This is a genomic window from Streptosporangium sp. NPDC023963 (assembly GCF_040639135.1).
Lineage (GTDB): Bacteria > Actinomycetota > Actinomycetes > Streptosporangiales > Streptosporangiaceae > Streptosporangium.
The window spans coordinates 57290-114960 of the sequence record NZ_JBEZZK010000012.1 but is presented as its reverse complement, the minus strand read 5'-3'; the positions used below and the strand labels follow the sequence as shown (position 1 = coordinate 114960).

45 protein-coding genes (2 of these 45 running past the window's edge) are annotated in these 57671 nt (G+C 73.0%); 16 read left to right on the top strand and 29 right to left on the bottom strand.

From position 1 onward, the window contains the following. From AB0F88_RS30165 to AB0F88_RS30130, 8 genes are all read right to left on the bottom strand, one after another. Positions 1-770, bottom strand: the 5' portion of a protein-coding gene (locus AB0F88_RS30165; RefSeq protein WP_362691498.1) for an inorganic phosphate transporter. Its footprint begins 385 nt before the window's first position; the window shows 770 of its 1155 coding nt (coding positions 1-770); the start codon lies at positions 768-770; the stop codon falls past the left edge of the window. A gap of 179 nt (positions 771-949) precedes the next feature. Then, a complete protein-coding gene (locus tag AB0F88_RS30160; protein WP_362691495.1) occupies positions 950-1819 on the bottom strand; it encodes a sulfotransferase in 870 nt (289 codons plus the stop codon). 110 nt (positions 1820-1929) lie between these two features. Further along, positions 1930-3087: an alkaline phosphatase PhoX gene (locus AB0F88_RS30155; RefSeq protein ID WP_362691492.1), complete on the bottom strand. Its 1158-nt coding sequence runs from the start codon at positions 3085-3087 to the stop codon at positions 1930-1932. Positions 3088-3394: 307 nt separating this feature from the next. Beyond that, positions 3395-4327 (bottom strand): polysaccharide deacetylase family protein, encoded by a 933-nt coding sequence (locus tag AB0F88_RS30150; protein WP_362691489.1) that lies wholly within the window; start codon positions 4325-4327, stop codon positions 3395-3397. A 185-nt stretch (positions 4328-4512) separates the two neighbouring features. Continuing rightward, positions 4513-4818: a hypothetical protein gene (locus tag AB0F88_RS30145; RefSeq protein WP_362691486.1), complete on the bottom strand. Its 306-nt coding sequence runs from the start codon at positions 4816-4818 to the stop codon at positions 4513-4515. A gap of 131 nt (positions 4819-4949) precedes the next feature. Continuing rightward, positions 4950-6224 carry a lysine N(6)-hydroxylase/L-ornithine N(5)-oxygenase family protein gene (locus AB0F88_RS30140; protein ID WP_362691483.1) on the bottom strand — a complete coding sequence of 425 codons (1275 nt, stop codon included), beginning with the start codon at positions 6222-6224 and terminating at the stop codon, positions 4950-4952. Between the two features lie 96 nt (positions 6225-6320). Then, positions 6321-7349, bottom strand: a complete 1029-nt coding sequence (locus AB0F88_RS30135) for an iron-siderophore ABC transporter substrate-binding protein (protein WP_362691480.1) — start codon at positions 7347-7349, stop codon at positions 6321-6323. Between the two features lie 91 nt (positions 7350-7440). Continuing rightward, complete coding sequence (locus AB0F88_RS30130; RefSeq protein ID WP_362691477.1) at positions 7441-19731, bottom strand: amino acid adenylation domain-containing protein; 12291 nt, start codon at positions 19729-19731, stop codon at positions 7441-7443. 121 nt (positions 19732-19852) lie between these two features. Between AB0F88_RS30130 and AB0F88_RS30125 the strand changes: the two genes are divergently transcribed. Further along, entirely contained in the window at positions 19853-21226 is a 1374-nt protein-coding gene (locus tag AB0F88_RS30125; RefSeq protein ID WP_362691474.1) for a salicylate synthase, read from the top strand. A 101-nt stretch (positions 21227-21327) separates the two neighbouring features. On the opposite strand, the gene AB0F88_RS30120 is transcribed toward AB0F88_RS30125, so the two are convergent. Together AB0F88_RS30120 and panD are read right to left on the bottom strand one after the other, a co-directional pair. Next, positions 21328-22959 (bottom strand): AMP-binding protein, encoded by a 1632-nt coding sequence (locus tag AB0F88_RS30120; protein WP_362691471.1) that lies wholly within the window; start codon positions 22957-22959, stop codon positions 21328-21330. Between the two features lie 3 nt (positions 22960-22962). Further along, positions 22963-23370, bottom strand: a complete 408-nt coding sequence (panD, locus tag AB0F88_RS30115; protein ID WP_362691468.1) for an aspartate 1-decarboxylase — start codon at positions 23368-23370, stop codon at positions 22963-22965. A 78-nt stretch (positions 23371-23448) separates the two neighbouring features. Here panD and entS point away from each other — a divergent pair, with 78 nt between their 5' ends. From entS to AB0F88_RS30100, 3 genes are all read left to right on the top strand, one after another. After that, positions 23449-24705: an enterobactin transporter EntS gene (entS, locus tag AB0F88_RS30110; RefSeq protein ID WP_362691465.1), complete on the top strand. Its 1257-nt coding sequence runs from the start codon at positions 23449-23451 to the stop codon at positions 24703-24705. Between the two features lie 255 nt (positions 24706-24960). Then, positions 24961-25410, top strand: a complete 450-nt coding sequence (locus tag AB0F88_RS30105) for a hypothetical protein (protein ID WP_362691462.1) — start codon at positions 24961-24963, stop codon at positions 25408-25410. Positions 25411-25500: 90 nt separating this feature from the next. After that, positions 25501-26151 carry a hypothetical protein gene (locus AB0F88_RS30100; RefSeq protein WP_362691459.1) on the top strand — a complete coding sequence of 217 codons (651 nt, stop codon included), beginning with the start codon at positions 25501-25503 and terminating at the stop codon, positions 26149-26151. 70 nt (positions 26152-26221) lie between these two features. On the opposite strand, the gene AB0F88_RS30095 is transcribed toward AB0F88_RS30100, so the two are convergent. From AB0F88_RS30095 to AB0F88_RS30070, 6 genes are all read right to left on the bottom strand, one after another. After that, positions 26222-27277: an alpha/beta hydrolase gene (locus AB0F88_RS30095; RefSeq protein ID WP_362691456.1), complete on the bottom strand. Its 1056-nt coding sequence runs from the start codon at positions 27275-27277 to the stop codon at positions 26222-26224. Continuing rightward, on the bottom strand, positions 27274-27765 hold the full coding sequence (locus AB0F88_RS30090; RefSeq protein WP_362691453.1) for a MarR family transcriptional regulator: 492 nt from the start codon (positions 27763-27765) through the stop codon (positions 27274-27276). The genes AB0F88_RS30095 and AB0F88_RS30090 overlap by 4 nt, the downstream gene beginning before the upstream one ends. Before the next feature lie 150 nt (positions 27766-27915). Further along, on the bottom strand, positions 27916-28989 hold the full coding sequence (locus AB0F88_RS30085; protein WP_362691450.1) for a hypothetical protein: 1074 nt from the start codon (positions 28987-28989) through the stop codon (positions 27916-27918). Between the two features lie 45 nt (positions 28990-29034). Next, entirely contained in the window at positions 29035-32571 is a 3537-nt protein-coding gene (locus AB0F88_RS30080) for an amino acid adenylation domain-containing protein (protein WP_362691447.1), read from the bottom strand. Between the two features lie 156 nt (positions 32572-32727). Then, positions 32728-33750, bottom strand: a complete 1023-nt coding sequence (locus AB0F88_RS30075; RefSeq protein ID WP_362691444.1) for an iron chelate uptake ABC transporter family permease subunit — start codon at positions 33748-33750, stop codon at positions 32728-32730. 2 nt (positions 33751-33752) lie between these two features. Further along, positions 33753-34772 (bottom strand): iron chelate uptake ABC transporter family permease subunit, encoded by a 1020-nt coding sequence (locus AB0F88_RS30070; protein WP_362691441.1) that lies wholly within the window; start codon positions 34770-34772, stop codon positions 33753-33755. A 425-nt stretch (positions 34773-35197) separates the two neighbouring features. Between AB0F88_RS30070 and AB0F88_RS30065 the strand changes: the two genes are divergently transcribed. The 3 genes from AB0F88_RS30065 (at position 35198) to AB0F88_RS30055 (ending at position 37224) form a co-directional block, all read left to right on the top strand. Further along, positions 35198-35662: a nuclear transport factor 2 family protein gene (locus tag AB0F88_RS30065; RefSeq protein WP_362691438.1), complete on the top strand. Its 465-nt coding sequence runs from the start codon at positions 35198-35200 to the stop codon at positions 35660-35662. A 166-nt stretch (positions 35663-35828) separates the two neighbouring features. Then, on the top strand, positions 35829-36503 hold the full coding sequence (locus AB0F88_RS30060; protein WP_362691435.1) for a pyridoxamine 5'-phosphate oxidase family protein: 675 nt from the start codon (positions 35829-35831) through the stop codon (positions 36501-36503). Positions 36504-36582: 79 nt separating this feature from the next. Continuing rightward, positions 36583-37224 carry a response regulator transcription factor gene (locus AB0F88_RS30055; protein ID WP_362691432.1) on the top strand — a complete coding sequence of 214 codons (642 nt, stop codon included), beginning with the start codon at positions 36583-36585 and terminating at the stop codon, positions 37222-37224. Positions 37225-37354: 130 nt separating this feature from the next. Here AB0F88_RS30055 and AB0F88_RS30050 read toward each other — a convergent pair whose 3' ends face one another. The 7 genes from AB0F88_RS30050 to AB0F88_RS30020 form a co-directional block, all read right to left on the bottom strand. Next, a complete protein-coding gene (locus AB0F88_RS30050; protein WP_362691429.1) occupies positions 37355-39082 on the bottom strand; it encodes a GAF domain-containing sensor histidine kinase in 1728 nt (575 codons plus the stop codon). A 130-nt stretch (positions 39083-39212) separates the two neighbouring features. Beyond that, the gene (locus AB0F88_RS30045) at positions 39213-39359 is read right to left on the bottom strand and encodes a hypothetical protein (protein WP_362691426.1); all 147 of its coding nucleotides are present in this window, start codon (positions 39357-39359) and stop codon (positions 39213-39215) included. A gap of 35 nt (positions 39360-39394) precedes the next feature. Then, the gene (locus tag AB0F88_RS30040; RefSeq protein ID WP_362691423.1) at positions 39395-40765 is read right to left on the bottom strand and encodes a helix-turn-helix transcriptional regulator; all 1371 of its coding nucleotides are present in this window, start codon (positions 40763-40765) and stop codon (positions 39395-39397) included. A 124-nt stretch (positions 40766-40889) separates the two neighbouring features. Next, on the bottom strand, positions 40890-42404 hold the full coding sequence (locus AB0F88_RS30035) for an FAD-dependent monooxygenase (RefSeq protein ID WP_362691420.1): 1515 nt from the start codon (positions 42402-42404) through the stop codon (positions 40890-40892). 410 nt (positions 42405-42814) lie between these two features. After that, a complete protein-coding gene (locus tag AB0F88_RS30030) occupies positions 42815-43915 on the bottom strand; it encodes a winged helix DNA-binding domain-containing protein (protein ID WP_362691417.1) in 1101 nt (366 codons plus the stop codon). Then, positions 43908-44336, bottom strand: coding sequence for a nitroreductase family deazaflavin-dependent oxidoreductase (locus AB0F88_RS30025; RefSeq protein WP_362691414.1), 429 nt, complete (start codon positions 44334-44336; stop codon positions 43908-43910). Before AB0F88_RS30025 ends, AB0F88_RS30030 begins: the two co-directional genes overlap by 8 nt. Before the next feature lie 137 nt (positions 44337-44473). Beyond that, positions 44474-44890 (bottom strand): helix-turn-helix domain-containing protein, encoded by a 417-nt coding sequence (locus AB0F88_RS30020; protein ID WP_362691411.1) that lies wholly within the window; start codon positions 44888-44890, stop codon positions 44474-44476. Positions 44891-45005: 115 nt separating this feature from the next. On the opposite strand from AB0F88_RS30020, the gene AB0F88_RS30015 reads away from it, so the two are divergent. Continuing rightward, the gene (locus AB0F88_RS30015; RefSeq protein WP_362691408.1) at positions 45006-45863 is read left to right on the top strand and encodes an SDR family oxidoreductase; all 858 of its coding nucleotides are present in this window, start codon (positions 45006-45008) and stop codon (positions 45861-45863) included. Between the two features lie 144 nt (positions 45864-46007). Here the strand turns inward: AB0F88_RS30015 and AB0F88_RS30010 are convergent, their stop codons facing one another. Then, positions 46008-47432, bottom strand: a complete 1425-nt coding sequence (locus AB0F88_RS30010) for a PLP-dependent aminotransferase family protein (protein WP_362691405.1) — start codon at positions 47430-47432, stop codon at positions 46008-46010. A 47-nt stretch (positions 47433-47479) separates the two neighbouring features. Here AB0F88_RS30010 and AB0F88_RS30005 point away from each other — a divergent pair, with 47 nt between their 5' ends. Next, positions 47480-48847, top strand: a complete 1368-nt coding sequence (locus AB0F88_RS30005; RefSeq protein ID WP_362691402.1) for an MFS transporter — start codon at positions 47480-47482, stop codon at positions 48845-48847. A gap of 205 nt (positions 48848-49052) precedes the next feature. After that, positions 49053-49634: a dihydrofolate reductase family protein gene (locus AB0F88_RS30000; RefSeq protein ID WP_362691399.1), complete on the top strand. Its 582-nt coding sequence runs from the start codon at positions 49053-49055 to the stop codon at positions 49632-49634. Between the two features lie 76 nt (positions 49635-49710). Here AB0F88_RS30000 and AB0F88_RS29995 read toward each other — a convergent pair whose 3' ends face one another. The 3 genes from AB0F88_RS29995 to AB0F88_RS29985 form a co-directional block, all read right to left on the bottom strand. Beyond that, positions 49711-50451 (bottom strand): SRPBCC domain-containing protein, encoded by a 741-nt coding sequence (locus AB0F88_RS29995; protein ID WP_362691396.1) that lies wholly within the window; start codon positions 50449-50451, stop codon positions 49711-49713. Positions 50452-50499: 48 nt separating this feature from the next. Further along, the gene (locus tag AB0F88_RS29990) at positions 50500-51297 is read right to left on the bottom strand and encodes a helix-turn-helix domain-containing protein (protein ID WP_362691393.1); all 798 of its coding nucleotides are present in this window, start codon (positions 51295-51297) and stop codon (positions 50500-50502) included. Between the two features lie 116 nt (positions 51298-51413). Next, on the bottom strand, positions 51414-51770 hold the full coding sequence (locus tag AB0F88_RS29985) for a metalloregulator ArsR/SmtB family transcription factor (RefSeq protein WP_362691390.1): 357 nt from the start codon (positions 51768-51770) through the stop codon (positions 51414-51416). Positions 51771-52283: 513 nt separating this feature from the next. On the opposite strand from AB0F88_RS29985, the gene AB0F88_RS29980 reads away from it, so the two are divergent. The 4 genes from AB0F88_RS29980 (at position 52284) to AB0F88_RS29965 (ending at position 54899) form a co-directional block, all read left to right on the top strand. Then, positions 52284-53165, top strand: a complete 882-nt coding sequence (locus AB0F88_RS29980; protein ID WP_362691387.1) for a cation diffusion facilitator family transporter — start codon at positions 52284-52286, stop codon at positions 53163-53165. A 252-nt stretch (positions 53166-53417) separates the two neighbouring features. Beyond that, entirely contained in the window at positions 53418-54017 is a 600-nt protein-coding gene (locus AB0F88_RS29975; protein WP_362691384.1) for a hypothetical protein, read from the top strand. A gap of 71 nt (positions 54018-54088) precedes the next feature. Then, entirely contained in the window at positions 54089-54316 is a 228-nt protein-coding gene (locus AB0F88_RS29970; RefSeq protein ID WP_362691381.1) for a hypothetical protein, read from the top strand. A 40-nt stretch (positions 54317-54356) separates the two neighbouring features. Continuing rightward, positions 54357-54899: a phosphoribulokinase gene (locus AB0F88_RS29965; RefSeq protein WP_362691378.1), complete on the top strand. Its 543-nt coding sequence runs from the start codon at positions 54357-54359 to the stop codon at positions 54897-54899. 214 nt (positions 54900-55113) lie between these two features. Here the strand turns inward: AB0F88_RS29965 and AB0F88_RS29960 are convergent, their stop codons facing one another. Continuing rightward, entirely contained in the window at positions 55114-55986 is an 873-nt protein-coding gene (locus tag AB0F88_RS29960) for an alpha/beta hydrolase (RefSeq protein ID WP_362691375.1), read from the bottom strand. A gap of 71 nt (positions 55987-56057) precedes the next feature. On the opposite strand from AB0F88_RS29960, the gene AB0F88_RS29955 reads away from it, so the two are divergent. Continuing rightward, complete coding sequence (locus AB0F88_RS29955; protein WP_362691372.1) at positions 56058-56579, top strand: CGNR zinc finger domain-containing protein; 522 nt, start codon at positions 56058-56060, stop codon at positions 56577-56579. 280 nt (positions 56580-56859) lie between these two features. Next, on the top strand, positions 56860-57438 hold the full coding sequence (locus tag AB0F88_RS29950) for an HAD-IA family hydrolase (protein WP_362691369.1): 579 nt from the start codon (positions 56860-56862) through the stop codon (positions 57436-57438). Here the strand turns inward: AB0F88_RS29950 and AB0F88_RS29945 are convergent. Then, positions 57389-57671 carry the 3' portion of an MSMEG_0565 family glycosyltransferase gene (locus tag AB0F88_RS29945; RefSeq protein ID WP_362691366.1) on the bottom strand. 845 nt of this gene lie beyond the right edge of the window, so the window shows 283 of its 1128 coding nt (coding positions 846-1128); its start codon lies beyond the right edge, outside the window — the gene reads right to left on this strand; it ends in the stop codon at positions 57389-57391. The genes AB0F88_RS29950 and AB0F88_RS29945 overlap by 50 nt on opposite strands.

The following is a 57671-nucleotide window of genomic DNA, read 5'->3' as shown; positions in this document are numbered from 1 at the left end:
GCGAAACCCTGCGGGGTCTCGATCTCGGTCAGCCCCTTGCCGAGGGTACGGATCACCCGCCAGCCGCCCAGGTAGGTGCCCAGCGCGATCGCGGTCGCGCTGGCCACGATCACCCAGGTCGGGGTTCCCGCGTCCTTGCCGACGGCACCGGCGGCGATCAGCGCGAGGGTGATGATGCCCATCGTCTTCTGCGCGTCGTTGGTGCCGTGGGCCAGGGAGACCAGCGAGGCCGAGCCGATCTGACCGTATTCGAACCCGCGCCTCCTGGTGTCCTCGGGGACGTTGCGGGTGATGACGTAGACCAGGTAGGTGCCGACGGTGGCCACCAGGATCGCCGCCAGCGGCGCCAGCACGGCCGGGATCAGCACCTTGGACACGATCTCCGCGCCCTTGACGGCCGAGGCGCCCGCCGCGATCAGCGTGGCCCCGACCACGCCGCCGATCAACGCGTGTGAGGAACTGGAGGGGATGCCGAAGTACCAGGTCAGCAGGTTCCAGGCCAGACCGCCGATCAGCCCGGCGAAGACGACCGTCAGGGTGATCGCGCCGGTCTCGACGATGCCGGTCGCGATGGTGGCCGCGACCTTCAGCGACAGGAACGCCCCGGCGAAGTTCAGCACCGCGGACAACGCGACCGCGACCTTGGGACGCAACGCGCCGGTGGCGATCGAGGTCGCCATCGCGTTGGCGGTGTCGTGGAAGCCGTTGGTGAAGTCGAACGACAGCGCGGTGACGATCACGATGGCGAGCAACACGAAGTTCGCATCCATGCCCCCGGATATGACACCTCAGACGACATGTATGCAGCTCATGGGATTTCATACACAGAATTCATCTTCCCGTCGACCGCGTGTCACCTTGGGCGACGAAGGTCATCGGGGGTCACGCTCCCCGCACCCGGGTTCCCGCGAGGGCGGGAGGCCGTCCCCGGGGGTCGCGGGGCGATCGGTCAGAGGTACCCCCACTCGGCGCAGATCTCGCGCAGTTCCTCCGGGATCTCCTCGGGGGCGGGCAGCGGCCTGCCCGGCTGGACCCTGCCGGTCCTGATCTTGTCGCGCCAGTCTCCGATGCCCTTCACGAACTCCCCGTGCCCGTGGTCACCGTAGGTGATCATGCCGGGCTCGTAGCCGACCCCGAGATGGCCGCAGACCCGCCGCATCTCCTTCTCCGGATCGGCGACGAGCGCCTCGTAGGTCAGGGTGAGCCCGTCGAGCGTCCGCCTGGCCTCGGCGAGGTGGCGCATGTACTGCAGGGTGTGCCGGACCGCCTCGGCCCAGGGGCGCTCCAACGGGGCGGCCTCGTGCCACGACAGGGCGATCGAGGCGGGATGGCGCATCAGGAAGATGTAGCGCGCGTCGGGCCAGCAGGTCGCGAGGCGCCGGTGGGCGAAGACGTTGCTGGGCGTCTTGTCGACGATGATCTGCTTGCCGCTCCCGGCCAGCTCGCGGTGGAGCATGCGGTCCCACAGGATGTGCTCGATGTCGCTGGCGGAGAGGCCGAGCGCCTCCATCGCCTGGCGCAGCGGGTCGGTGGTCAGCGTGACCGCCAGGCGCCGCACGTGCAGCTCGTGCGGCGCGTGGATCCGGGAGTGGCTGTTCAGCATGACGCGCAGCAGGGTGGAGCCGGACCGCACCGGCGACAGCACGAACACCGGTTCGCGCAGCAGCCGGTCGGTCTCCGGATCGGCCGGGGGCCGGGGAACGTCCACGGGCTGCGGGGGTGGGGGTGGGGGTGGGGGTGCGACCCTGCGCCGCACCCGGGTGATGTTGTAGCCCGTCATCCCTTCGAGAGCCGTGTTGACTCTGGTCTTCCACGCCATGACCAGCACCGTAGGGATCCAAGGCGTCCGGAAAGTGAACGTGACCTGTGCGTTGGGGTGCCGCGCCGTGCGGCCGCCGCCGCACGGCGCGACCCTCCCCCGGTCACGGATCAGGTACGGAACGGGCCGGTCACGCAGTAGGTGATGCCCCCGGAGGAGGAACCGGACGTGCCGCGCTGGGAGGAGAAGTACAGGCGGTCGCCGGCGGGGGTGAAGGCCGGACCGGTGATCTCCGAGGACCCCTGGCCGCCGACGCGCAGGAACGGGGAGACGGTGTCGTCGGCGGTGATCAGGCAGATTTCCATGGTGCCGCCGTCCTCGGCGACGTAGAGGTCGCCGAAGGTCGAGCCGGTGACGTTGTCCACGCCGGTCAGCGGGGCGGTGCCGGGACTGACGAGGCTGTCGTCGTAGGCGAGCTCGTAGGTGCCGGCGGCGACGTTGACCTGCCAGACCCGGTTGTCGCCCTTGGTGGTGAACCACACCGTGTCGTCGGCGTAGTAGCACCCCTCGCCACCGTTGAAGGACTTCGATCCGGAGACCTGGCTGCGGGTCGCGGTCGGGGAGCCGTCGGGATCCGGGACGTTCGCCCAGGTGAACGAGCCGCTTGTCGCGGAGCCCGCGCGCAGCACCTGCAGCGTGCCGGAGGACAGGTCCCCCCAGGTGGTGGGGACGAACCGGTAGAACCGCCCGTTGGTCTCGTCCTCGGTGAGATAGATGACCTTGCGGACCGGGTCGGCCGCCGCCGCCTCGTGCTTGAAACGACCCATGGCCGGGCGCTGTGTGGCCGCGCCCCCGAAGGGGCGGGTCTCGTAGACGAAGCCGCGGTCGACCTCCTCGCACGACAGCCAGGTGTTCCACGGCGTCGCGCCGCCCGCGCAGTTCTGCCGGGTGCCCGACAGGATCGAGGAGGCGGAGACCACGTTGCCCGCGGAGTCGAAGCGGATCGCCGAGGCGCCGCCGCCGGGGTTGATCTCCGAGTTGGACACGTAGATCCACCCGCTGCCGTCGGCGAAGCAGGCGCCGCCGTCGGGGGCGCTGTGCCAGGTGTAGGAGGTGCCGGGAACCACCTGGCCCGATCGGGCGATCACCCGGCTGGTGAACCCGGCCGGGAGCTGGATGCCGTTGGCGTCGGCGGCCAGCAGGGGGCCGTAGGGACCAGGGGCGTTCTGGGCCGGGGCCGCGAGGGCGGCGTCCTGCCAGAGACTTCCGGTGAGGGCCAGGGTGCTCGTACCGAGCACCGAGGCGCGAAGGAATGTGCGGCGTTCCATCGGTGAACCTCCAAGACGAGGATCAGCAGAACCACTTCCCTGAGCGATCCCAACGGTAGGAGCACCGGTGAACACCTGGCGGTTAATACGGTTAACGGCATATGGCCTGTATGTGCTGATTGCAGTGGGATAGGGAGATACATCCATGGTGTTCTGCGGCAAACGCCGTTCCCGGCAGGGCGGATGGAGATAACCGCGCCTTTCGCTCCAGGCCCTGCGGAACGTCGGCCTCCGCCCGGGGAAGAGCGGGCATGTCACCGCGGCCGCTCTCGTGCTCCTGCGCGCCGGACACGATCGCGCCACCTGATCACCGAACGCGAGGAGCCGTCGTGCCGCAGGGCGCGCCGCCGACCTGCCGGGGTGTGCCGGTCCGCGCCCAGGCCTGCTGGACGGTCCTGTAGTCGGTCACGACGATCCCCTCCCGCCGGATGAGTTCGCGTGCCTCCGGCGATGTCAGGAACTCGTAGTCGGTCCGGCGTACGCGCCAACCGCCGTCGATCGCCCGCGACTCCTCGTTGCCCAGGCCGGGATGCACCGCCCACTCGCTCAGGCCGGCCGGCAGGTCGCGCAGCAGCTCGGCGTACCGCGCCGCCTTGCCGTCGACGTCGAGACCGAAACTGTCCAGGAAGTCGTTGTCGGTGACCGGCAGGCCCCGCCGTCGCGCCTTCCGGCGTCCGGGTTCGAGCCAGACCCGCACCGCCAGGCCGTACTCCTCGGCCAGCGCCACGGTCAGGTCGAAGATGTCGTCACGTCCCCCGTCGGCCAGGCAGTGCCAGTCCAGATGGGTCGGCGCCAGCCCGGTGCCGACCACGGCGTCGACCTGTGCGCGGAACTCGAGCTCCACCTCGTCCAGACGAGCCCGGGCGAGAAGCTCGGGAACCTGGGCGGGCGTGAACAGCTCACCCGTCTCGTCGAGCAGCGAGGTCACCTTCTCCTTCGCGGTCAGCGGCCCCCACCGGTAGTGGGTCGTGTCGCAGAACAGGGTGAGGTGGATCCCGAACGGGATCTCCGGCCGCCGGCGAAGCAGGTGCATGGCGTGCGGCGCCCACGGGCACGGCACCATCAGGCTGCACGAACTGGCGATCCCCTGCTCGATCGAGTCGACGACCGCGGCGTTGATCGCGTGGTACATCCCGAAGTCGTCGTTGTTCACGATGAGCACCCGGGCGTCGGGAGGGAAACCCAGCAGCTCGCTCGACAGAACCGAGGGAGTGGCGGGCTCGAAGGCGTGGTCATCCATAGCCGCAGCGTGCAGGAGTGGTGAAGGGCACGTCCAGGCAATTGTCGCGAACGGCCTGTTGTGAACGGTCTCGGCCCGCCCCGGCGGTTCCCGGATCACCGGCGATCTCCCGCGGAGCCGGTGGGAGGTGGCGGACACCGCTCCCCACCGGCTCCGGAAGACGAACCCTCACGGCTTCACACGGGTCAGGGCCTCTCGATCTGGGCGGGCGGCGTCCCCTCGGGCTTGGGAACGCGGATCGTGTCGGAGGGCCGGTCTCCCCTGTTGCGCGCGAGCGCGGTGGGATAGCAGTCGTAATAGCAGTAGTAGCGGTCGCAGTAGCGCAGGAAACAGATCCAGCCGGCCTCCGCCGTCCGCTCGCAGACGGCCGCCGGAGCCGCCCGGGACGACGCGGCGTGCGCACCGGCCGCCGGGAGGCCGACGAGCAGCCCGGCACCGGCCAGGACCGCGCCGGCCAAAACAACGCCGGCGTCGCGAATGAAGATGTTCATGATCCTCCTCGGTCACGTACGGGACACGACAAGGACGAACGTAATCATTCGACTACACAGAGTCACGTAACCGATCGGCACGTGTCGGGCGTTCCCGGCCGCCGGCGGGTGGCCGGACCGGGGCGGGTGAGTCACATCTCCGCGACCTGGGGGACCGCCACCGAGCGCCGGGCGATGGAGCGTACGATCTCGCCGGTGCGCACGGCGGTCATGGACAGCAGCGACGAGGCGATCCCGTGGCTGCCCTCGGTGGCCCCCTGGAGGTAGACGCCCCAGGTCTGACCGGGGTCGGTGGCGATCCGGTAGTCGCGCTCCACGAGCAGCTCGCCCGCCTCGCCCGTGTGGCAGTGCTTGCGCGCCTCGCCGAGCAGGTCGAGGGGGTTGCGCTCGCGGTAGCCGGTCGCGCAGACGACCGCGTCGGCCTCGATCGTGCTCACCTCGCCCGTGGGCAGGAAGCACATCCGGACCCGGGCGGTGTCGCCGTCGTCGTGCACGTCGAGCAGGCGGGAGGCGTTCAGCATGCGCAGCCGCTGGACCCCGGCGACCTTCTCGGCGTAGGAGCGCCGGTAGAGCTCGTCGATCAGGTCGAGGTCCACCACCGAGTAGTTGGTGTTGCGGGAGTAGGCGAACAGCATGCGCTTCACGTCTTCGGGCGCGGTGAAGAAGTGGTCGACGGCCTCCGGGTCGAAGATGCGGTTGGCGAAGGGGCTGTCGTCGGCCGGCGAGTAGCCGTACCGGGTGAAGACGGCACAGACCTCCGCGGAGGGATAGGTGCGGTGCAGGTGCTCGACGGTCTCGGCCGCGCTCTGCCCGGCGCCGACCACGACGAACCGCCCGGGCTCGCGCCCGCCGAGGGCCTCGAGCCGGGACAGCAGCTCCTCGGTGTGCCAGACCCGCTCGCCCTGCCGCACGCCGTCGGGAAGCACGGGGTCGAGGCCGACCGCGATCACGAGGTTGCGGGTCAGGCAGGTGTGCAGCTCGTCGCCGTGCTGCACGACGACCTCGAGGGTGTCGTCGTCGTGCGGGCGCACCGCGACGACCTCGGAGTCGTAGCGCACCAGGCCGGCGAAGGAGGCGGCGGCCCACTCCAGGTAGTCGTGGAACTCCAGCCTGGTGGGGAACATGGTCTTGTGGTTGATGAAGTCGACCAGCCTCCCCTTCTCCTGCAGGTAGGACAGGAAGGAGTAGGAGCTGGTGGGGTTGCGCAGGGTGACCAGGTCCTTGAGGAAGTGGACCTGCATCGTGGCGCCCTCGATGAGCATGTTGCGGTGCCAGCCGAACCTCGGTTGCCTCTCGAAGAAGACCGCGTTCACGCCGGCGCCGTACTCCTCCTCCAGGGCCACCGCGAGCGCGAGGTTGGACGGGCCGAAACCGATGCCCACGACGTCATAGACCGGGCTCGACATGTTCGCCTCTCACGTACTGAAGGGATGGTCCCCCCGCGGCCGGGCGGCGGCGGGGGGCGGCATCGAACAGGATGGAACGGGATCGGACGGGGTGGTTCAGGCCCCGCCGGCGGCCTTGGCGGCCTTGGCGACCTGGGGCACGACCTGGTCGATCACGTACGGGACGGCCAGCGGCGTCGGCGTGCGCAGCGGCCAGAACGCCTTGAGGTCGAGCGGCACGTAGGAGCCGCGCTTGACCACGTCGAGGCCGGCGAACAGCTGGTTGGCCTCGATCTTCTTCTGGGTGGCCGCGTCGTCGTTGTAGTGGCTGAGCAGCAGGTCGACGTCGAGGACCCCGACCTTCTCCATGCTCAGCTCGGCCGCGAAGCCCTCGCCGGGAAGCGCCTTGACCTCCTCGGGCAGCTCGAGCCCGAACTGGCCGAAGAGCTGGACGCTGATGTCGGTGTCGGACTTCATCACGCCGATGTTGCCGGAGGGGAAGACGCTGGTCAGCGCGAACTTCTTGCCGTCCAGCTCGGGGTGGGTGGTCTTGACCGAGGCGATCTTCGCCTCGACGTCGCCGACGAGCTTCTCCCCCTCGTCGGCCTTGCCGACCGCCTTGGCGACCTGGCGGGCCACCACCTGCCACGAGTCCTGCGCGGGGCCGGTCTCGTAGGCGGTCGTCGGCGCGAGCTGGGAGAGGTTGGCGTACTCCTTGTCGATGTAGTAGTCGCCGCCCGCGAGGATCAGGTCGGGCTTGAGCGAGGCGATCTGCTCCAGCGAGAAGCCCGCCTCTCCGGCCTTCAGCAGCGTCGGCTTGGTGCCGGAGATCTTCGGGGCGGTCCAGGGGGCGAGCCCGTCGGGCTGGACTCCGGTCAGCTCCGCCATGGCGACCGGCTGCACGCCCAGGGCGAGCAGGGTGTCCTGGTCGACCTCGCCGAGGGCGACGATGCGCTGGGGGGCGGACTCGATCGTGGTGGTGCCGAGCTTGTGCTTGATGGTGACCGGGAATCCGGCGGTCTGGGTCGCGGGGGCGTTCGCGGCGGCCTGTTCGGCCCCGCCGCTCTCGCCGGCGCACGCGCCCACCAGGCCGAGGCCCAGCAGCAGCGTTCCGGTCGCGGCCAGGCGGCGCATTGTGTCGCGCATGAGTATGGGTTCCTTCCAAAGCCCGGGAGGGCTGTCAGTTTTAGGTTAGCCTTCCCTAACCTAACAATCTTTGACGGTTGTGGGAAGCGCCTCATTCCAGGCGGTTCATGAGTTCTGCCACGGTTTGGGCTGTCATGAGGGTCGCGACCTTCACTCCGGCGCAGCCCGGCTCCCGCCGGATGCGGCGCACCAGCTGCATGACGAGCAGCGAGTGCCCGCCCAGGTCGAAGAAGTTGTCGTGCGGGCCGACCGCGTCCACCTCCAGGACCTCGGCGAACGCCCGGCACAGCATCGCCTCGCGGTCGTCGTCGCGCCGGGCCGCGCCGTCGCGGCCGTCGCCGGTCCCGGTGCCGGTGCCGGTGCCGGTGCCGGTGCCGGTGACCGTACGGGCCGTGAGCGTGACGGGCAGGTCGCCCAGGCGCGCCTCGGGGTCGGCCGCGACGGCCTCCAGCACGCCGACGAGCGCCCCGATCATCGTGTCGATCGTGGCCGGGTCGAACAGGTCGGCCGAGTAGTCGACGACGAGGTGGAGCTCCTCCCCCCGCTCCCGGAAGATGAAGTCGAGGTCGAACTTCGCCGCGGGCGGGCTGAAGAGCGCCTCCCGCTGCCGCAGCCCCGGGAAGCGGACGTCGCCCATGGCCTGGTTCTCGTAGCCGACCATCACCTGGAACAGCGGATTCCTGCCGGGCACCCGGGGGGGCCGCAGCGCCTCGACGAGCGCCTCGAACGGCAGGTCCTGGTTGGCGAGCCCGGCCAGGTCGGTGTCGCGGACGCGGGCGAGCAACTCGGCGAAGGAGGGGTCCCCCGAGGCGTCGGCGCGCAGCACGAGCGTGTTGACGAAGAAGCCGACCAGGTCGCCGGCCGCCTCGTCGGTACGGCCCGCGACGGGGCTGCCCAGCGGGATGTCCTCCCCCGCGCCCGCGCGGTGCAGCAGCGCGGCGACCGCGCTCTGGCAGACCATGAACATGCTGGCCTGGGCGCCGCGCGCCAGCTCGCGGAGCCGCTCGACCAGCGAGGCGGGCAGCCGCCTGGTCGTGGTCCCGCCGCGCTGGCCGACGGTGGCGGGCCTGGGCCGGTCCACCGGCAGCGGGATCTCCTCCGGCATGCCCGACAGCGCCTTGGCCCAGTAGTCGAGCTGGCGGGCGTGCAGACTGCCCGGGTCGACGGGGTCGCCGAGCAGCTCACGCTGCCAGAGCGTGTAGTCGGCGTACTGCACGGCGGGCGGCTTCCACTCCGGCATGTCCTCGGGTGCCGTCCCGTCCAGCCGCGCGGCGTAGGCGCGCGCCACGTCCCCGGCGAACGGCCCGAAGGACCACTCGTCGAACGCGATGTGGTGGAACACGGCGAGCAGCAGGTGCTCGTCCTCCCCCTCCGGGATGAGCGCGACCCGCAGCGGGATCTCGGTGGCGAGGTCGAACGGCCGCGCGATCACCTCCTCGGGCGGGCAGGTGGTGATCTCCAGGACCGGCCGCGCCCGCTCCGGCGGCAGGATCCGCTGGTAGGGCACGCCCTCGTGCTCGGCGAAGACGGTGCGCAGGCTCTCGTGCCTGGCCGTCACGTCGCCGATCGCGGCGCGCAGCGCGTCCACGTCCAGCTCGCCGCTCAGGTGCACGGCGAGCGGCAGGTGGTACGCCTCGCGGGGGCCGTCGTCCTCGCGCAGGATCTGGTCGATCAGCCAGAGCCTGCGCTGCGCGTACGACAGCGGGACGCGCTCGGGCCGCTCCCTGGGCGCCAGCGGGGGCCTGAGCGTGGCACCGGCCCGGTCGTGCAGCCGGGTGGCCAGCTCGGCGACGTTCGGCGCCTCGAACAGGTCGCGGATCGCGAGCTCGGTGCGCAGCACCGCGCGCACCCTGCCGACCAGCCGGGTCGCCAGCAGCGAGTGCCCGCCCAGGTCGAAGAAGCCGTCGTCGATGCCGACGCCCGAGACGTCGAGCACCTCGCCGAACAGGGTGCACAGCAGGTGTTCCACCGCGGTCCTGGCGGCGCGGCCCGACCCGCGCGGGCCCTGCCGGTCGGGGGCGGGCAGCGCCCGCCGGTCCAGCTTGCCGTTGACGGTCAGCGGCAGCGCGTCCAGCGTGACCACCGCGCTCGGCACCATGTAGCCGGGCAGCCGCCTCTTGAGCCCCTCGCGCACCCGCGCGGCGAGCGCCCCGTGGTCGCGGGCCGCCGCCGGGTTGTTCGCGTACGACGCGGGCCTGCGGTCCGGGTCCGCCGGCAGGAAGGCGGCCCCTCCGCCGAAGACGGCGTCGTAGTGGCCGACCTCGTCCGAGGGGGTGGTCACCACGCCGGGGTCGAGCGCGTACAGCAGCTCGGGCTCGATCCCCTCCGCCGGTGCCCGCAGCAGCTCGCGCGCCTCCCGGTGGGAGGCGCCGCCCTCCAGCGCGCGCAGCGCGGCGAGCTCGGCCGACAGCCTGGGGTCGGGGACGGCGCGCACCCGGAGCGGCCCGGAGCGGCCGGACAGGCGGGCCGCCAGGTCGTCGGCTCCGGCCCAGTCCACGACCGGGGTCTCGGCGGGCGCCGCGGCGGGCGACTTCCAGAGGGTCACGTCGTAGCGGTGCCTGCTGAGCTCGTTGTGGTGGACGCCCCGCTTGGTCCGGACCTCCACCCGCGCGGCCAGGCCGAGGGAGGCGAAGAACGCGGGGTCGAGGAGGAGCTCCTTCTCCATCCGCACGGCCCGGTCGATCGCCGCCGTACCGGTGCCGTCGTCGCTTCCCCGTCCGAGCTGGATGGCCGCGTGCAGGAGGCGCACCGACCGCAGGTCGCGCACGTCGCCGACGAACACCGCGCCGCCGGGGGCGAGCAGGTCCATCGCGGCGGCGATCACGTCGGCGAGGTATCCGGCGCTCGGGAAGTACTGGACCACCGAGTTGACGACGATCGTGTCGAAGTGGCCGGCGGGCAGGCCGGTGGTGTCGTGCGCGGCCTGGCAGCTCAGGCGCACCGGCGAGCCGGGGCCGAGGTCGGCCCGCAGCTTGGCGATGACGGGGGCCGCGAAGTCGGTGCCCCAGTACTCCTCGCGGCCGGGGGCCAGGCGCGACAGCAGCAGGCCGGTGCCGACGCCGATCTCCAGCACCCGCCTGGGCCCGAGGTCCTCGATGCGGGCCACGGTGGTCTCGCGCCACTCGCGCATGTGCTCCAGCGGGATGGGCGAGCCGTCGTAGCTGCTGTCCCAGCCCGCGAAGTCCTCGGCGTGGACGGCGGTGCCGATCTCGGTGTACTCGGCGTCGTAGATCTGCCGCCACTCGGCCAGGTGCTCGCGCTCGGCGTCGGGGCGCGCGGCGCCGTCGGGCACCACGTAGCCGATGAGGCGCTTCACCCCGGGCACCTCGGTGCCGGCGGCGATGACGGCGGCCTGCCCGACCCCGGGCTCGGCGGCCAGCGCGGTCTCGACCTCCTCCAGCTCGACCCGGTAACCGCGGATCTTCACCTGCTCGTCGGTACGGCCCAGGAAGTCGATGTTGCCGTCCGGGCGCACCCGTACGAGGTCGCCGGTGCGGTACATCCGGCCGCCGCCGAACGGGTCGGCGACGAAGCGTTCCGCGGTCAGGCCCGGCCGGTCGAGGTAGCCCCGGGCCAGGCCGGCCCCGGCGATGTAGAGCTCTCCCGGTGCGCCGGGCGGGACCGGGCGCAGCCAGCCGTCGAGCACGTAGCCCCGGGTGTTCCAGATCGGCTTGCCGACCGTGGGCGTGGCGCTGTCCTCGGTGCCGCCGCCCAGCGTGTTGATGGTGTACTCGGTCGGGCCGTAGAGGTTGTAGCCCAGCACCCCCTCGGCCTCCGCGAGCCGGTCCCACACGGCCGCCGGGACGGCCTCGCCGCCCAGCAGCACGAGCGGCGGGCGGTGCTCGCCGTCGAGCAGTCCCTCCTCCAGCAGCTGCTGCGCGTAGGTCGGCGTCACGTTGATGACGTCGATCCGGTGGCGCCGCAGGTACTCGGTGAGCGCCTCGGCGTCGCGCCGCAGCTCCTCGTCGCACACGTGCACCTCGTGGCCCTCGATGAGCCAGAGCAGCTCCTCCCACGACATGTCGAAGGAGAACGACACGGTGTGCGCGATCCGCAGCCGCCGCCCGGCGGAGGCCACCACCGGGTCGAAGATGTTGGCCCGGTGGTTGAACTGCATGTTGGTCAGGCCCCGGTAGGGGGTGACCACGCCCTTGGGACGCCCGGTGGACCCGGAGGTGTAGATCACGTACGCCGGGTGCTCCAGCCGTCCCGGCACGTCCCTGCCGAAGCCGGGCAGCTCCTCCGCCGTCAGCCCGGTGCCGGGCAGGCCCGCCAGCGTCTCCCGCACGGCGGGGTCGTCGAGCAGGATCGAGGAACCGGGGTTCGCCAGCCCGGCGGCGATGTCGCGGTGCGAGACCAGGCAGGCGGGGGCGGCGTCGGCCAGCATGAAGTCGAGCCGGTCGGCCGGGTAGTCCAGCTCCAGGGGAAGGTAGGCGGCGCCCGTCTTGAGCACCGCGAACAGCGCGACGACCATCTCGGCGGAGCGGGGCAGCGCGAGGGCGACGACCCGTTCCGGACCGGCGCCGTGCGCCTTCAGCAGCCGGGCCAGGCGGTTGGCCGCCGCGTCCAGCTCGGCGTAGGTGAGCCGCGTGTCGGGCTGGGAGACCAGGGCGAGCTCGTCCGGGGTGCGCGCGGCCTGCTCGGCGAGCAGCTCGGCGATGGTCAGGTCGGGGACGGACCGCTCGGCCTCGGCCCAGTCGCGGCGCAGGCCCTCGTGCTCGTCGGGCAGGAGCAGGTCGAGCCGGTGGCAGGGGGTGTCGGGCGCGGCGGCGAGGGTCTCCAGGACGCGCACGTACCGGTCGGTGAGCCGTTCGGCCTCGGCCTCGGTGAAGGCGTCGCCCCGGTACATGACGCGCAGGCCCGCGCCGGGCTCGACGACCATGGTGACCGGGTAGTGGGTCGCGTCGCGGACCTGGCGGCCGGTCACCCGCACGTCGCCGCCGGGGCCGAACCCGCGCCCGGTGGGCATGCCGGGGAAGTTCTGGAACACGAAGAGGGTGTCGAAGAGGGTGCCGAGGCCCGTCACCCGCTGCACGTCGGCGAGCGCGACGTAGGAGTGGTCGAACAGCTCCGACTGGAACGTCTGCACCCGCTCCAGGACGGTGCGCAGCGGGTCGGCCGCCGAGGCGCGCACCCGGACGGGGACGGTGTTGAACAGCAGGCCGACGACGGACTCGACGCCGTCGACGTCGGGGTGGCGGCCGGACACCGAGACGCCGAAGACCACGTCGTCGCGGCCGGTGAGACCGGCCAGGAGCAGTCCCCAGGCGCTCTCGTACAGGGTGCCGAGGGTGAGGCCGGACTCGCGGGCGAGGGTGCCGAGCCGGGCGGCGAGGTCCTCGGGCAGCGCGCGGTGGATCTCCCCCGCGGTGGCGAGGTCGGCCGGGCGGTCGGCCAGCTCGGGCCGCAGCAGGGTCGGCTCGTCGAGCCCTTCCAGGCTGCGGCCCCACGTCTTGATCGTGGCCTGCCGGTCCTGGGCGTTCACCCAGTCGAGGTAGGCGTGGAAGGGGACGGCGGGCCGGGCCCACTCGGTGCCGGAGTCGGTGTAGAACTCCAGCAGCGAGGTGACCAGCAGGCCGCCCGACCAGCCGTCCAGCAGGATCAGCTCGGAGGTGAGCACCAGCCGGAAGTCGTCCTCGCCCACCCTCGCCAGCGCGAAGCGGATCAGCGGCGGCGCGTCGGGGACGAACGGCCGGGCGCGCTGGGCCTCGACGAACGCCTCCAGCGCCTGCGGGTCACCGGTCTCGGCGTAGGTCCAGTCGACCTCGAAGTGCTCGGGGACGAACTGCACGGTACGGCCGCCGTCGGTGCGGAACCCGGCCCGCAGGTTGGGGAACTTCAGCAGCACCTCGCGCGCGGCCCCGGCCAGCCGGTCGGGGTCGACGGGCCCGGCCAGGGTCACCACGGCCTGCTGGACGTAGATGTCGCGGTCCTCACCGGCGAGCATCAGGTGGAACAGCAGGCCCTCCTGCAGCGGCGACAGCGGCAGCTCGGCCCGTCCCTCCACCGGCCCGCCCGCCACGACCTCGCCGGACAGGACCTCGCCCTCGCCGGGCGGGGTCTCGCCGGACGGGACCGTCACGTCGTCCGCGGGCGCGCCGCCGGAGGGGGCCTTCACGGTGCCGTTCACGGTGCCGGCGGAGGCGGAGAGGTCCGCGACCCCGGCCAGGGCCTCGACGGTACGCAGCCGGAAGACGTCGCGGACGGTGAAGGGGAGGCCCGCGCGGCGGGCGCGTCCCACGAGCAGGGCCGCGCTGATGCTGTCGCCGCCGGTGCGGAAGAAGTCGTCGTCGGCGTTGACGCCGTCCCGCCCGAGGGCCTCGGCGACGAGCCCGGCGATGGCGCGCTCGGCGCCGGTTCGCGGCGCCCGGCCCTCGCGGACGGCGGGCTCGGGCAGCGCGCGCCGGTCGAGCTTGCCGTTGGGGGTGCGCGGCAGCTCGTCGAGGCCGACGAGCACGGAGGGGACGAGATGGTCGGGCAGGATCTCGCCGAGCCCGGCCCGCAGCGCGTCGAGGTCGAGGTCCGGCTCGCCCACGACGTAGCCGACGAGGCGCGGCCCCGAGCGGGCCGCCACGGCCGCCTGGCGCACGCCGGGCCGCGCGGCGAGCACCGCCTCGACCTCTCCCGGCTCGATGCGGAAGCCGCGGATCTTGACCTGGTCGTCGGCCCGGCCCAGGAACTCCAGCGATCCGTCGCGGCGGCGGCGCACCCGGTCGCCGGTGCGGTAGAGCCGCGATCCCGGCGGGCCGAAGGGGTCGGCCACGAACCGCTCCGCGGTGCGGGCCGGGTCGCCGAGATACCCGCGCGCCAGGCCGTCCCCGGCCAGGTAGAGCTCGCCGACCGGGACCTCGCGGAGCCCGGCGTCCAGGACGTACGCCACGGTGTTGGCGATCGGGACGAGCCCGCCGGCGCCCTCGGCGACCAGGCTGTCGCCGGCCGCCTCCGAGCAGCCGTACAGGTTGACCAGGCGGGCGGGGACCCTCGCGGCCAGCGCGGCGGGCAGGGCCTCGCCGCTGCTCACCCACGTGGTGACCGAACCGAGGTTCTCGCGCTCCCCCGCCTCTTCCGTCTCCACGAGCGCGGCCAGCAGGCTCGGCACGACCGTCACCAGGTTCACGTCGTGGCGGCGGATCAGCTCGGCCAGGGCGAGCGCGTCGGTGGCGGTGTCGTCGTCCGCGACGACGACGGTGTCACCGGCGACGAGGCCGCCGAGCAGCTCGGTGCTGCCGTCGATGAAGGCCGGTGAGCTCTTGGCGACCCGCACGCCGGTGGGGGCGAGGCCCGCGCCCCAGGCGAGCCGGTTGGCCAGCGCCCGCTGGGTGCCGACGACGGCCTTGGGGGTCCCGGTGGATCCCGAGGTGAAGATCACGTATGCGGGATGGTCGGGGCGGACCTCGGCCCGGGCGCGGGGCGGGGCGTCCCGCGGCGGCTCGTCGGCGCCGAGGACCAGCAGCGGCCTGGCGGTGCCGAGCATCAGGTCGATCCTGGAGCGCGGGTAGGTCGTGTCGATCGGCAGGTAGGCCGCGCCGGTCTTGAGCACGGCGAGCAGGGCCACGACGAGCTCGGCCGAGCGGGGCAGCGCGATCGCGACGATCTCCTCGGGGCCCGCCCCCGCCGCGGCGAGCCGGTCGGCGAGGGCCTCGGCGCGCTCGTCCAGCTCGGCGTAGGTGAGGGTCGTCGCGCCGCCGGAGACACCGCCGGAGACACCGTCGGTGTCGCCGTCGGTGACACCGCCGGCGACGACGGCCGTGGCGTGCGGGGTGCGCGCCACCTGCGCCTCGATCCGCTGGGCGACGGTGAGCGGGGCGAACGCGCGGGCGGTGTCGGGCCGCGCGAGTCCCTGGGGCGGGGTGCCGAGCGACGACAGGCGTCGCGCCGGGTCCTCGGTGACCTGGTCGAGCAGCGCGCCGAGCTCGGTGAGCATGCCGGTGACGGTCTCGGCGTCGAAGAGGTCCGTGGCGTAGGCGACGAACCCCTCGATCAGCTCCTCGCCCTCGGCGAAGTAGATGTCCAGGTCGAACTTGACGCCGCCGGTCTCGGGCAGGAACGGCTCGGCGCGCACGCCGGGCAGCCGCAGCCGCACGTCCTCCAGCCGCTGGTGGACGATCATCACCTGGAACAGCGGGCTGCGGGCGAGCGAGCGTTCGGGGGCGAGGCGCTCCACGACCTGCTCGAACGGTACGTCCGCGTTGGAGAACGCGGCCAGGTCGGTGTGGCGGACCCGTTCCAGGAGCTCGGTGAAGGTGGGGTCGCCGGTCAGGTCGGTGCGCAGCACGACGAGGTTGACGAACACGCCGACCAGGTCCGCGAGGTCCTCGTCGGGGCGGCCCGCGATGGGCGAGCCGAGCGCCACGTCGTCGCCCGCGCCGGCCCGGTGCAGGAGCGCGGCCACGGCGGCGTGCAGGACCATGAAGACGCTGGTGCCGGTCTCCAGGGCGAGCCGTCGCGCCCCGGCCAGCGGCAGCCGGAACGGCGCCAGCCCGCCCCGGTGGCTCGCCTCGGCGGGACGGGGCCGGTCGGCCGGCGGCGCGCTCTCCTCGGGCAGCCCGCGCAGCGTCCGCTCCCAGAAGTCGAGCTGGCCGGCGGGGGCCGGGGACTCGCTCCGCCAGACGGCGTAGTCGGCGTACTGCACGGGCAGCGGCGCCCAGTCCGGCGCGGTGCCCGCGGTGCGGGCGGTGTAGGCGCGCGACAGGTCGGCGAGCAGCGGGGTGAACGACCACTCGTCGGCGGCGGCGTGGTGCTGGAGCACGACGAGCACAGACTCCTCAGGCTCCTCAGCCTCCTCGGCGGAGACCCGCAGCAGGGTGGCCCGGACGGGCAGGTCGGCCCCGAGGTCGAAGGCGTGCGAGGCGGCCCTCGTCTCGGCCGCGCGCAGCCGTTCCTCCGGCCAGCCGCGCGCGTCCACCACGTCGAAGGCGGCCTCGCCGGTGTCGAGGACGCGCTGGACCGGCAGCCCGTCGGGGCCCTCCTCCAGCAGGGTGCGCAGCGCCTCGTGCCGGGCGACGACGTCGCCGAACGCGGCGCGCAGCGCGTCGACGTCGACCGGCCCGTACAGCCGCAGGCCGAGCGGCAGCGCGTCGGCGGCCGAGGGGCCGCGCAGGCGCTCCTCGAACCAGAAGCCGCGCTGGGCGGGCGAGGCGGGCACGATCGCGGGCCTGGTCACGTCGCGGACCCTCGGCCGGGTGCCCCGTACCAGCCTGGTCGCCAGCGTGGCGACCGTGGGCGCCTCGAAGACGTCGGCGATGGTGAGCTCGGCGTCGAGCGCGGCGCGCACCCGCCCGGCGAGGCGGGTGGCGAGCAGGGAGTGGCCGCCCAGGGCGAAGAAGTCGTCGTCGACGCCCACGGACTCCAGGCCGAGGGTCTCGGCGAAGACCGCGCACAGCGCCGCCTCGCGGTCGTCACGCGGTCCCCGGCTCGACGCCTGGACCTCGGGCGCGGGCAGCGCGGCCCGGTCGAGCTTGCCGTTGACGGTGCGCGGCAGCGCCTCGAGCAGGACCGTCGCCGCGGGAAGCATGTACTCGGGCAGTGCCCCGGCCGCCGCCGCCCGCAGGCCCGCCTCGTCGAGGTCGCCGTCCGGCACGACGTACGCGACCAGACGCTTCTCGCCCGGCGTGTCCTCGCGGACCACGACGGCGGCCTGGGCGACGCCGGGGTGGGCGGCGAGCACGGCCTGCACCTCGGCGGGCTCGATGCGGAAACCGCGGATCTTCACCTGGTCGTCGGTGCGCCCCAGGTACTCCAGCGTCCCGTCGCGGCCCCATCTGGCCAGGTCGCCGGTGCGGTACATGCGCTCGCCGGGCGGGCCGAAGGGGTCGGCGACGAAGCGTTCGGCGGTCAGGCCCGGCCTGCCCGCGTAGCCGCGGGCCAGCTGCGTCCCCGCGAGGTAGAGCTCGCCGGGGACGCCGACCGGGGCCGGGCGCAGCGCGGCGTCCAGGACGTACGCGCGGGTGTTGGGGAACGGCCTGCCGATCCCGGACGACGGCAGCTCGGCGGAGGTCGCCCAGATCGTCGCCTCGGTCGGCCCGTACACGTTGACGGCCGACGCCGCCACCGCGTGCAGGGTCCCGGCGAGCGCGGCCGGGAGGGCCTCGCCGCCGACGAGGACCCGCAGCCCGCGCAGCGCGGACGGGTCCAGCGAGCCCAGCAGCGACGGGGTGCCCTGGACGACGGTCGCCCCGGCGAGCAGCGCGCCCAGCGCCGCCGGTTCGCGCACGGTCTCGCGCCCGGCGAGCACGACGGTCGCGCCGCTGACCAGCGGCACGTACAGCTCCAGCGCGGCGATGTCGAACGCGATCGTGGTCACCGCGACCAGCCGGTCGCCGGCGCCCAGGGCCAGGCGATCCCTCATGGTGAGGAGGAAGGCGGTGAGCGCGGAGTGCGGGACGGCCACGCCCTTGGGCCGGCCGGTCGAGCCCGAGGTGTAGATGACGTACGCCAGGTCGCCGCCCCGGACCGGGCACGACGGCTCTTCTTCGGCGATCGGCTCGGGAAGCGTGCCGGGGGACGCCTCGTCCGGGGTCAGCGTCGCGGTTCCCTGCGGGAGGAGGGCGGCGGTCTCCGGGGTCGCGATCACGCAGAGCGGGGCCGCGTCCCGGAGCATGTAGGCGAGCCGGTCGGCCGGGTGGTCCAGGTCCAGCGGCAGGTAGGCGGCGCCCGACTTCAGCACGGCCAGCAGCGCGACCACCAGGTCGGGGGTGCGGGGCAGGGCCAGCGCGACGACCCCGCCCGGTCCCGCGCCGCGCTCGCGCAGCGTCCGGGCGAGGGCCGAGGCCCGCAGGTCCAGCTCGGCGTAGGTGAGCGTGGCCCCGCCGTCGCCGCCGACGGCGACGGCGCCGGGGGTGCGGGCGGCCTGCTCCTCGAACAGGGAGGTCACCGTCGTGTCCGGGACGGGGCGCGAGGTGTCGTTCCACTCCGCGAGCAGGGCCGACTCGGCCGCGCCGAGCAGCTCCAGGTCGGCGATCCGCAGGTCCGGGCGGCTCACCGCGTCGCCGAGCAGCGTCTCCAGGTGGGCGAGGAGGGCGTCGACGCGCTCGTCGTCGAACAGCTCGCGCCGGAAGGTGGCCTCGACGGTCATCCCGCCGGGCCGGACGAAGGCCTCCAGCGACAGGTCGAAGTGGGTGGTGCCGTTGTGGATGTGCGTCCAGCTCGTGGCGACGCCGGGCAGGTCCAGCTCGCCGATCTCCTGGGCGAGGAACAGCAGCATGGTGTCGAAGAACGGCGAGCCGCCGCGCCTGCGGGCGGGCCGCAGCTCCCGCACGATCGCGTCGTAGGGCAGCGTCCGGTTCGCGAACCCCTCGGTGCAGGTGTCGCGGACCCGGTGCAGGACCTCGCGGAAGGTGGGCGCGCCGGACAGGTCGGTGCGCAGCACGAGGGTGTTGCCGAAGTTCCCGGCCAGCCGCTCGATCTCGGTGTGCTCGCGGTTCATCACGGCCGAGCCGATCGCGATGTCGGTCGCGCCGGTGTAGCGGTGCAGCAGCACCGCGTGCGCGGCGAGCATCACCATGTACGGGGTGAGGTTCTCCCCGGCGGCCAGCTCCCGCATCCCGGCGACGACGGCGTCGTCGAAGCGGCGTGCCCTGCGCCCGCCCCGCTCGGACGCGGTCGCGCCGCGCGGGCGGTCGGCGGGCAGGTCGAGGGGCGCGGGCGGCGGGTCGAGGCGCCGCCGCCAGTAGTCCATCTCCTCCGCCGGGTGCGGGCGGTTCTGCTCCCAGGCGGCGAAGTCGGGATAGTGCACGGTCAGCGTGGGCAGGCCGTGCGGCTCGCCGGAGACGGCGGCGCGGTACAGGGCCGACAGGTCGCGTGACAGCGATCCCCAGGTCATGCCGTCCCAGGCGATGTGGTGCACGACCAGGACCAGGCCGTACGCGTCGTCGCCGAACCGGAGCAGCTCCAGCCGGATCGGCCGGTCGGCGCGCAGGTCGAAGGGGAGCGCCGCGAGCCGCGCGGCGTACGCCTCGGCGTCGGCCTCGGCGCAGTCGCGCACCGGCAGGTCGAGGGAGTCGTCGGCGACGACGTGCTGGAACGGCGTCCCCTCGTCGTTCTCGCCGTAGACGGTGCGCAGCACCGCGTGCCTGCGCAGGAGGGCGCGCAGCGCCTCGCGCAGCGCGCCGGTGTCGAGCGCGCCCGACATGCGTACCAGCAGGCACACGTTGTAGGCGGGGCTGGCGGGGAACGTCCGGTGGTGCAGCCACATGCTCTGCTGCGCGTAGGACAGCGGGGCCGGGCCACCGGAGCGGCGTGGAGTGATGCGGTCCCTGCCGGGGCCGAGCCCCGCCTCGGCCATCATCCGCCGCATCAGTTCGCGCCGCCGTGCGACGTCCTGCTGCTGTTCCCGCACGCTCAACTCTTCCTTCGGGGCCGGGTAGGGCACGCTGTCACGCATTGACACTTAGGTTAGCCTTGCCTCTTAAATCCACACAAGGTTAGCCTTACCTAAATTGATCGGTGTTACCCGGTTTTGCAGAGGGGTGGGTTCGTTGTCCTTTGGTGTCCGCACGGATGAGATGCGCGCAGAGGTAGTGGTCGAGAGCGCAGCCGACCCGTTGCGTCTGGTCACCCGCCTGGCCGGGTCCGGGCTGTTCGACGACTACACCGTGTACGAGCGACCGGGTCTGTGGACCTTCGCGGGCGGAGTCGCGGGCGAGGTGATCCTCGAACCCGGAGTCGTGCGCAGCCGCTGGCTGGACGGGCCCTCCCTGGCCTCCGCGACCTCGATGGACCCGCTGGAGTCGCTCGTCTCGTTCGACTCGATGCGCTCGGTGCACTCGCTCGACTCGGTGGACGAGCCGTGGTCCGGCCGTCCGGCCGCGGCGCTGGAGGCGGCGTTGCGGGCCGCCCCGTGGCCGGTCTGGAACGCCTACGGCTGGATCGCGTTCGAGTTCGCCGCGCTCACCCCGGCGGGCAGGCTCGCCCACCTGGTCGTGCCGCGCACCGAGGTGCGCATCGAGGCGGGACGCGCGCTGGTGGTGAGCGTGGACCCCGACGAGGCGGAGCGGGTCGCCGAGCTGCTGTCCGGCCGGGGCGGTGTGCCCAGGCCGCCGGCACCGGCGCCGTCACCGGTCGACGTGCGCCCCGGCGGCGACGTGTACCGGTCGCGGGTCGCCCAGGCGATCTCCGAGATCGACGCCGGGCTCTACGAGAAGGTCATCGTCTCCCGGCGGCTGCCGATCCCGTTCCCCGTCGACGTCGTCGCGACGTACGCGTGCGGCCGGGCCGCCAACACCCCGGCCCGCTCCTTCCTCCTCGACCTGGACGGCTTCCAGTCCGCCGGGTTCAGCCCCGAGGTGCTGGTGAGCGTCGACGGGCACGGCACGGTGACGACGCAGCCGCTGGCCGGCACGCGGGCCTTCGGCCGGGGCGAGGACGTGGACTCGAAGACCCGCCGCGAGCTGGAGAACGACCCCAAGGAGATCTTCGAGCACGCGGTGTCCGTACGCGCCTCGCAGGACGAGCTGTACCGGGTGTGCGCGCCCGGCACGGTCCGGGTCACCGGTTTCATGACGGTGAAGGAGCGCGGCAGCGTGCAGCACCTGGGGTCGAGTGTCAGCGGCGAGCTGTCCCCCGGCCGCACCGGCTGGGACGCGCTCGACGCGCTGTTCCCCGGCGTGACCGCCTCCGGCGTCCCCAAGCCGGGGGCGATCGACGCGATAGCCCGGCTGGAGGAGCCCAGGGGCCTGTACGCCGGAGCCGTCCTGACCGTCTCCCAGGACGGCGCGATGGACGCCGCCCTGGTGCTGCGCGCCGTCTACAGCGAGAACGGCCGGGCCTGGCTGCGGGCCGGCGCCGGCATCGTGTCCGGTTCGACGCCCGAGCGGGAGTACGAGGAGACCTGCGAGAAGCTCTCCAGCATCGCCCCGTACGTGGTCCCGCGCGCCTGAGGAAACGCCACCCCGTCGTTTCCCGCACACCGTCCAATCGTCCGTAGTCCGCCCTCACGCGCCTTCCCCGCACGTGAGGGCGGACCTCCGCGTGAAGGCGCTCAACCCAGGCTCGCGGCGAGCTCCTTCTTGCTGATCTTGCCGACCGGGGTGCGGGGGAAGGTCTCGACCAGCTCGACGCGGTCGGGCCACTTGTATCCCGCCACGCCGCGCTCCTTGAGGAACCGCTTGATCTCCCGGAGGGTCGGCGCCTGGTCCCGGACGATCAGGAAGGCGCAGGTCCGCTCCCCCATCACCGGGTCCGGGGTGCCGACCACGGCGGCGTCGTGCACCGCGGGGTGGGCCAGCAGGTGGTTCTCCAGCTCCTCGGCGGAGATCTTGTCGCCGCCCCGGTTGATCTGGTCCTTGTCGCGGCCCTCCACGACGAGGTGGCCGGAGGGCAGCACCCGGACCAGGTCCCCGGTCCGGTAGAAGCCGTCGGGGGTGAAGGACCGCGCGTTGTGCTCCGGCGCGCGGTAGTAACCGCGCAGGGTGTACGGGCCGCGGGTGAGCAGCTCGCCGACCTCGCCGGGGGCGACCTCGGCGCCGTCGGAGTCGACCACGAGGATCTCGTCGGCCGGGGACAGCGGCCTGCCCTGCGTGGTGTCGACCAGCTCGCGGGGGTCGTCCAGCCGGGTGTAGTTGAGCAGCCCCTCGGCCATGCCCAGCACCTGCTGCACCGCGCAGCCCAGCACGCCGGGAACCTGCGCGGCCCGCTCTGCGGCGAACTTGGCCCCGCCCACCTGCAGCAGCCGGAGCGAGGACAGGTCCTCGTTCGACCAGGCCGCCTCCTCCAGCCAGAGCAGCGCGATGGGGGGCACCACCGCGCACACCGTCACCCGCTCCCGCTCGATGAGGGGGAACGCCTCGTCGGGTGACCCGGAGGGTGCCAGGACGACGGTGCCCCCCTTGGCGAACACCCCCAGCACACCCGGGCAGGCGAGCGCGAAGTTGTGCGCGACCGGGAGGACCACGAGGTAGACCGTCTCGCGGGTGAAGCCGCAGACCTCGGCACTGGCCTCCAGGTTGTAGACGTAGTCGCGGTGGGTGCGCGGGATCAGCTTCGGCAGCCCGGTGGTGCCGCCGGAGAGCAGGAACACCCCCACCTCGGCCGGATCGGGCCGCTCGTACGACACGGGACCGGAGCCGGCGCCCTGACCGGAGTCGAGCGCGGGACCGGAGCCGGTGTCGAGGGCGGGATCGAGGCCTGGATCGAGGTCCGCCAGGGCGGTGAACTCCTGGGCGTCCCCGTCCACCACGACGTGCTCCACGGCCAGCGAGCGGGCCAGCTCGCGGTAGTCGAACCCGCCGTGCACGTCGGGGATGACGTACGCCCTGGCCTCGCTCAGCTCGCACAGGTAGCCGATCTCGCTGCTGCGGTGCGCGGGCAGGGCGAGCACCGGGGCGGCGCCGATCCTGACCAGGGCGAGGAAGACGACGACGAAGGAGGCGGTGTTGGGCAGCTGCACCACGACACGGTCACCGCGCCGGATGCCCAGCCGCGCGAAACCGGCCGCGGCGCGTTCGGCGCGGCGGTCCAGCTCGGCGTAGGTCAGCCGCTCCTTCCCGGCCACGAGCGCGGTCCGCCCGGGGTCGCCACCGCGCAGCACGTCGCCGAGCAACCGGTCGTTCCAGTAGCCCTCGGCCAGGTAGCGCGCCGCGAACTCCTCGGGCCAGGGGGTGAATCCTTCCACGGGTCACCGCCCCGCGATCTGGGCCATCGCGCCCGCGACCGGCTCGGCCGGGTCGGTGCCGAGCGCGACCACCCGGTTGGCGCCGTCCACGTGGACGACGCTGGGCCGGTGTGCCCGCGCCTCCGCGTCGTCGAAGTTCCCGTACGAGATGATGATGACCAGGTGCCCGGGATGGATCAGGTGGGCCGCCGCGCCGTTGACGCCGACGACCCCGCTGCCCGCCTCGCCGGTGATCGCGTAGGTGACCAGGCGGGCGCCGTTGTCGATGTCGACGACATGGACCTGCTCGCCCTCGACGATGTCGGCGGCGGCCATCAGCTCGGCGTCGATGGTCAGGGAACCCACGTAGTGCAAATCCGCCTGGGTCACGGTGGCACGGTGGATTTTTCCGTTCATAAGGACCCGTTGCACTGGCCTGTCCTCTTTCCTTAAGGTCAACTAAGGTAAGCCTCACCTTATCCACTCTGCCCGTCGAGGAGAACCCCGAAGATGCTGCGCCGTCTGGCCATGGACATCAGCCCGCTCCGGACCAGCAGAGCCTTCCGCGACGTTTTCGTGGCGCGCACCGTGTCGGTTTTCGGCATCGGCATGCTGATGGTCGCGGTGCCCGTGCAGGTCTACGCGATGACCGGGTCGACCGTGCACGTCGGCGCGGTCTCCTCCGCCGAGGGCTTCGCCCTGCTCGCGGGCTTCCTGTGGGGCGGCGTGCTGGCCGACCGGCACGACCGGCGCCGGTTGATGCTGGTCGCGCGCACCGCGGCCGGCATCGGCTTCGCGCTGCTGACGCTGAACGCCTTCCTGCCCTCCCCCTCGCTGGCGGCCATCTACGTGCTCGCCGCCTGGGACGGGCTGGCGACCGGCGTGAGCGTCACCGCGCTGCTGGCCGCGACCCCCGCCCTGGTCCCCACCGACAAGCTGGTCGCGGCGGGCGCGCTCAACGCGCTGACCGTACGGCTCGGCTCGATGCTCTCCCCCGCGCTCGGCGGCCTGACCGTGTCGGCGTTCGGCGTCGGCTGGAACTACGCGGCCGCGGCCGTGGGAACGCTCGCCACCCTCGGCCTGCTGACGAGGTTGCCCGCCCTGCGACCGGCCGCCGCCGTCACGGAGAACCCGCTGAGGGCGATCGCCTCGGGGCTGCGGTTCGTGGCCTCGCACCGCGTGGTCGGCTCGCTCATGCTGCTCGGCCTGCTGTTCATGGTGGCGGGCGGCATCCCGGTGCTCATGCCCGCGTTCGCGACCCTGCAGCTGGGCGGCGGCCCGGCCACGATCGGCCTGCTCTACGCCGCGCCCGCCTGCGGCGCGGTGCTCGGCTCGGTCACCAGCGGCTGGGCCGGGCGGTCGCGCGCGCCGGGCAGGGCGCTGCTCGTCGCGTCGGTCTGCGGCTTCGCGCTCCTCGCCTGCCTCGGGCTGGCGACCCATCCCGCGCTCGCCGTCGCGATCCTCTTCGGGTACGGCCTGGTCGCGTCCATCGAGGAGATCCTCCGCTACGGCCTCATCCAGGCGCACACCCCCGACGGCTACCTCGGCCGGGTGAACGCGCTGTGGGCCGCCCAGGAGACCGGCGGCGAGGCCGTCGGCGCGCTCGGCGCGGGCGCGCTCGGCCGCTACCTGGCGCCCGGCACCGCGATCGTCGTGTACGGCGCCGCCAGCGCCGCCCTGGCCCTCGCTCTCGCCCTCACGCTCACCGGCCTGCGCGGCGCGACCCTGCAGGCCGATCCGCGGGACGCAGAACCGCAGGAGACGTAGTCCCGGGACACCCGGCCCCCGGACGCGGAGGCGCACCGGCCCGGGCGCGGGCACCCCGGCGGAACCGGCGGAACCGGTGCGACGGAACGGCTGGAAAAACGGCCGCCTCTGTCAGATGGTGAGGAGTGACAACGAACCCGTCATATCCCTGCCGACGTACGACCATCCCTGCCGACGTACGACCACCGGCGACGTCCGGCCGGCGAGGCATCGCCGGTCCCGGGAGGAGTCCGGAGGAACGACGAGAGGAAGCCCATGGCCCAGACGGCCCAGACGACCGTCGCCCTCCTGCTGTTCGCCGCCCTGACCGGTGGCACGGCACCGGCGCAGTCCGGCTTGACACCGGCGGAGACACGGGTGGAGACACAGGCGGCCGTCCTCGCTCCGGTCGCGGCCGCCGCCCCGGCGACGGACACCGCCGCGCGGGGGAGGACCGCCGCTCCGAATCTCCGCGCGTGCTACGACGGGAAGTGCAACCTCACCCTTTCGAAGGCGGTGCGCTTCCGGGTCAGTCCCCGATTCGGCGTCACCCGGCTGTCCATCTCCTTCAACCGGACCTCCGTGCGGGTGCGGGCCACCGGGCCCGGGGTGACCTCGCAGGCGGTGCTCGGCCTCCGCTCGACGGGGTCGGTCAACGGCATCGGAATACGGGTGGTGTCGCTCTCCCGCGGCAAGGCGGTGCTGAAGCTCTCCCCCAGACGCTGACTCGGGAAGGTGGCGCGAGCGAGGCGGCAGGTATGCGGTCCCGCCGTCCCGGTCCCGGAACCTGGGTGGCGCTCGGCCGTTGAACCGGGCATGGGCAGACTCGTCAGGGCTGTTTCAGCGGCTTCAGCGACCGTTCTTCTCGGCGTGGCCGCCGGGAGTGTCAATGCCACCACCGCGATCCAACCCGTCCATGTCGCACCCGCACACTCCATAGCGGAGCTCACCGAGCGCCTGCGCGCCCACGAGCCGGATGACACGTCGCGATCTCACGGGGCTCACAACTTCTTCTGGCTGTGCACCGAGCTTGGGAGTGTGTCGGTGCGCCGGAATTTTCCGGTGCACGTCGTCCGGCTCGCCACCGACCCGCCGCTGGAGGTCCGCTTCATCCGGGCCTCCGACCCGGCGGCCGCGCGTGAACTGAGCGATGCCGCCACGCGTGTCGCTCAGGGCTGCGCGGGCCCGCCGGATGAGGAGATGGGCGCCGCCACGCGCGGGAAGGTAACCGTCACGCCTTTCCTGCGCGGCGGCTGGTCGGGCGTCCAGGTCGTGTCCAACATGCGCCTCAAGCGGCCGGCCGCACTCCTCTACAGGCCGATAACGGGGGGGCGAGTGGTTGCGAGCCGTGGCGTCTGGTTCGCCGATCTCGCCTGGGAGGTACGGGGAAACTTCGGCTACGCCCCGCGCAGCTGGACGACCCGGGGGCTGCGCGTTGCCGAGTGGGCCCTGTCCCTTGCCGGTTGAGACGGCGACCGCCCTCCGAACGGGCGGCCGGTGCGATCCCCGTTCGGGTGGAGAGGAGTCACGAGTAGCATCATGCCGGTCTCGCCGGACCGGCGAACTCGCCCGAGACGTCCTCCCGGAGGAAGGTGTTCACCGCTTCCACGTACCGGCGGGGTCTCGACATATGGATCACGTGATTGGCTTTGATCTTCCTGTACCGACTGTGCGGTACGAGGCGCCTGATCCGGGCCGCGTCCTCGTCGTCCATCGCGCCGACAAGACCGCGGCCCGGCACGCGCCGCCAGTCACCGTGCAGCACCAGCAGCGGGCACGACACGTGAGTGAGCGCGTCGGCGTGGTCGAGTCCCTCGTAGAACCGGCCGTCGACGAAGGCCCGCGCGAAGTCCACGTCGTACATGGACAGGCACTTGAGCAGCAGGCGGAGCTTGAGAGGGAAGTAAGGGATGTCCACCGGCCGGCCGGGATGGCGAGTCCGGAACGCCTGGACGCGGCGGGACAGGAAGGAGACGAACCAGTCCGGGACGCGCTTCTCCCGGGTTTCGGAGACCGGGAGCGTCAGGCCGCGGAAGTAGTCGGCGAGATCGCGGTGGTGGGGGTCGCCCAGGGTGTCGACGAGGTGTTTCAGCCCGCCGTACACGAAACGGTCCTGGTCACGGAAGCGGGGCATCTCCGCGGAGAACACCGGGGCGTCCTCCAGGATCGCCGCGGCGACCTGATCGGGAAGGTTGGCCGCGCACCACAGGGCGAGGAGCCCGCCGGAGGAATTCCCGGCGATGACGGCGGGGGATCGCACGACCTCGGAGAGGAAGGCCGTCATGTCCGCGCCGAGGTGTTTCCAGGAGTACTCGCCCGGGGTCCAGCTCGACGTGCCGTGCCCGCGCACGTCGAGCGCGTAGACCCGCAGCCGGCGTGACAGCGGCACCAGCACCCGCTGGTAGCTCTCCCAGGTCCCCATCTGCGCCGGCAGCAGGACCAGCGGAGGTCCGTTGTCCGGACCCACCACGTAATTGAGCCGCACGGCCCCGGTGTCGAACCGGTGTTGCCGGAACCCGGCGTCGCGGACGGCCTTGATGTCGATCGTTTCGGATAGGCCCTCATAGGGGTTGCGGTACGGATACGTGCTCATGAGGGTCCTTCTTCCGTGCGGTAGGGGTCGGGGCCCGGTGCGCGGTCTTCGGAGAGGTCCGACGACACGAGCTCGATGAGCTCGCTCAGGGCGCCGGCCAGCGCCGCCCGGCCCTGCGCGCTCATGCGTCCCAAGATGGCCGCGAACCTCTCCGCCGACCGCTGGTCCGTCGTCGTCAGCATCCGTTCCGCCTCGTCGGTGAGCTTCAGCCGGATCCGCCGGTGATCGTCGAGATCGCTCACCCGGTACAGAAGCCCGGCGCGGACCATCCGGTTCACCAGGGCGGACGTGGCCGCGAGCCGCCGTCCGAGGGTCTCGGCCAGCTCTGAGACCGTGCAGCCGCTTCGGCGGCGGACGGCGAACAACACGCGCAGCTGCGGCAGCGTGAGGTCGAGGTCCAGCCACGCGTCCGAACGCTGCAGGGCCAGCATCCGCAGCCGGGACGCCAGGTGCTCGACGTCGCGACCTCCACCCGATGTACTTGCCATGATGTGAATAGTCTACATCGTGTTGACCATCGGGCGTCATCGCCTGATCCGTGATCTCGAGGCCCTGCCTGCTCCACGGTCGGAGTTGCAGGTGCGTCCGGAGGCGGTGCTGTCCACCCGGGACCGGGCGCACGCATCGCCGCAGCCGGCTCAGCGGCCGTGAGCCCAGATCAAACCGCCGCGGCCGGAAGATGCCGCGCCGACCGCCCAGACGGAACCGCTCTCCGGCCGGATGGCGAGGTCACGGACGAACGCGTCCTGGTTCGGCGGAGCCGGAAAGGCGCCCGGCTCGACACCGTCGGCGCCGATGTGCAGAAACCCGCTGCCGCCGCCCTTGGCGTCGTAGACGACCCAGGCCCCGCCTCTGCCGTCGGGCTCCGCCTGGGCGCGCGGCTGGATGCCCGGTTCACCACGGACCTCGAAGCTGAAGCCGCCCAGATAGCCCGACAGCAGCAAAGTCTCGCCGCAGAAGGAGCGCTTCGCACCGCCGCACGGCCAGGCGACCCAGCCGACGGCCATCACCCGGCCGGTCTCACCGTCGACCGCGACATCCGTCAACTCCGAGATCTGGTTCGAGCGCGCGGACGGAATCGCGGGAAGCGCGACCGTGCGCCAGGCCGTACCGGTCCAGCGGGCCAGGGCCGCCGTGCCCCGCACCGAGCCCGCCGCCCACTTGCCGTCGAGTCCTTTGACCACGATCGGCGTGCCGACCTTGCGCCACGCCGACCCGGCCAGGCGCCGCAGCGTGGACCGCGCCTTCCACCCGGCGTCACCGGCCGCGGGGAACGTGTTCGAGTTCTCGATGACCCACAGGTTCTTGCCGATGGCGTACGCCCGATCCACCCGGCCATGGCGCCATCGCTTGGCCTGCCAGCGCTTGCCGTCCCACCGGGCGTACCGCGACGCGCCGAACGCCCAGACCCTGGTGTCGGACGCCGACGTCAGCCGCTTCACCCGGAAGCCCGGCCCGGTGACCCGCTTGAAGGTGGACCGGCCGCCCTTGAGCAGGAGCGACTCGGTGCGGCTCGATCCGCGATCCGGGCGTCTCGTCCCGGCGACCCAGACCGCCCCGCCCGGCGTCACCGTCACCGCGTCGTAGGAGTCACGGAGGTGGTCATGGACGATGCTCCACCGACCGGCCGGTGCCACGGCGTGGGCGGCGGCCGGCCCGGTGGCGGCGAGAAAGGCGATGGCCGCAGCGGTGCCGCGAAACAGCGTTCCCATACGGATGAGACGCGCCTTCCAGCGGAAAAGTTTGCAGACGAAGCACTACCGGCCGGGCTCTCCGGCGCCCAGGCGCTCGGTGAGCTCGTCCTCGGACATGCCCTCGACCATGAGCCAGATCCCGGCGACCGCCTCCAGCCTGCCCGGGGTCTCCTCGACCTCGGTGAACCGCTGGGCGACGCGTGACACGGTCCGCTCGGTGAACAGCGCGCGCAGCGGGAGCGAGGAGGCGTCGAGCGCCTCGCGCAGCCGCGCGATGATGGTGGTGGCCAGCACCGAGTCGCCGCCGAGCGCGAAGAGGTCGTCGTGCGCGCCGACCCTCGGCACGCCGAGCACCTGGCCGACGACCCGGGCCAGCACCCGCTCCAGCGCGCTGTCCGGCGCGACGTAGGGCACGCCCGTCTCCCCCGCCGCCGCGGTGACGAGGGCGGCGAGCGCCCTGCGGTCCACCTTGTTGTTCGCGGTGAGCGGCAGCTCGTCCAGGGTCACCAGCAGGTCCGGGACCATGTGCGGGGGCAGCAGCTCCCGTACGTGGGCGAGCAGCTCCTCGGTCCCGGTCTCCCGCGCACCGGTCTTCCCCGCGCGGGTCTCTCCCGCTCCCGTCTCCGCCGCTTCCGTCTCACCGGCGAGCACGACCGCGGCGGCCAGCCGCGAGTCGGCGAGCAGGCCGACGGCGCGGCGCACCCGGGGATGGTTCTCCAGCGCGGTCTCGACCTCGCCGAGCTCGATCCGGAACCCGCGCACCTTCACCTGGTGGTCGCGCCGCCCGAGGAACTCCAGCGTGCCGTCGGGCCGGTAGCGGGCCATGTCCCCGGTCCGGTACCAGCGGGTGCCCTCGTGGACGACGAAACGGTCGGCGGTGCGCTCGGCGTCGCCGCTGTAGCCGTCCGCGACACCCGCGCCGCCGATCCACAGCTCGCCCTGCGCCCAGTCGGGGCGGTCGCGCCCGGCCTCGTCCACGACCCGGCAGGCCACCCCGCGCAGCGGCACGCCGTACGGGATCGCCGTCCAGTCGGCGGGCACCTCGCCGTCGACCTCGATCACGGTCGAGTGGATGGCGGTCTCCGTCGTGCCGCCGAGCGCGACGAACCTGGCCCCCGGCGAGCGTTCCCGCAGCAGCGCGGGCAGGTGCGTGCCGACCCAGTCGCCGCCGAGCAGGACCAGCCGCAGGCTGGGCACGGGGCCGGTCCGCAGCAGCATCTCCAGCACCGACGGCACGCAGTTGAGCACGGTCACCGACCACCGCCCGGCCAGCTCGGCCCAGCGGGTGGCGTCGCGGCGGTCGTCCTCCAGGGGGATCGCCACGGAACCCCCGCGGGACCAGAGGGCGAACAGGTCGAACACCGACAGGTCGAAGTCGAGGGCCGACACGGCGAGCGACACGTCCGACTCACCGATCGAGAACCGCTCGACCAGGTCGCCGATCGTGTTCATCGCGGCCCGGTGCGAGACCTCGACGCCCTTGGGCTCCCCGGTCGAGCCCGAGGTGAACAGCACGTAGCCGACCTGGTCGGGGGCGACGGGCACCGGCCCGTCCAGCGGCGCGGGGTGCGTCACGGCCGAGGTGAGCGAGACCGCGACCCCGGCCGTCTTGAGGATCCTCTCCCGCCGGGCGGCGGGCTGCCCCGCCCCGACGGGCACGTAAGCGGCCCCGGCCGCCAGCGTGCCGAGCACCGCCACGGCCTGGTCGGGCCCCTTGGGCAGCTCGACGGAGACCCGGTCTCCCGGCCGTACCCCCCGCTCCACGAGATGGGCGGCGACGCGCAGGGCGCGGTCGGCCAGCTCGCCGTACGTGAGCGTGCCCCCGGTGCCGTCAGTGCCGTCGTCACCGGTGCCCCAGTGCAGCGCCGCGAGGCCGGGGGTGCGCCGCGCCCGTGCGAAGAACTCCTCGTGCAGCGTCCGCGCGGGCAGCGCCGGCTGGGCGTTGAGCTCGTGCCGCAGGCGCAGCCGGTGCGGTGAGGCGCCGATCCGCAGCGGCTCGCCCCAGTCGGCGTCCGGCGCGCCCAAGAGGGTGATCGCGCCCGTGTAGGCGGCGAACATCGCGTCGGCGACGCCGTCGGGGAAAGCGGGGTCGCGCACGTCCCAGTTCAGCAGCAGCCCGCCGGAGACCTCGGTGACCTGGGCGTCGAGGAGCACCTGCGGCCCCTGGGAGATGATCCACTCCGGCTCTCCGAAGCTGCGCCGCGCCCGGTCGCCGAACAGCTCGCCGAGATTGAGCGCGCTGGTGTAGACGATCGGCGCGAGCACCTGCTCGCCCCGTGCCCGCGACAGGTCGCGCAGCACCTCCAGGCCGGAGTAGTCGCTGTGCTCGCCGGCCGTGTGCAGCAGTGCCTGCAGCTCGCGGGCGCGCTCGGTGAACGGCAGCTCCCGCGACAGGTCTGCCTCCAGCAGGATGGAGCCGGTGAAGTCGCCGACCAGGGCGTCCACGTCGGGGTGGATCGGCTCTCGGTGGAACAGCGGCAGGTTCAGCAGGAAGCGGGGGGTCGCCGACCAGGCGCCCATCACCTCGGCGAAGACGGCGGCGAGCGCCATCGCGGGGGTGACGCCCTCCCGGTGGGCACGGGCGATCAGCCGCTGCCTGTCCTCGGGGGCGAGCCAGTGGTGTTTGCGGACGACCCGGTCGCCCGGCTGCGGCACGACCGGCAACTCCGGTGGCCCGGACAGCTCGCCGAGCCGCTCGCCCCACCAGCGCCGGTCGCGGGCGCGGGCCTCGGCGCGCGGGTCGGCGGCGAGGTAGCGCGCGTAGCTGTAGCCGATCGGCGGCAGGCTCTCGCCCTCGTACAGCGCCGCGAGGTCGGCCAGCAGGGTGCGGTAGCTCATCGCGTCGGCGGCGACCATGTCGACGTCCAGGTGCAGCCGCGCCGTGCCGGACGGCAGCAGGCTCAGCCGCGCGTCGAAGACGCGGCCCGTCTCGATGGGGAGCCGCTGGGTGGACATCTCGGCGCGCAGCCGTTCCAGCTCCTCGCCGGGATCCGGCGCGGCGCGCAGGTCGTGCACCGTGACGGCGGGTCCGGGCCGCTCCGGCAGGATGCGCTGGGTCCCGTCGTCGGAGATCGCGGCCCGCAGCATCGGATGCCGCTCGACGAGCGCCACGACGGCAGCCTCCAGCCGGGCGGGGTCGATCTCGCGTCCGTCGAGTTCCACGTAGAGGTGCGCGGCGACGGAGCCGAGCGACTGGCCGGAGTCGCGGCCGATCCAGTAGGCGTGCTGCATGAGCGCGAGGGGGAACGGCCCGTCGTCCGGCTCCGCGGCTCCCCGCCGCGTGCCGGGGCCGGCGCCGGGAGCGCCGTCGGGGTCGGCGCCGGCGCCGGGGGCGGCGTCAGGGCCGGAGGCGGAGGCGGAGGCCGGAAGCGGATGCGGTGCGATGGCACCGCGCTCGTCGAGCAGTTCCCACCACTCGGCCAGCGTGGGACGCCGCGCGAGTTCGGCGAAGCCGACCTCGACGCCGAGGCGGCGCAGGCGGCCGGTCAGTCCCATCAGCTGGATCGAGTCCATGCCCAGCTCGATGAGGTTGTCGTGCGCCTCTACCTGCTCTCCGAGCAGCTCTGTCAGCGAACGGTGCAGTTCTTCCCTGGTCAGCACGGAACTCCCCTTAAGTCAGGTAAGGCTAACCTAATTTAGGAGGGTTCGCGCGTCAACGCGCGTCTCATGACAAACCCTGCGATCTCGGAAGCGCGGTCTCTCGCCCCCGGCCGGCCAGGACCGTCCGGTACGCGGTCACCGCGAGACGCGAGTCCCTCACGCCCGCCCTCTCATCCCCTCGGTCGACAGCAGCCAGACCAGGTAGACGCCGCCGAGCACCCCGGTGACCACGCCGACCGGCACCGCGACCGGCAGGTGCAGCGTCACCAGGTCGCTGAACACGAGCAGCGCCGCGCCCATCAGCGCGGCCGGTACGAGCTGCGTACCGGGCCTGCCGGTGAGCCCGCGCGCCAGCTGCGGCGCGGCCAGCGCGACGAACGGGACCGGCCCCACCGCCGCGGTCGCCACCGCCACCAGCCCCACCCCGACCACCACGAGCACGGCACGCGTCCCCTGGACCGGCACGCCGAGCGCCTGCGCCGCGTCGTCCCCGAGCTCGCCCATCCGCAGCCGCCCCCCGAGGGCCAGCACGACCGGCACGAGCACCGCCACGGCCACGGCCAGCGGCCACGCGTGCTGCCAGCCCCTGCCGTTCAGGCTGCCGGTGAGCCAGAACGCCGCCTCGTACGCCTCGCGCAACTCGGCGCGGGTGACGAGGTAGGCGTTGAGCGCCTCGAGCATCGCGGCCGCGGCGACCCCCACCAGGACCAGCCGGTAGCCGTGCACCCCGCCCCGGTAGGCGACCAGGTAGACGGCGAGCGCGGTCAGCACCGCGCCGAGGACGGAACTGGCCGCGATGGCGGCGGCGCCGCCGCCGATGACCAGGATCTGCAGCAGCGCGCCGGTGGCCGACCCCGTGGTGAACCCGATGATGTCGGGGCTGCCCAGCGGGTTGCGCGTGATGCTCTGGAAGACTGCCCCGCTCAGGCCGAGCGCCGCACCGGCGAGCAGGCCGGTGATCGCCCTGGGCAGCCGCAGCGTGAGCACGATGAACTCCGTGGCCCGGTCCCCCTGCCCGGTCAGCACCGCCACCACCTCGGTGAAGGAGATGGGGAACTCACCGCTGCCGACCACGGACACGGCCGCCCCCAGGGTGGCGGCCACCAGCACGACGCACACCGCGACGACGCGCGGCTCCCACCGCAGGGACACCGGTCCGACCCGCAGGACACGACTCATGCTCACAGTTGGGGAACCCTTCCGCGACGGACCATCAGTGCCAGGAGGGGGGCGCCCAGGAACGCGGTGACGATGCCCGTCTCCAGCTCGCCGGGCGCCGCGACCACGCGTCCCGCGATGTCGGCGGCGAGCATCAGCACCGGCGCCAGCAGCAGCGAGTACGGCAGCACCCAGCGCTGGTCGGGACCGACCAGCGCCCGGACCACGAAGGGCACCGCCAGCCCGACGAACGCGATCGGCCCCACGGCCGCCGTGGCGGCGCCGCACAGCACCACGACCGCCAGCGCCCCCAGCGCGCGGGTCCGGCCCGGCCGGGCACCCAGCGCCCGCCCCGTGTCCTCCCCCAGGGCCAGGGCGTTGAGCGGGCGCGCCAGGCAGAGCGCCAGCACCGTCCCCGCCAGCAGGAACGGGCCGATCTGGGCGAAGACCGCGAGGTCGCGCCCGGACAGCGAGCCCACCTGCCAGAAACGGAAGCTGTTGAAACTGCGCGGGTTGAGCAGCATCATCCCCGCCGTCAGCGAGCTGAACACCGCGTTGATCCCGGCGCCCGCCAGGACCAGCCGCGCGGGGGTGGCGCCGGAACGGCCGCGCGACCCGACCAGGTAGACCAGCAGCGCGGCTCCGGCGGCCCCGAGGAACGCCGCCCACACGTAGACGAGGACGTCGTCCACCCGGAACAGGCCGATCACCGTCACCACCGCCACCGCGGCGCCGCCGTTGACGCCGAGCAGGCCGGGTTCGGCCAGGGGGTTGCGGGTCAGTGCCTGCATGAGCGCGCCCGCCAGTCCGAGCGCCGCCCCGACGGCCACCCCCAGCAGCGTGCGCGGCAGCCGCAGCTCCTGGATGATCAGGGCGCCCTCCGAACCGTCCGGGGAGAACACTCCGGACAGGGCCTGGTCGAGCGGGATCTGCTTGGCGCCGATCACGATGCTGCCCAGCACGGTGAGCAGCAGCAGGCCGCCGAGCAGGCACAGACCGGCCAGCCGTTTGGGGAGATACGCGCTCTTTACGGGAGGAGGCACACGCTTCAAGTTAGCCTAACCTAACTGAGGTGTCGACGAACGAGCCAGGCGACACGCACGAATTCCCGGCTTCCCCGGCTTCCCCGGCTTCCCCGGCTTCCCCGGCTTTCCGGCCTCCGGGGCCCAGGGGCACGGTCGCGCCCGCTCCGGGAGGCGGTCGCTCCGGCCCGCGACGGGAAGCACGGTCGCTCCGGCCCGCGACGGGCCATGGAAAGGGCATCGCGGCACCAAGAAGCCACCAGACACGCGCACCGGAATCCGCACGCGGCCCGCGGGTTCCGTACCGTGTACGAAGGCGGCCGCGCCGGATCGGGCGGCGGCGGCACCCACGTCCGGAACAAACCGGTGTGATGCGGTCTTCCGGAAGGGTGGCACGCTTTTCCCCGTGCCCCCGTCGCGTGAAGCACGACCATGGAGATGGTGACATGACACGTCCGCCGGTCCCGCCCTTCACTCTCGAAACCGCCCTCCGGAAGGTCCGGATGGCGGAGGACGGGTGGAACACCCGCGACCCGGAGAAGGTGGCCCTGGCCTACACCCCGGACTCCCGCTGGAGGAACCGCGCGGAGTTCGTCGACGGGCGGGACGCGATCATCGCGTTTCTCCGGCGCAAATGGGCCAGGGAGCTGGAGTACCGGCTCATCAAGGAACTGTGGGCCTTCGACGGGAACCGCATCGCCGTGCGTTTCGCCTACGAGTGCCACGACGACTCCGGCAACTGGTTCCGCTCCTACGGCAACGAGAACTGGGAGTTCGACGAGGAGGGGCTGATGCGCACGAGGCACGCGTCCATCAACGATCTTCCGATCACCGAGGCGGACCGCAGGTACCACTGGCCCCTGGGACGCCGCCCGGACGACCATCCAGGACTCGGTGACCTGGGTTTCTAGGGAACGCTCGCGGGGTCACGGGCGGGATCGCGCTCCGGCGTGTTCCCGCGCTCCCCGCCGTGGACGAAAGACCCGCTTTCCAGGGACCTCGGCCCCTGCCCCCGGACCCGCCGCCGCGATGGAATGGGACCACTCGCCACCGTCCTCATCCTCTTTGGGAGATGTCATGACCGAACGCATAGCGACACCCGGTGACCTGGGCAGGCGGGTGGCCCGGCTGCGCGACTCCCTGGGCCTGAGCCGCGAGCAGCTGGCCGACAGGGCCGGGATCGACATCGGGTACGTGGGCTATCTGGAGGAGAGCGCGGCCTCGCCGGCGGCGGAGACCGTGAGCCGGCTGGCGTCCGCCCTGGAGGTCGGCGTCGAGGAGTTGCTGGGCGCCACGGCGGACCTGCCGCCCGGCCGCGGCCGCCCCGCCGCCGGGTCCCTGCTGGAGAAGCTGACGGAGCAGGAGTGCCTGCGGCTGCTCGCCCCCGGCGGGGTGGGCCGGGTGGCCTTCAACGATCCGGGAGGGCCGGCGATCCTGCCGGTCAACTACGTGCTGCGCGAGGGCTCGATCGTCTTCCGTACCGCCTTCGGCGGGCCGCTCGACGACACCCTGCGCACGGGTGTCCAGGGCGTGGAACTCAAGATCGGTTTCGAGGTCGACCGGATCGACGAGGCCGGGCGCGCGGGCTGGAGCGTGCTCGTCAGGGGCGGAGCCCACCACGTCTCCTCCGCCGAGGAGTATGCCGCCGCGGAGGCCTCCGGTGTCCGGTCCTGGGCGGGCGGCGACCGCGAGCTGTACGTCACGATCGTCCCCGTCGAGATCACCGGCCGCCGCATCCGGCACGCCCCCTGAGCGCGTACGGCCGTCCGGAGGCGACACCGGGGACCTTGGTCCCTACCTGTGAGGTGACGGGGGGACTAGCGTTCAGGTCATGATTCGCGTGTTCCTGGTCGACGATCACGAAGTGGTACGGCGGGGCGTGGCCGCGCTGCTGGAGTCCGAGGGCGACATCGAGGTGGTCGGCGAGGCGGGGACCGCCGAGTCCGCGGTGGCCCGCATCCCGGCGTTGCGGCCGGACGTCGCCGTCCTGGACGTGCGCCTGCCCGACGGCAGCGGGGTGGACGTGTGCCGTGAGGTCCGCTCCAGGGTGCCGGGGCTGGCCTGCCTGATGCTGACCTCGTTCGCCGACGACGACGCCCTGTTCAACGCGGTGATGGCCGGCGCGTCCGGCTACGTGCTCAAGCAGATCCACGGCTCGGACCTGGTCGGCGCCGTGCGTACCGTGGCGGGCGGCCAGTCGCTGCTCGACCCGCACACGACCTCGGCCATGCTGGCGCGGTTGCGCGAGCAGGCCACCCGCAAGGATCCCCTGGAGGCGCTGACGGATCAGGAGCGGCAGATCCTGGAGCTGATCGGCGAGGGCCTGACCAACCGGCAGATCGGCGAGCGGATGCATCTCGCCGAGAAGACCGTCAAGAACTACGTCTCCAACCTGCTGGCCAAGCTCAGCATGGATCGCCGCACCCAGGCGGCCGCCCTGTCGGCCCGGTTGAAGGCCCATCGGCGGAACTGACGGCGCCGCCGTCCCCGACCTGCGAGGCTCCTTCCCGACCGACGGGGACTCCTTCCCGACCGGCGAGGCTCCTTCCCGACCGACGGGGACTCCGTACCCGACCGGCGGGGCGGAGCCGATGCCCCGGGGGTCACCCGGTGTCCCGCGGGCCGTCGTCCTTGCGCTCGAGCGGGACGCTCCACACCAGCCGGGTGCCGCCTCCCTGCGGTGTCTCGGCGCCGAGGAACCCGCCGAGGTTTTCGGCCCGCTTCTGGAGGTTGCGCAGCCCGCTGCGCCTTCCCCCGGCGGGAAGGCCTGCGCCGTCGTCCGTCACGGTGAGGACGAGCCGCCCCCCGCCGAGCTCCACCGACACCTCCGCCTTGGACGCCCTGGCGTGCCGCACCACGTTGGACAGCGCCTCGCGCAGCACCGCCGGCAGGTGCTCGGCGATCTCCGGGGGAACCCCGGTGTCCAGCCGCCCCTCCATGGTCAGGCCCGGCATGAAGCCGAGGTGGCCGCGCGCTCCCACCACCAGGGCGACGATCTGGGCGCGCAGGCCGGCGTCGTCGTCGCCGGGAGCCTGCAGGGCGAAGATGGTCGAGCGGATCTGCCGGATGGTGCCGTCCAGCTCGTCGATCGCGTTGCGCAGCCGCTCGGAGGCCTCGGGCCGCTCGACGAGCCGTACCGTGCTCATCAGCGTCATGGCCACCGCGAACAGCCGCTGGATGACGACGTCGTGCAGGTCCTTGGCGATCCGGTCGCGGTCCTCCAGCAGTCCCAGCCGCTCGGCGTCCATCCGCCTCTCCGCCAGCTCCAGGGCGATCGCGGCCTGCCCGGCGAAGGAGTGCAGGGTGCGTACCTCCGCCTGGTTGAACGGGATGCGGCCCTGACGCTTGCCCAGCGACAGCACGCCCCGCACACCTCCCGCCGCGCCGAACGGCACCGCGGCCACCGGGCCGAGCGAGACGTACTCGGCGATCACGATCGGGACCTCGGTCTCGGCCGGGTCCGTGACCGTGACCGGCTCACCGCCGGTAAAGGCCTGGCCCGCCAGGGACCTGGCGATCGGGGCCTCCGCGTCCACCACCCGCTCGTGGTTCTCGCCGTCGGCGACGACCGCCCGCAGGACCCGCCCGGTCTCGTCCGGCAGCAGGACCGCCGCGATGTCGGCCCCGGCCATCTGCCGCGCCCGCCTCGCGATCAGCGTCAGCACCTGGTTCGGTTCGGCGCCCGACAGCAGGCTGGTGGTGACCTCCGCCGAGGCCTGCAGCCACATCTCCCTGCGGCGGCTCTCCTCGTACAGGCGGGCGTTCTCGATGGCGACGCCGGCCGCGGTGGCCAGCGCGGTCACGATCGCCTCGTCCTCGGCGTCGAACTCCCCTCCGCCGCGCTTCTCGGTCAGGTAGAGGTTGCCGAACACCTCCTCGCGCACCCGCACCGGCACCCCCAGGAACGACCCCATCGGCGGATGACCCGGCGGGAAACCGTAGGAGGCCGGATGGTCGGAGATGTGGGCCAGCCGCAGCGTCTGCGGCTCCTTGATCAGCAACCCCAGCAGGCCCAGCCCGTGCGGCCAGTGCTCGATCCTGGCGATCTCCTCCTCGCTCAAACCCACCGGGACGAACTGCAGCAGCGTGCTGTGGTCCCCGGCCACGCCCAGCGCGCCGTAGGTGGCGTCGACGAGGGTGGTGGCGGTCTCCACGATCCGGCGCAGCATGGTCTCCAGGTCCAGGTCGCTGCCCACCGCGATCACGGCGTCCAGCAGCGCGTGCACCCGGTCGCGGGTGGCCAGCACCGCCTCCAGACGTTCTCGCAGCTCCTCCAGCAGCTCGTCCAGCCTCATGTGCGGGATCAACGGCCCTGACTCACCCTTTGCCATACCCCCGAGTCTGCACCCTCGGACGTACCCCCGCCTGCCGAGGGTGATCGGCGCGTGATCGCCGATGCCGTGCCCGGGTACGCGAGAACCCACCCGGATCCGGATGGGTTCTCGCGCGCTCGCCCGTCGCTCACCTCAGGATCGGCGGACGCCGCACCGGCGGGGTACGGGCCCACCGGGCGCCGGCGCCGAGGGGGTCACCGGCGCCGGCCAGGGCCGGCCCGGCCAGGACGACGGCGTGGACGAGCCGGTCGTCGACGAACGGGCCGGTGTCCATCGGGACGGAGGACAGGGGGCATCGGGGAGAGGACGTCAGCCGGCCCTCGACTCGTGCGAGACACCGAGGTGCGCCGGAATCGCCGGGACGACGACCTCACGCCACCTCGAGCCGACCCCGACGGTTTCGAGCGCGCTGCGGTAGGCGTCCGTCTGCCTCTCCGGCGCCCCGGCCCGGCCCCAGAGGTCGCCGATCTCGCGCCAGAGCCTGGCCGAGTCCCGGTCGACGAAGGAGGCCACCGAGGCGACCGGGTCGGCGAGCAGTTCCTGCGCCCTCTCCAGCGCCGGGCCGCCGTCTTTGGAGCGTGCCAGAGCGAGTTCGGCCAGAACCACGTACGCCATCGCCGGCACCGTCCCGCGCACGCCGGCGAGCAGGCCGAGGGCCTGTTCGGCCGGCTCCGCCGCGGTGTCCGCGTCGCCGGAACGCAGCCGCACGCGGGAGAGCACGACCAGGGCCCGGGCGTGCTCGATCGTCCCGGGCGACAGGCGCGAGAGGATCTCGACCGCGGAGGCGGCGAACTCCCCCGCCCGGTCGAGGCCGGCGTCCTCGGGACGCACGGTGGCGATCCACGCCCAGCGCATCGCGCTCCGGACGTATCGGACGGCCATCCGCGCGGGCCTGCCGGCGGCGACGGCGTCCGCCGCGAGCCGGGCGGCGAGCGCGGAGTCCTCCTCCGCCGCCGCGGCCTTGCCGGCCCGCCACAGGCCGAGGACCTCCGAGTCGCGGTCAACGGCGTCGGGCAGGCGGGAGGCGGTCAGCACACGCTCGACGTACGCGAGCGCGATCTCCATCTCGGCGAGCACGGCGGCGAGCTCGAGGGCGAGGTCGCCCTGGTCGAGCCCGAGCCGGTCGGCCTGGGCCAGAGCCTCCATCCCGAGATCCCGGGCGCGCAGCGTGTCACCCGCGCGGTAGTAGCAGCGGCAGAGCGCCACGGTGAGCGGAAGGTCGGCGAGGCGCTCGGGATGCGCCGCGGCCTCGCGGCGAAGCAGCTCGTAGGCCTCGACCGCCCGCCCCGTCTCCCCCTGGGCCTCCAGCGCGCGGGCCTGGCCGAAGCGCGCCCGCGCGGCGAGGGCGGCGTTGTCGTCACCCGCGGCCCTGGCCGTGTCCGCGAAGAGCCCTGCCGCGACGGCCGGGTCCCCGTGGCACAGTTCGAGCTCGGCCTGTCGCAGGGCGAGCGCGGTGTCGACGCGCTGGTGCGGCTCGATCCCGTGGAGCAGGAACTCCACGCCGCAGCCGAGCCGCTCGGCGAGCAGGCGCATGACGACCGGGGTGGGAGTCCGCTTCCCGGACTCGATGAGCGAAACGTAACTGTCAGACAGGTCTGGCCCGGCCAACTGCGCCTGGGACATGTGCCTGCTCAACCGCAATCCACGGATGCGGTCGCCGATGGTCGTCTGGCCTGCCATCACCGGAGCCGTTCCGTCGGCGGCACGATGAGATCCACGTCCCACTCCTTACGCACGGTTTACTGTCAATTACAGTAGATCGTACTGCTCTTCGTGGCCAGCGGGGCGGTGGCGACATACCGTTTCACCCGGGTTTCGTGGTGGATGCCACCGAAGGGTGGGCGGTGCACCAGGCGGCCAGGGCCGCGCGCAGGGCGACTTCGAGGGAGACGGGGTTCCTCTCGTCGATGGCGCAGGCGATGTACCCGTCCGGACGGATCAGCAGGACGGGGAGGTCCGCGCTCGCGGGAACGGCATGGACCACCCGCTCCCCGTACGGCGCGCCCGCCGCCTCCGCCGGATCGCCCGTGGGGGCAAGGAGCACGAAGTGCCCGGCCCGCAGCGCCTCGTACAGCCGGATCGGCTCCCCGGTCAGGTGGATGTCCGGCGCCCTCTGGCCGGCCAGCCGGTGCGCTCCCGGGAGGGCGGGGTAGGAGATGCCCAGGCCCGACAGGGCCCCGGCCAGCCGGCGGCCGAGGGGACGGACCCGGCCGACGACGGCCGGGAGCATGGAGCGGGCGGCCCGCGACCTCCGGGTCGAGCCCATGGCGACGGCGAGCAGGATGCCGTTGAGCCGCAGGGCCCTCCTGCCGACCGGATAACGCTCGGTGTGGTAGGTGTCGAGCAGGCCGTCCGGAGCCCAGCCCTGGACCCCGGCGCCGAGCTTCCAGCCGAGGTTGGCCGCGTCCTGCAGGCCGGTGTTCATGCCCTGCCCGCACGCCAGCGAGTGCACGTAGGCGGTCTCGGCGGCCAGGAACACCCGGCCGACGCGGTAGCGGAGCACCTGCCGCTCGTCGCTGTGGGACCTCGACAGATGGCGGGCGTCGTGCATGCCGAAGTCACTGCCCGTGACGCGCCGGGTGGCCTCGCTCACCTCGTGGATGCTGAGCCGGGCGCTGTCGGGAAGCTGGCGCCGCCGGTCCCAGGTGATGACCTGGTACCAGCCGTCGCCATGGGAGGAGACGAAGGAGAAACCCTCGTCGTTGGCGACGAGGATCAGTTCCCGCTCCGGCGGCGCCTCCAGGCGGACGTCGGCCTGCATGACCGACTGCACGGTCGAGCGCCCCGGAAACGGAACGCCCAGCGCGTCCCTCACGACGCTGCGCAGGTCGTCGGCACCCACGACGAACCGCGCGCGCCAGGTGCGCACCGTGCCGTCTACGCACACGTCGACGTCCACCCCGGCCGCGTCCTGGGACAGCCCGACCGTCTCGGCGCCGCGCACGATCTCCGCTCCGAGCCGGGTGGCGCGCTCCTCCAGCACGCGCTCGGCGTTGTGCCGCGGGGTGCACAGCAGGAACGGGAACCGCGACGGCAGGCGGGACAGATCGAGGTCCAGGCCGTCGAACAGCCGGATCTCCTCGACGATCGTGCCGGTGTCGATCAGCTCGTCGGCGACGTCCCGGGCGTCGAGCTGCTCCAGCGTGCGAGCGTGCAGGGGGAAGGCCTGGTTGAGCGTCGAACGCCGGGGGTCCCGCTCCACGATCGTGCAGGAGACACCTCTCGCGGCGAGGTCACCCGCGATCAGCAGACCCGCCGGACCGGCACCAACAACCAGCACGTCCGTGTCGAACGGCACCATCAGCGTCTCCAATCCCACGCGAGGCGGCTCCCCGACGCGACCACCGGGATGGAAACCAGCGCCGATCCACTCCTGCCCTCCCCGCGCTGAGATCCGGCCCCCGGGCCTGACGAATCGCCGCTCCGGCACCGTCCGTCCTTCGCCGCCGCCCCGTCCGGCCGATGTCGTACGACGACCACCGGCGGCCATCTCATGCTACGACCAGGCTTTTCCCGGCGTGTCGGCGCCTGCCCACCCGCGGCACCACGACGGGAGGACCGTCGGCCTGGATCATGGCGCGCTCCTCGGTCCCCGGCCCGCGCGGGTTTCCCCGCAGGCCCCACGGGTCTCACCGGTCTCGCGAGCCGATCCGGAAAAGCCCCTCCCCGCACGCCTCCCGCGCGCGTTCCCCGGCGAGGGCGAGACCGGACGGGGGCGGGAGGAGCCGCTCACCAGGGGGCGGCGACGCGGACGTCGTGGGTGTCGGCGGGAGCGAGAAGGCGCAGGAGCCGCTCGCCCTCCGCCTCGGTCTCGTCGCGGTGACGGGCGGCGAGCGCGGCGAACGGGGTGACGGTGAGGACGGTGGTGCCGCGTTCGCGGGCGGTCGCCCAGGTGGCCGCGACGGTCCCGTCGACGAGCACGGGACCGGGAACCGGCCCGTGCTCGGGCCAGGCACGCCTGACCTGCTCGGGGTCGAGAACGCCCATGCGGCCGCGGTCGGCGAAGGAGAGCAGCGCGTTGTCGTAGTCGTACAGGAACCTGACCGGGGCCGGGGTGTCCTCGGCGGGTCGCGGCGCGTCCGGCAGGTCGTACAGCTCCCTGCCCTCCTCGTTGCGGAAGATCCGCAGGCCCATCGGCTCGATCACCTCGCGCAGCCGGGTGAGCCCGCAGTGGGCCTGCACGTCCATGACGGTGGCGGGCCCGAACGCGGCGAGGTAGCGGATCACGAAGTCCTCGAAGGAGGGGTCCGCCGCCTGTGGCGCGCCGAGCCAGTGCTCGGCGCTGGTGTGGGCGATCGGGCCGCTCCGGCCCCACATGCCGCGGGGCGGGATCTGGACCAGCGCGACCCTGGCCCGTACGACCTGGGCGAGGGCGGCGGCGTCGCGGCCGGGGAACAGCGAGGTGAGCTCCTTGCCGAGCGCGCCGAAGGTCAGCGGCCGCTCGTCCAGGATCTCGCGGCCCGCCGCGGCGACCGCGTCGAGGTCGAGGCCCCGCAGGTGCCTGCCGAACGCGCCCTGGGTGACGCGCTCGATGACCGGCTCGACCAGCGGCCGCCACCGCAGGCAGTCGCGCGCGGTGACCAGGTGGATGGTCGAGCGCATCAGGGCGATCCTCACCAGCGTCCGGTCCTCCAGCAGGCCGGCCGCCCCCACGGGGTCGAAGTCCCTGATCCTGGACCACAGGCCGACGTACCACGTGTGCGGTGTCTGCGCCTGGAGCCCGGCGACCCGCTCGACCATCTCCGGCACGGACAGCGCCGACCGCTCCAGCAGCGACTGCCGCTCCAGGGTCGCCCGGTTGAGCGCGCGCCGGGTCAGGACCTCAGGCACGGGTGAGGATCACCACCGGGATGTCGCGCGCGGTCTTGCGCCGGTAGTCGGCGTACTCGCCGTGGATCCCCACCATCTGCTCCCACAGGGCGGGCTTCTCCTCCGCCGTCGCGGTCCGCGCGACGGCGGTGAACACCTCGTCCCGCACCTGCACCTCGACCCGCGGCAGGGCCAGCAGGTTGTGGTACCACAGCGGGTGGTCGTCGGCCCCGCCGTTGGAGGCGACCACCACGTAGGCGTCGCCGTCACGACCGTAGATCAGCGGGGTCCGCCGCTTCAGACCGGACCTGCGGCCGACGGTGGTCAGCAGCAGGGTGGGCCTGCCGTGGTAGAGGTGACCCTCCGCGCCGTTCGACTCGACGTACTTGCGAAGGTGCTTGGAGACCCAGGCGGTGGGGGAATCGATGATCTCGTCGCTCATGCGGCTCACGCTATAGGTCTCCGGCGACATTTCTTGATCCGGTTCTTCCGTCCGCGCGGCGATCCGGCCTTCTCTCCTCATCCGGCCGCATCCCCGTCCGCGTCCGCGTCCGGACGGGCTCCTGCGTCCGGACGGGCCTACGTCGTGCGGTGGTCGCCCCTGGCCTGGTCGTGGCGTGCGCGGGCCTCCATGACCGCGGGCATCTCGCCCTCCAGCCATTCGATGAGGTCGAGCAGGCGCCGGGCGGCCTGGTCGCCGAGCGGCGTGAGGCTGTACTCGACCTTCGGGGGGATGGTCGGCTCGGCCTCGCGGTGGACCAGGCCGTCGCGCTCCAGGGCCTGCAGGGTCTGGGCGAGCATCTTCTCGCTCACCCCGTCGACCCGGCGGCGCAGGGCGTTGAAGCGGTAGGTCCCCTCGTGGAGCGCGACCATGACCAGGATGCCCCAGCGGCCGGTGATGTGCTCCATCGTCTCGCGCGAGACGCATCCGCGCATGAAGACGTCGAAGGTGAGCTGGCTGAACCCGTCCAGCGGGATCGCGGCCTGGTCGTCCATCCGTCCACCTTACTTTCTCGCCGCACCGCACAACAGAAAGCACTAACTTTCAGTTGGCACTGTGGATTAGTTAGTACTAACCTGACGGCGATCCCTTCGAGCGAGGAGAAGCGAAATGATCGTTGTCACCGGTGCCACCGGCCAGCTCGGCCGCCTGGTGGTGGACGGCCTGCTGGAGAGCGTGCCCGCCGGCCAGGTCGTGGCGGCCGTGCGGAATCCCGGCAAGGCCGCCGGCCTGGCCGCGCGCGGCGTCGAGATCAGGGAGGCCGACTACGAGCGGCCGGAGACGCTCGAGCGGGCCTTCGGCCCTGGCGACACGGTCCTGCTCATCTCGAGCGACGCCGTCGGGCGGCGTCTCGGCCAGCACCAGGCCGTGGTGGACGCGGCCAGGGCGGCCGGGGTCGCCCGCATCGTCTACACGAGCGTGCTGCACGCCGACACCACACCCCTGACGCTGGCCGTCGACCACCGGGGCACCGAGGAGCACATCCGCGCCTCCGGGATCCCGTTCACCTTCCTGCGCAACAGCTGGTACACCGAGGTCTACGCGACGTCCGTCCTCCAGGGCGTCGAGCACGGCGCGATCCTCGGCGCCGCCGGTGACGGCCGGGTCGCCAGCGCGTCCCGCGCCGACTACGCGGCCGCGGCCGTCGCCGTGCTCACCGGCGAGGAGGACGGCGACAGGATCTACGAGCTCTCCGGCGACACCGCGTGGAGCCTGCCGGAGCTGGCCGCCGAGACGGCTGCGGTCTCCGGCAGGCCGGTCGTCTACCGGGACCTTCCGCACGCCGACTACCTCCGGACCCTGATCGACGCGGGCCTGCCGGAGCCGGTGGCGGCCATGTACGCCGGCATCGACCTCGGCATCGCCCAGGGTGTCCTCTCCCACACGCCGGGCGAGCTCAGCGCTCTGATCGGCCGTCCCACCACGCCGCTGCGCGAGTCGGTGACCGCCATCCTCAAGGAGGCGTGAGCTCCGGCGACGAAGCCGCCGTCGGGAAGCGGGCGTGCACCGTCATGACGAAGCCGCCGCTCCGAAGCGGGCCTGGACTCCCTTGGCGGAACGGCACCGGCCGGCCGGGTCCCCACGGCGGCTCAACGGCGGCTCAACGGCGGCTCAGCCGCCCCGCAACAGGTCCGCGACGGCGGCGATGCCGTCGGAGACGGCGTCCGGAGTCAGGTTGCCGAACCCGAGAACGAGCCGTGCCGGAGACGCCCGTCGTTCCGGCGGATCGAGGAAATAGCCGCTGATCCCGTACAGCGCGACGGACCGGCGACGGGCGGCCTCGACCACGGCACGCTCATCCGTGCCCGGCGGTAGCCGGGCGACGGCGTGGAAACCGGCGGCCAGCCCGCGTACCTCGACCTCGGGTGCGTACCGCCCCAGCGCGTCCACGAGGGCCGCCCGCCGGGCGGCGTAGCGCGTCCGCATGTGGCGCAGGTGGCGGTCGTAATGACCCGACCGCAACAGGTCGGCGAGCGCGAACTGGTCGAGGACCGGTGAGCCTCGGTCGGCGAGCCGCTTCTGACGCGCGACGCCGGCGGACAGCCGGGGCGGGCAGAGGATCCATCCGAGACGCAGAGCCGGGGCGAGCGACTTGCTGACCGAGCCGAGGAGCACCACCCGGTCCGGAGCGAGACCCTGCAGCGCCCCGACCGGTTCGCGGTCGTAGCGGAACTCGGCGTCGTAGTCGTCCTCGATGATCGTCGCGTCGCGGGCGACGGCCCAGGCGATCAGTGCCTGCCTCCGGCCGGGAGCCAGTACGACCCCGGTGGGCGACTGATGGGCGGGGGTGAGCAGCACGGCACGCGCGCCGGTGGCCGCGAGCGCGGCGGTGTCGACACCGTGCTCGTCGACGGGTACCGCGACGATGTCAAGGCCCGCCGTCGCGGCGGCGGCGCGGTGGTCGGGGTCGCCGGGATCCTCCACGGCCAGGACGCGCGCGCCCTCCCCCGCCAGCGCGCGCAGGACGAGCTGCAGCCCTTGCGCGTACCCCGCGCACACGACGGTGTGGGCCGGGTCGGCGGCGGCCCCGCGAACCCGTCGCAGGTAGGCGGCGAGCACGTCGCGCAACATCGGGTCGCCGTACGGGTCGCCGTAGCCGAACAGGTCGCTGGGCACGTCACGGCAGGCGCGCCGAAGGGCGCGGCTCCATCGCTCGCGGGGGAAACTCGACAGGTCGGGCACACCGGGCCGGAAGTCGATCCCGACGGGCGCGGTGGGCACGGCAAGCGCGGTGAGCGGTGACGGCGCGTCCACCGACGGGCGGGCGGCGGCGGCCACCCGGGTGGCCGAACCGCCGCGCGTGACGAGGTAGCCCTCGGCCTGCAGCTGCGCGTAGCACTCGGTCACCAGGCCGCGCGAGACGCCGAGGTCACGGGCCAGGGCGCGCGAGGACGGGAGCCGCTCACCGGCGGCCAGCCGGCCGGCGCGGATGCTCTCGCGCAGCGCGCCCTCCAGCTGCTCGCGCAAGGGTTCCGGCCGGTTCCTGTCGACTCGCAACAGGAGCTCCGGCCCCGAACCGGTCCACTCGATCGACATGAAACCGGACCTTATCGCCGAGCCGGTTCCCGCTCTAGGGTCGGCCCATGACTCACCGGAAGAGCACCGCCGACGAAGCCGGGAAGGACGCCGGGGAGCCCCGGGAGGACCGCGGAGAACGTCAGGGGGACACCGCGGAAACCCGAGGAGAGGACGGGGAGGCACAGCGGGACGGCGCCCGCGTTCCGGATCTTCGTATTCTGAACCGCCCGGTGGTCCTGCTGCTGGCCGCCTCGCTCGGCGCCCTCGGCGGCTTCTACCTGCTGGCGCCCGTCGTCCCCCTGTACGCGGCCACGTCCGGTTCGGGCGGTGTGGGCGCGGGCCTGGCGACCGGCACCATGATGCTGGGAACCGTGCTGACGGAGTTCGCGGCGCCCGGCCTGCTGCGCTCGTACGGCTACCGGGCGGTCATGGGACTGGGCCTGCTCCTGCTCGGAACCCCCGCCCTCCTGCTGCCGGCGTCGGCGTCGATGCCCCCGGTGCTGGGGATCTGCCTGGCGCGGGGTGCCGGGCTCGGACTCGTGGTGGTGGCCGGTGCGGCCCTGATGGCCGAACTGGTGCCGGCCGGCCGTCGCGGCGAGGGGCTGGGACTGTACGGGGTGGCCGTCGGGATTCCCTCCATCGCGTGCCTGCCGCTGGGGCTCTGGCTGAGCGAGCACGTCGGCTACGGGCCCGTCTTCGTCGCCGGGGCGGCGTCGGCGCTGCTCGGGCTGGCCGCCGTGCTCGGCCTGCCCTCCCTGCGCGCGCGGACCGAACGGCACGGCGGGCCCCGGAGCGGGACCCGGAGCGGAAGCCGGAGCGGAAGTCGGAGCGGGATCCTCGACGTCCTCCGCGACGGCGGCGTCGCCAGGCCCGCGATCGTCTTCGCCATGGTGACACCGGCGGCCGGTGTCCTGCTGACCTTCCTCCCGCTGGCCGCGCCGGAGCGGTCACGCGATCTGGTCGCGCTGGCCCTGCTCACGCAGTCCTGTGTCACGCCGCTGGCGCGCTGGGCGGCGGGCCGGTACGGCGACCGCCACGGCTCCGCTCGCCTGCTGGCCCCCGCCGTCCTGACCGCCGCTCTCGGCACGGCCGGGCTCTTCTGGGTGGACGTCCCTCTCGCGATGATTGTCGGTATGGGGCTGTTCGGGGTGGGCTTCGGCATGGCCCAGAACGCGACCCTGGCGCTGATGTTCGAGCGCGCCCCCGACTCCGCCTTCGGCCAGGTGAGCGCGGCATGGAACCTCGCCTACGACGCCGGGCTCGGCGTCGGCGCGGTCGGGTTCGGGCTCCTGGCCGGGTCGGTGGGCTACCCGGCGGGGTTCGCCGTCACCGCCGCCGTGCTGTTCACCGCACTCGCTCCCGCCCTGTACGACCGGACGGCGGGCAGCCCGGCGAGCAGGGCAGCGGGCAGGGCAGCGGACGCCGCGACATGACCGGCGACGCAAGGGGGCGGTGAGCCTCCCGCCGAACACGGAGACACACCGAGACACACCGAGACACACCGAGACACACGGAGACACACGGAGACGCACGCCGAGCGGCGGGGTTCCGGCGACCAGGACTTCGACCACCACGGTTTTGACGGTTTTGACAACGAGGGCTTCGGCGACGAGGTCCCTGGCAACGAGGGAAAATCTCATGGGAACGGTTCTTCTGAACATCACGGTGTCGCTTGACGGCTTCGTCGCCGGCCCTGGCGTGGGCATCGAGCGCCCCATGGGCGAGGGCGGTGAGCGGCTCCACGAATGGCTGTTCAACGACGACGCCGACCGGGATGTGGACGCCGGGGTGCATCGGGAGCTGTCCGCCTCGACGGGGGCGGTGGTGGTGGGCAGGCGGACCTTCGACGTGGGGGTGGGCCTGTGGAAGGACACCCCGTTCCCCGTGCCGTGCTTCGTGCTCACCCATGAGGACCGGGAGGAGCTACCCATGAAAAGCGGGACCTTCACCTTCGTCTCCGACGGCCTCGAGAGCGCGATCCGGCAGGCGCGGAAGGCGGCGAAGGAGAAGGACGTCCTCGTGATGGGCGGGGCGGACATCGCCGGGCAGCTCATGAGAGCCGGGCTCGTGGACGAGCTCCAGCTCCAGCTGGCACCGGTGCTGCTCGGGGCGGGTACCCGCCTCTTCGACCGCCTGGGCGGCGACCGCGTCGAACTGGAAAGGACCGGCATGGCCGGGTCCGCACGCGTCACGCATCTTCGGTTCCGCGTGGTGAGGTAGGGGATGGGCTCCGCCTGGAATCCCCCGCCCTTCAGGCGGGGGATTCCAGGCGGAGGAGGATGCCGGGAGCCCTCGTTCAGCCGGCGGGGGCGTCCTGCTCGCCCTGGGGAACCTCAGGGAAGTTCCGCCCCCACCAGGCGGTCCAGCGGGATTCGAGATCGGCGTGCGCGGCGTCGTCGAGGCCGTACGTGGTGAGCACCATCATGACGGTGCCGCCCGGATTGGCGGGCGAGGGCGGGTTCTGGGCCGTGACCAGCAGGCCGTCGCCCCAGCCGTCGACGGTGAGACCGACCTGGTTGGCCGAGCGGAACCAGACCTGGCCGCGCAGCGTCTCCCCGGTTGGCCCCTCCAGCTCGTACGGGCTCGCCGGGGGCAGTCCGGCCACCGCCGCGAGACCGGCGGCCTCCAGCACCGGCGTGACCGCCGCGCCGGAGAGGAAGACCGTGCGCCGGTCGGCGCCCGGGTGCCGTTCCAGGGCGAACGCGAGCTGGTGGACGAAGGTGATCCAGCCCTCGGTGATGTCGTCGTAGTAGGCGTCCCACTCGGGGTCGCCGCCGCGCGGGCCACGGGTCAGCCGCAGGCGCGTACGGTCGCCGAGGCCGGTCAGCTCGAACAGGTCGCCGCCCTGGACCTCCAACCGGTGCTCGGCGGCCGACTCCACGACGTTCTGGTGGTAGATGACCTCGATCTCCTTGTCGAGGCCGTCGAAGTGCCAGCCGTGCCAGCGTCGGATCAGCTCGGGATCGCGCAGCGCGCCCCACACCTCGTCGACGGGTGCGGCGATGGTGACCTCGAAGGAGAACGGCTCGTCTGTCATCGGATGCCTTTCAACGTGGGGCCCCGGACCTCGGTCCCGGGACGGATGTCAACTGCGGGTTTCCGGCGTGCCGGGGGCGGGCTGCCTGCCGGTTTCCGGCGTGCCTTGGGCCGGACGTCCGCTGGTTTCCGGCGTGCCCTGGACCGGACGTCCTCCGGCCTCTCGCGTGCCGGGGGCCGGATGCCCACCGGCGACGAGGCGGTAGGGCCGCCCTCCAGGGGTGTCGAAGCGGGCCGCGACCTGTGAGAAGGCGTCGGCGAGCGCGTCGGTGAAGTCGTGCACGTCGCCGGGCTCGGCGAAGCGCACCCGCGCCTCCAGGGTGAACGTCAGCAGCCGGACGCCCCGCCGGTCGGCGGCGGCGGCCATGCGGGTGACGTCGCGCACGGTGCCGGCGGCCACCTCGACGAGATGCTCGGCGGCGTACTGGTCGGCGACACGGCGGAAAACCCCGGCCACCTCGGCGGTCGCGGCGGCCCTGTCACCGTCACCGTCGCCATCGCCACCGGCTTCGTCGATCTCGTCGCCTCCAGCCGCCTCGCCGGCTTCGCCGACTTCGTCGGGTGAAGTGAGCACGCCGGGATCGACGAGGAAGGCGTTCGCGGTGACACCCATGACGCGCTCGACGAAACCGCGTCGCGGGCGCTCCTCCACCAGCTCGATCAGCCCCGCCTCCTCCAGCACCCTGAGGTGGTATCCGACCCGCTGGCGCGGCAGGTCGAACTCGGCCGCGAGCTGGACCGCGGAGGCGGGCTCGCGCAGGCGGGCGAGAAGCCGGCGGCGGATCGGGGTAAGCGCCACGCGCAGACGGTCGGGCTCGTCCATGAGCGTCATCTCGGTCGCGGCCATGCCTCATGAAACCATTGGACAAATTAATCTGTCAATTGAGGGCGCGACCGGAAGCGACCGCGGGAAACCGATGGCCGGGCCGCCGTCATCCGGCGCACGCCGGTCGAGCGCTCCGGTCAGTCGTGGCGCGGGATGCCGGAGACCTCGTGGTCGGCGTGGAACAGAGCCTCGCCGATGAGCGCGCGGACATGGGCGTCGCGGGCCCGGTAGAGCACGCGGCGGCCGTCCCTGCGGGTGCGCACCAGCCCGGCCAGGCGGAGTTTCGCCAGGTGCTGGGAGACCGAGGGACGCGCGACCCCGATGGCCTCGGCGAGCGAGCCGACGTCGTACTCCCCCGACGACAGCAGCCACATCAGGCGCAGCCTGGTGGCGTCACTGAGCATCCTGAAGGCCTCGATGGCGGCCTCCACCTGGGCGCCGGTGGGTTGCTCCTGCGACGAGTTGGCACCTGATTCGTTGTCGCGTGCATACATGACTACATATACTCCGGGAAAAGGGCACCGGTAGCAAACGAGGTAGCCATGTCCGACCAGAAGGGCGTGGGTTCTCCATCCCCCGGCGAACCCACCGGCCCCCGTTCTCCCCGCGGTCAGGACCACGAGGCCGCGCACGATCCGCCGCCCGGACACGGGCCCACGCATGAACAAGGGCACGGGCCCGCCCACGAGCATGGGCACGGGCATGGGCACGAGCACGAGCACGGGCACGGGCATGGGCACGAGCACGAGCACGGGCCCACGCATGAACAGGGACACGGGCACGGGCACGGTTCTGCCCACGGGCACGGGCATGAGAGCGGGCGAGACGACGGCCGCGAGCCTCGGGGGCACGGCCACGGCCGTCATCACGAGCACGGCCACGGGGGACGGCGGACGGCGGGCCGGCGGTTCGGAGGACTGCTCTCACGAGCCGGCCACGCCCTCACCCCGCACAGCCACGACAGCGCGAGCAGGACGGACTCCGCCCTGGAGTCCAGCAGTCGCGGGATGCGCGTACTGGCCGTCTCCTTCGCCGTCCTCATGGTGACCGCCGCGGTCCAGGCGGTGATCGTTGTCTTCTCCGGCTCGGTCGCCCTTCTCGGTGACACGCTGCACAACGTGGCCGACGCGCTGACCGCGCTTCCGCTGGCGATCGCCTTCTCCCTCGGGCGCCGGGCGGCCACCCGCAGGTTCACCTATGGCTACGGCAGGGCCGAGGACCTGGCCGGGATCGCCATCGTCCTGGTCATCGCCGCTTCCGCCGCGCTCGCCGGGTACGAGGCCGCGCGGCGCCTGGCCGACCCCCAGGAGGTGCGGGCGCTCGGCTGGGTCGCCGCGGCGGCCGTGATCGGCTTCGCGGGCAACGAGTGGGTGGCCCGCTACCGGATCCGGGTCGGGCGCCAGATCGGATCGGCCGCGCTGGTCGCCGACGGGTTGCACGCCCGCGCCGACGCCCTCACCTCGCTGGCCGTGCTGCTCGGCGCGGGCGGCGCGGCCCTGGGCCACCCGATCGCCGACCCGATCGTCGGCCTGCTGATCACGGTGGCCATCTGTCTCGTCCTCAGGGACGCGGCCCGCGAGATCTACCACCGGCTGATGGACGCGGTCGATCCGGCACTCGTCGACCGCGCGGAGCGGATCCTGGCCGCCACCGGCGGCGTGCGACGGGTGGGATCGGTGCGGTTGCGCTGGGTGGGCCACACGCTGCGCGCCGAGGTGGACATCGTGGTCGGCGAGGACCTGTCGCTGCTCCAGGCGCACGCCGTGGCGGTGGAGGCCGAGCACCGGCTGATCCACCACCTGCCCCGCCTGAGCGCCGCCACCGTGCACGCCGATCCCGACGGCCTGGAAGGCGCCGACCACCACGCCGTCCTGGCCGGACACCGGTAGAACGGGCCGGACACCGGTAGGACGGGCCGGACACCGGTAGGACGGGCCGGACACCGGTAGGGCCGGCCGCGCCGGAAGGTCGAAGGTCGCGAGACCGCCTCGCCGGACGCCGTCCGCAGACGCGTACCCGCACGGGCCGGGGCGCGGGAGAGGTAGTCTCGCGTGATCACCGTCGCGGCCCGCGGACCGGATCGCCCGGCCCGGCCCGCAAGCCGTGGCGGATCACCCCCCGATCCAGGAGAAGCGGCTGCGTTGGCCGACCACAGCAGAGGACGTCCCGGCTGGCTGCACGTCGGCCCGCTGGAGGCGCGGTTGACGCGCACCTGGGAACCTGGCACGTTCCCACCGGCGGAAACGCTCCTCGCGATACTTACGCTGGCGGCCGTGCCGCAGGCCCTCGCCACCCGCCTGGCCACCCACCTGAGCGGCGGCATCGTGGTGGGGCCCGGATCGGTGCCCGACCTTCCCGGCTTCGAATGGCTGCGCGGCGTCGCGCTGCCCCTGCAGGCGGGCCTCTGGGAACGCAGCGCGGGCGTCTACGACCCCCGGCGGCGGCGGATCGGGGTGGGGAGCGCCCCCTCGCCCTCGGTGTCGGTGTGCGGGCACGAGATCGGCCACGCCACCGATCACATGGATCGTTTGCCCTCGCACTCCCCGTTCTGGACAGATTTGCACGCTCGCACCCGCGGCCGTCTCCGGCCGCCCTACCGCGACGACGTCACCGAGCTGTTCGCCGAGGCCTTCGCCTGCGTGCTCACCCGGAGGGCGACCCGGCTGCTCCACCTGATCGGCACGGAGGCGGAGGCCGAACGGGTGTATCACCAGCTGTCCGGGCAGTACGGCATCGGCTGACCGTGGGCGTGCCGCGACCCCCGGAGCTATGCTGGGCCGACAGCGGTCAGAGACGACGGAAAGGCCACGCCATGAACGTGACCATGCTGCCGGGAGGCACCCTCCGCGTCCCCGCGACGACCACGCTGGACAACGGCACCAAGATCGACGGCACCCGCGACATAGGCCGCGACGACCCCGAATACCCCGAATGGCTCGCCCTGGCACAGGACGAGGACGAGCAGCGCCGCCGCGACGTCGAGGAGCGCGACTCCGACCGCGAGATCCTGACCCGCTGGCGCACCCGCCGGAGCGCGTGACCGCGCTCTCCGGCCCTCCGGAGCATCCTGTGACGCCGGCGTGAACGGCCACGTGCCGCGCGTCTCGCGCTGGCTGCGCGCCCGCCCCGCCCGGGCGGGCCGTACCCGCGTCCTGGCGGTCGAGGGACGCTCGGGGTCGGGCAAGTCCACCCTCGCCACCGCCCTGGCCACGGAACTGGCCGCGCCCGTCGTACGGATGGACGATCTCTACCCGGGGTGGGACGGCCTGCTGGGAGGGGTCGACGTGCTGGTCGAGTGGGTCCTGCGACCGCTGAGCCTGGACCGGCCCGCGCGGTGGCGACGCTACGACTGGGCGGAGGGCGCCTACGCGGAGTGGCACGAGGTCCCGGGCACCGGGATCCTGGTCCTCGACGGTACCGGCTCCGGCGCCCTCGCCGCCGCGCCGTACCTGAGCGGCCTGCTGTGGCTGGAGGCGGCCGACGGGGTACGCAAGGCCCGCGCGCTGGAGCGCGACGGCGATCTCTACGCCCCGCACTGGAACCGGTGGGCGGCTCAGGAGGAGCGTTTCCACGCCCGCGACGACGTCCGTGCCCGCGCGGACCTGACGATCGCCACCGGCTGAGGCCCGGGCGGGGCGGCGGAGCAGGCGGAGCGGGCGGAGGAACGGCCCGGGCCGGGTGAGAACGGGCCGGGTGAGAACGGGCCGGGTGAGAACGGGCCGGGGGGGGATTCCAGCGACGGATCATCGGTTCTCCTCGTCGTACGGCGTCGTGCGTCACGTGACGCGCCCCGTCCTTCCTCCCCCGCTCTCCGGCCGCGCCGCGGGTGGCCGGTGGTCAGCGGGGAAGCACGCGGCCGAGGAAGTCGTCGACGAGCCGGGCGATCTGGGCCCCGTGGCTCTCCAGCGCGAAGTGACCGGCGGGAAGCAGGTGGACCTCCGCGTCGGGCAGGTCGCGCCGGAAGGCCGTGGCGCCGCCCGGCCCGAAGATCTCGTCGTGGGCTCCCCAGGCGGCGAGCAGCGGGACCTGACTCGCGCGGAAGTACTCCTGGAAGACCGGGTAGAGCTCGATGTTGGTGATGTAGTCACGGGCGAGCCGGAGCTGGATGTCGGCGTTGCCCGGACGCTGCAGCAGCGCGAAGTCGTGACGCCAGGCGTCGGGACTGACGAGGCTCTCGTCGGGCACGCCGTGGGTGTACTGCCAGCGGGTCGCCTCAAGGCTCTGGAACCGGCGGACGGGAGCCTCGGTGACCGGGGACGGATCGGCGCCGTAGGCCCGGATCGGGGCCCAGAACTCCTCGTCCAGCCCGTCGAGGTAGGCGTTGCCGTTCTGGGTGACGATCGCGGTGACGCGCTCGGGGTGGGCGGTGGCGAGCCGCCAGCCGATGGGCGCGCCGTAGTCCTGCACGTACATGGCGAAGCGCGACAGGCCGAGCCGCTCGGTGAAGGCGGCGGTGAGCTCGGCCAGGTTCGCGAAGGTGTAGTCGAAGTCGTCCACGGACGGCGCCGCCGAGTAGCCGAAGCCGAGGTGGTCGGGAGCGACGAGCCGGTACCGCGAGGCCAGTCTCGGGATGAGGTCACGGAACATGTGGGAGCTCGTCGGGTAGCCGTGCAGCAGGAGCAGGACCGGCGCGTCGGGGCTCCCGGCCTCCCGGTAGAAGATCTCCTGCCCGCCTACGACGGTGGTGCGGTAGTGAACCATCTCATCCATGCCTAACCTCTTCGAGTCGTTGAGGGAGTTACTCATGGCCAGCGAAGCACCATCACTGCTAACCTGTCAACATGCTCAAGGTGGTTATAAGGGACGTCGACCTCCTCGTGGACCTGCTCAACACCACCCCCGTGGTCGACGGCGTCCCCACGGACGTGCTGCGGGACCGGCACAAGGCCACCCGGTGGCTGGGCGAACGCGACCTGCCCAGCTCACCGGCCGCCGTCGCCTCGGCCCGCCGCGTCAGGGACGCGATCGCCCGCGTGGTCAGGGACGAGGAACCCGCCCGGACGCTGGAGCCCTTCCTCGAAGGGGTGTCACAGACCCCGTCGGTCGGCGACGACGGCGTGCGCTGGGAGCTGAGCACCGGCTCCGCCGACCCGTTCGGCCTCAGGTGCGTGCTGGCCTGGGCACATCTCCAGGAGACCCTGCCCGGCCGGCTGCGCCCGTGCGCCAACGACGACTGCCGCCTGTTCCTCGTGGACCACAGCCGGGCCAACACCCGCCGCTGGTGTTCGATGGCCGCCTGCGGCAACCGCCTCAAGGCCCGGCGGCACCACCGGCGCGCGACGAACCGGGGCGGCGACGACTGACCGGCGACGGGACCGGACAGGCGTACGACACCGGGCAGGCGCGTGGTGGAGGGACGCCGGGATCCCGTTCCCGCCGTGACGATCGAGATCTGCGTCTTGCAATCGAACACGAAGTACGATCGAATGAACATGAAAGGGTTCCGGAACGGCGTCGAACGATCGTTGATCACCTCCGTCCCGCCGAGCGCGAGACGCGCCGGGGCCGGGCGTGCGAGGCCCCACCCGCCGCATCGGGAGTGACACCGGAACCACAGGCGCAGGACCACCCTGAGGAGAGCCCGTGACCACGTGGATGCTGCTGGACTACGGCGAGGTCATCTCCATGCCACAGCCCTCCGACGCGACGGCCTCCATGGCGAAGCTGATCGGCCAGGACAAGGCGACCTTCCACGACCGCTACTGGCGTCACCGCGAGGCCTACGACCGCGGCCAGGCCTCCCACCTGTACTGGAGCGCGGTTCTCGGCAGGACGCTCGCCGGCGACGATCCGCTCGTCGCCAAGCTCGACGCGGCCGACGTCGAGAGCTGGTCCCACCTGAACCCGGAGACCCTGCGCGGCATCGAGGACCTCAAGGGACGCCACAGGCTCGCCCTGCTGTCGAACGCCCCCGAACCGCTGGCGGCGGCCATCGACGACGCCCCCTGGGCGGCGGCGTTCACCCATCGCTTCTACAGCTGCCGCATGGCCCTGACCAAGCCGGACCCCGCCATCTTCGAGGAGGTCCTGCGCCGCCTCGACGCCGCCCCCGGCGACGTCACCTTCCTCGACGACCGGGCCGCCAACGTCCGCGCCGCGGCGGCGCTCGGCATCAACGCCCTCCTCTACCCGGAGTGGCCGTCTTTCCCTCGCTCGGGCTGACGGGTTCGCGTAAGGCCGCGTACAGGGCGATGTGCCGCTCGGCGGCCGACCGCCAGGTGTGGCGGGCGGCGAGCAGGCGGCCCGCGGCCAGGCGCGCGAGGTCGGTTCCGGCCAGTGCCGCGCCGATCTGGGCGGCGAAGCCCGCCGGGTCGCCGGCGAAGCGCGCGGCGGTCCCGAACACCTCGCGCAGGACCGGCAGGTCCCGGGTGACCAGCGGCACGCCCGCCGCCAGC

Coding starts and splice junctions, on each gene's coding strand:
- AB0F88_RS30160 (WP_362691495.1), bottom strand. CDS start 1,819: ATGGCGTGGAAGACCAGAGTCAACACGGCTCTCGAAGGGATGACGGGC.
- AB0F88_RS30155 (WP_362691492.1), bottom strand. CDS start 3,087: ATGGAACGCCGCACATTCCTTCGCGCCTCGGTGCTCGGTACGAGCACC.
- AB0F88_RS30150 (WP_362691489.1), bottom strand. CDS start 4,327: ATGGATGACCACGCCTTCGAGCCCGCCACTCCCTCGGTTCTGTCGAGC.
- AB0F88_RS30145 (WP_362691486.1), bottom strand. CDS start 4,818: ATGAACATCTTCATTCGCGACGCCGGCGTTGTTTTGGCCGGCGCGGTC.
- AB0F88_RS30140 (WP_362691483.1), bottom strand. CDS start 6,224: ATGTCGAGCCCGGTCTATGACGTCGTGGGCATCGGTTTCGGCCCGTCC.
- AB0F88_RS30135 (WP_362691480.1), bottom strand. CDS start 7,349: ATGCGCGACACAATGCGCCGCCTGGCCGCGACCGGAACGCTGCTGCTG.
- AB0F88_RS30130 (WP_362691477.1), bottom strand. CDS start 19,731: ATGCGTGACAGCGTGCCCTACCCGGCCCCGAAGGAAGAGTTGAGCGTG.
- AB0F88_RS30125 (WP_362691474.1), top strand. CDS start 19,853: ATGCGCGCAGAGGTAGTGGTCGAGAGCGCAGCCGACCCGTTGCGTCTG.
- entS (WP_362691465.1), top strand. CDS start 23,449: ATGCTGCGCCGTCTGGCCATGGACATCAGCCCGCTCCGGACCAGCAGA.
- AB0F88_RS30105 (WP_362691462.1), top strand. CDS start 24,961: ATGGCCCAGACGGCCCAGACGACCGTCGCCCTCCTGCTGTTCGCCGCC.
- AB0F88_RS30100 (WP_362691459.1), top strand. CDS start 25,501: ATGGGCAGACTCGTCAGGGCTGTTTCAGCGGCTTCAGCGACCGTTCTT.
- AB0F88_RS30095 (WP_362691456.1), bottom strand. CDS start 27,277: ATGAGCACGTATCCGTACCGCAACCCCTATGAGGGCCTATCCGAAACG.
- AB0F88_RS30090 (WP_362691453.1), bottom strand. CDS start 27,765: ATGGCAAGTACATCGGGTGGAGGTCGCGACGTCGAGCACCTGGCGTCC.
- AB0F88_RS30085 (WP_362691450.1), bottom strand. CDS start 28,989: ATGGGAACGCTGTTTCGCGGCACCGCTGCGGCCATCGCCTTTCTCGCC.
- AB0F88_RS30075 (WP_362691444.1), bottom strand. CDS start 33,750: ATGAGTCGTGTCCTGCGGGTCGGACCGGTGTCCCTGCGGTGGGAGCCG.
- AB0F88_RS30065 (WP_362691438.1), top strand. CDS start 35,198: ATGACACGTCCGCCGGTCCCGCCCTTCACTCTCGAAACCGCCCTCCGG.
- AB0F88_RS30060 (WP_362691435.1), top strand. CDS start 35,829: ATGACCGAACGCATAGCGACACCCGGTGACCTGGGCAGGCGGGTGGCC.
- AB0F88_RS30055 (WP_362691432.1), top strand. CDS start 36,583: ATGATTCGCGTGTTCCTGGTCGACGATCACGAAGTGGTACGGCGGGGC.
- AB0F88_RS30050 (WP_362691429.1), bottom strand. CDS start 39,082: ATGGCAAAGGGTGAGTCAGGGCCGTTGATCCCGCACATGAGGCTGGAC.
- AB0F88_RS30045 (WP_362691426.1), bottom strand. CDS start 39,359: ATGGACACCGGCCCGTTCGTCGACGACCGGCTCGTCCACGCCGTCGTC.
- AB0F88_RS30040 (WP_362691423.1), bottom strand. CDS start 40,765: ATGGCAGGCCAGACGACCATCGGCGACCGCATCCGTGGATTGCGGTTG.
- AB0F88_RS30025 (WP_362691414.1), bottom strand. CDS start 44,336: ATGAGCGACGAGATCATCGATTCCCCCACCGCCTGGGTCTCCAAGCAC.
- AB0F88_RS30020 (WP_362691411.1), bottom strand. CDS start 44,890: ATGGACGACCAGGCCGCGATCCCGCTGGACGGGTTCAGCCAGCTCACC.
- AB0F88_RS30015 (WP_362691408.1), top strand. CDS start 45,006: ATGATCGTTGTCACCGGTGCCACCGGCCAGCTCGGCCGCCTGGTGGTG.
- AB0F88_RS30010 (WP_362691405.1), bottom strand. CDS start 47,432: ATGTCGATCGAGTGGACCGGTTCGGGGCCGGAGCTCCTGTTGCGAGTC.
- AB0F88_RS30005 (WP_362691402.1), top strand. CDS start 47,480: ATGACTCACCGGAAGAGCACCGCCGACGAAGCCGGGAAGGACGCCGGG.
- AB0F88_RS30000 (WP_362691399.1), top strand. CDS start 49,053: ATGGGAACGGTTCTTCTGAACATCACGGTGTCGCTTGACGGCTTCGTC.
- AB0F88_RS29995 (WP_362691396.1), bottom strand. CDS start 50,451: ATGACAGACGAGCCGTTCTCCTTCGAGGTCACCATCGCCGCACCCGTC.
- AB0F88_RS29990 (WP_362691393.1), bottom strand. CDS start 51,297: ATGGCCGCGACCGAGATGACGCTCATGGACGAGCCCGACCGTCTGCGC.
- AB0F88_RS29985 (WP_362691390.1), bottom strand. CDS start 51,770: ATGTATGCACGCGACAACGAATCAGGTGCCAACTCGTCGCAGGAGCAA.
- AB0F88_RS29980 (WP_362691387.1), top strand. CDS start 52,284: ATGCGCGTACTGGCCGTCTCCTTCGCCGTCCTCATGGTGACCGCCGCG.
- AB0F88_RS29970 (WP_362691381.1), top strand. CDS start 54,089: ATGAACGTGACCATGCTGCCGGGAGGCACCCTCCGCGTCCCCGCGACG.
- AB0F88_RS29960 (WP_362691375.1), bottom strand. CDS start 55,986: ATGGATGAGATGGTTCACTACCGCACCACCGTCGTAGGCGGGCAGGAG.
- AB0F88_RS29955 (WP_362691372.1), top strand. CDS start 56,058: ATGCTCAAGGTGGTTATAAGGGACGTCGACCTCCTCGTGGACCTGCTC.